The sequence below is a fragment of the Micromonospora sp. KC606 genome, from assembly GCF_004348675.1.
GTDB lineage: Bacteria > Actinomycetota > Actinomycetes > Mycobacteriales > Micromonosporaceae > Micromonospora.
The window spans coordinates 55282-112267 of the sequence record NZ_SMKN01000001.1; the positions used below are offsets into that span (position 1 = coordinate 55282).

The following is a 56986-nucleotide window of genomic DNA, read 5'->3' on the forward strand; positions in this document are numbered from 1 at the left end:
GTCCGCCAGGATGTCGGGTCCGGCGCCGGAGACGCACACCACGACCGCGTCGACGCCGGCGCCGCCGGTGGCGTCCAGCACGGCCGCAGCGAGGCCGGCGGAGATCGGCAGGCAGTCCTGGTCGGACACCACACCGCGGGCCACCGCCAGGCGCAGGCGGTCGCCGCCGCGGTTGGCGAGGAGCACCCGCTCCGCTCCCCACCGGCGGGCCAGCAGCACGTGCAGCAGGCCGGAGATTCCACCGCCGACCACCAGGACCCGCCGACCGCGGCCGGAGTCGCGGGCCAGCCGCAGGGAGCGCACCGCGCACGCGAGCGGCTCCAGCAGCACCCACTCGGCCCGCCCCTCATCGGGTAGTCGCACCGCCTGGCCGCGCTCGGCGAGGGCACCGTCCCAGATCGCGATTTCGCGGAGGACCCCGGGCTGGTTGTGGCCGATCTTGTCGTGGTCGTCGTGGGGATGGTTGGGGTTGACCCCGATCACGTGGCCGGGGGCGACGGCGTGCACGGCCGCGCCCACCTCGACGACCTGGGCGACGCACTCGTGGCCGAGCACGCCGGGCTCGCAGCCGCGCTCGCCGCGCAGCATCTGCAGGTCCGTGCCGCAGATGCCGGCGTACGCGACGCGGGCCAGGAACTGCTCCCGGCCGCAGCGTGGCCGGGGCCGGAGGCGCACCGTGGCGGTCGGTTCACCCACCGGCTTGTGCAGCTCGCGGTACTGGCCGCGGCGGGCGGCCAGGAACTCCGCCATGCCGAGGAGGCTGCCGTCGCCGTCGCATGACGGGCGCACCAGCGCGTCCAGGTCGTCCGCGGTCCATCCGGTGAACCAGCCGCCCTGCGGCAGCAGCTCGCCCAGGTTGGCGCGCAGCGCGGCGTACCACGGCGCGCCGACGCCGTTGGCGAACCCGCCCATGACCACGAACCGCCGCAGCCCGAGCAGCGCCGACATGTGCAGCAGTTGCGCGGCGAGCGGACGGGTGGACACCCGCAGCACCGCGGCGGCGAACTCGTCGGCGGTGCTGGCTACCTGGGCGAGGTCGCGACTGGTCAGGCGCTCCGGCACGCCTTCGGCGAGTACGTGCAGCTTCGAATCGCGCCAGCGTCGCGGCCACGCCGTGGCGAGCAGCGCCACGAGCCGCACTGTCGCCGGCCCCGACACGTACGAGCAGAGGTCGCTGGTGTTGCCGCACTCGCACCACGGCGTGCCGGCGCCGTCGAGCTCGGCCGGTGGGTCGACACGGACGTGGCCGACTTCGCCGCCCAGCCCGTCGGCGTCGAGGAGCAGCTTGCGGTCGAACGGCAGGGCGTCGTCGAAAACCTTGACCGCGACGCCGGTACTGACCGTGACCAGGCCGAACCGGCCCAGCGACCGGTACCGCCAGGCCGCGGCGGCAATATCGTTGGCGACCGTGATGCTGGCCCACGGCAGTCGGGCCGCCATCGCCGCGGCGAGGTCGAAGCCCTCGCTCGGCTCGTGCCACAGCATGGACGCGTTGCGGATCCGGCCCGTGGCGTCGACGGTGGCACCCACCGCGAGCCCGACCTCGCGCGCCCGCCCTGGCGTCTCCGACCGCACGCGGGCCACGGCGTCGGCTATCCGGTCCAGGTGCTCCGCTCGGATCGAGCCGCCCGGGGGCGGCTTGGGGGTGGCGAACCGCACCGGACCGGGCAGCAGGCGCCCGCCGACGCAGACCCCGATCCGCGTGGTGGTGCCGCCCATGTCGACGCAGATCGACGCGGCATCAGTCAACGACGTCACCGTCACCTCTCCTTTCGGCCGGGGCCCGTCAGCGGCCAGGACCGTGTGTCCGGGCCGCGAGTTCCGCGCAGGCGTCCGCCACCAGGTCGGCACTGATCTCGTCGATTGAGTCGATGAAGTCGCCGACGCCGATGCGGCGGGGCACCACGAGGTGCAGCCACCCGGCCTTGTGCGGCACCACCTCCCCCTGCAGCCGGCGCCAGAGCGCGGCCGGGTCGCACACCGGGTTCCACAGTGCGAGGCCGGTCCGCCGCAGCAGCGCCAGCAGCCGGTCGAGGTCGGTGCGCCCCAGGTATCCGGTGCGGAAGGCCAGGTACGACGAGAGCGCCATGCCGATCGCGACCGCCTCGCCGTGGCGCAGCCGGTATCCGGACATGGACTCCAGGGCGTGGCCGAACTCATGACCGAAGTCGGGCAACCGGCGGAGGTTCTCTTCGATCGGGTTGGCGGAGAGCTGGCGGAGCATCGCCCCGATCGCGCGGTCGAGGATCTCCCGCACCTGCGGGGTGTCCCGGGCTGCCAGCACGTCGGCGTGATGCCGCTCGACCAGGGCGAACAGCTCGGCGTCGCAGACCACCGCCATCTTGATCACTTCGGCCAGCCCGCAGCGCAACTCCGCTGGCGCCAGGGTGCGCAGGAACGCCGTGTCGCACAGGCAGGCGAGCGGCGGATGGTACGCGCCGAGCAGGTTCTTGTGGCCGTTGAGGTTGACGCCGACCTTGAGACCGACACCGGCGTCGACCATGCCGACGAGCGTGGTGGGCACCCGGATGTACGGGGTGTCGCCGCGGTAGAGGTAGGCCGCGTACCCGACGACGTCCATCAGGGTGCCGCCGCCGACCACGAGTAACCGGTCGTCCCCGCCCAGTCCGAGCCCCTCGGCGACCCGCAGCACAGTGGCCACCTGGGTCAGGTTCTTGGTGTGCTCGGTCGCGGTGATCGGCAGTACGGTGAATCGGGCGAGATACCCCCGGTTCCGGCACCCGGACAGCAGCCGATGCACCCGGTCGACCTGGTCCGGCGCGTACGGGTCGACCACCGCCAGCACCTGGCAGCGCTCGGGCAGCAGATCGGCGAGGGCGGCGCCGTGTGGGGCGAGCACCTCGTCGGTGAAGCGCACCGGGAAGTTGGCCGGAACGTCGACCCGGAGCTGGGTGCCCATGACCATCCCGGTGCCCCGGCTCGGCAACCCTGCCACCGCCGTCAGGTCCGCGTCGGACAGAGCGCCGCGAGTAGCCCTTCCCGGCCGGCTCGACCCGCCGGAGAGGTCCGCCTGATCGCTGAGTGCCCGCGCCAGCGCGGCCCTGTCCACCGTTACCGGCTCGCCGGCACTGTCCGCGGTAGGCAGCGTCAGCGTGACCGTGCCGTCGCCGGACGCCGCGTTGGCCACCCAGCGTTGCGCGGTCGCGGCGTCGACCGCCGCGGCGGGGCGTAGAGCCAGTCTTTCGGCCAGCCCGTCGAGCGCGCGTACGGCCTGTGCCGGCAGCCGGCCGAGCCGGTGCGCGACCCGGGCGGCGGTCAGCAGGGACCAGGCCCGCCGCTCCGGTTCGGCCAGTGCGGTGGGGGCCAGTGGCAGCCACGCCTCGCCGTTCCGCCACGCCGGGTGGCCCGGGCCGAGCCGCTGGCACAGCCGGAGGACCGCCGAGAGCGCGTCGGCCTGACAGCCGTCCACATCTGATCGGTCCAGCCGGTCGAGCAACTGCGGGTCGAGCACGGCCAGCGACAGCAGCGCGACCCGCTCCGCCGGGCGGGCCAGCACGCCCTCCTCGTCGACGATCACGTGGGTGCGGCGGGCCAGCGCGGTGATCCCTTCCTCGTCGAGAGCGGCGCGGAGTCCGTCCCGAAGGCAACCGACCACGGCCGCGAGGTCACGGTGGACGCGGACCGCCGCGGTGTGCCGCCGAAACGAGGCCGCGGCCACCGCCACCACCCGGCCGGTGCGCTCACCGCCGAACGCGACCACCGCGTCGCGCCGCCCGAGCTGGGCCTTCACGGCCGCCTCGACGACGTAGCCGCACGCGCCCACCCCGGCTACCCGGGGTTCGTCGCCGGCGGCCCCGGCGTCCGCGTCGACGCAGTAGAAATCGTCCAGATCGCCGCGGCGCTGCGCGGCGCGCAGGTAACCGATCAGCGGTTCGCTGCGTTCGGCGGCCATGTCGTCGCGGACCACGAGCAGCCGCCGGGCCGGGCCCCAGGCGTCCGCCAGCACCGGGTTGTCCGGCGCGAACAGGTCTCGGACCACGTCGAGCCGGAACCCTGCGGTAATGGTGGCTCGCAGTGTCGCCCCCGCCGGCGCGGACGGGACCCTTGTTACCACGTCAGGCATCGCAAGGCCCGCTTCCTCGCGTCCTGGTCCTGATCAGGCTGGGACAACGGCGGGGTGCTGGCGGCGTGCCGCGATGTCGCGCCGCAGCAGGTCGACCAGCGGCTGCCAGGGCTGGCAGTTCTCCAGTCGGAACGAGCGCATCATCTGGTCGATGTCGTCCTCGCCCATGCCGCGGAAGAGCTCGCCGAACTGCGGCAACAGCGCCTCCGAGAAGAGGATCTGCAGGACCGTCCGGCAGACCATGAACTCGCTTCCCCACGGGTACGGGTTCCAGTCGGGGCACTCTTGCGCGAGGGTCTTGTGGATCGGGCCGAGCACGTGACCCATCTTCCGGCGGTCGCCGCCCCAGAGGTCCACCGCCAGGCGTGCCTTCTTCTCGAGAATCGGCCGGATCCGCTCCAGGTACGGGCCGTTCGCGGCGAGGCGAAGCGGCGCCGCGACCCCGACATCCTTGTACGACCAGTAGGTCCAGCTCGCGTTGTACTTGCGGAACACGTCGAGCTGGTCGCCGAGCAGCCGCAGGCGTTCCTCCTCCACGTCCGGCCACACGGCGTTGAACTCACCCACGACGATGGGCGTGCCCGTTTCCCGCATGTAGACGGTGCGGTGCAGGAAGCTCCGCTCCACCTCGTCCTTGTCCCAGTACGCCTCGTCCTCCGACTCGGCCGCCGGGCCGCCGCCAGCGTCGAGCACGTGGATGGGTCGGTGCCGGCCCGGGTAGCGGCTGCCCGGTGTGTACCCCGGCGCCGGGTAGTCGTGCGGGCAGTAGACGGTGTTGGGCCACGGCTCGCCGAAGAAGTCGAAGTCGAGCGCGTACCGGTTGCCGTCCAGGAACAGAATGTGGTTTTGGTCGATCTCCCGGATCGCCTCGACCAGGCGCTGGTAGAACGGGCCCACCTTCTCGGCGCTCGGATCTGCCGGCTCGTTGATCGGGTTGTAGCCGGCGACCCACGGGTTGTCCTTGTACCGGGACGCGATCGCCCGCCACAGGTGTACCACCCGGTCCTGGAACGTTCGGTGCACCCAGAATTGCGAGGTGTGCGTGGGGTTGTCGCAGTGCCAGTCCTGGTGTTGCCAGCCGGGAACGGTGTGCAGGTCGAGTACCGTGCGGATGCCCTGCGCGCCGCAGAGCTCGATCACCCGGTCGAGATAGCGAAAGCCGTTCTCGTTGATCTCAAACGGCGCGTCGTCACTTTCGAGATACTTGTAGCTGAACGGCAGGCGGACCATGTTGATGCCGAGGGAGGCGAGGTACGCCGCGTCATCGGCGGTGAAGAAGTGCTCGAGAAATCGGTCGAAGAAGAAATCCCGCAATCCTGGCCCCAGCACCTGCCCGACCGCTGCCCGCTGGCCCTCCTCGTATCCCGGAAAACCAGTTATCCAGTTCTCCATGTTGAGCCAGCCGGCGACTCCGATGCCGAACAATGTGACCGGCGTGCCGTCGGAGTCGACGAGGTCTGAGCCACTCACCCGAAGAAACGACGCATTGTTGGTGGACACCCGAACACCTCCGCCATTTGTGCCCTCACTGCGGGACTGACCAGAACAGTAGCGACCTACGGAGACAGGCACCAATATACGAAAGTCGTAGCCGCCTCTACGACCAAAGCCGTACCCGTCGGATTCATCCCCGTACTATGCGCGGTTCGTCCGCGGCGCCTCGCCGTACCCCGGGTGAAACCGTGCGGAATCGGAAACGCGCAACGGTCATAGGCAGGAGCACCAAAATCGCCCATGCTGGAGGACGGACATTGTATGCGGTATCTTCAATGGGAGCGCTTCCAGCTTGTTTGATAAATTGCACAGCTTTCCGTCAGGAGACCACGGATGTCGGAAATTTCCCAGGAAGTTCTGGATGCCCGAAGAAGTCGCCTCTCGTGTGAGAGCAATGTGCTATTGAGAAGTACTCGAGCTGGTGGAAAATTTGAGCGGCAAGCGGCCGATGTACGCAAAGACATGTTGTTGCGTTCCGGAGCGCCGCTGCCGGGTGGACAGGTATGAGGCCGGCCAGCGCGGAGGTCACCGTGGCGCTCGCCGACGACCAGACCCTCTTTCGCGACGGGGTCCGCGAGATGCTCGCCGCCGATCCGTACCTCCGGGTCGTCGGCGAGGCGGCACACGGCGAGGCGGCCATCGCGCTCTGTGTCGAACGGCAGCCCGACGTGCTCCTGCTCGACGTGGAGATGCCTGGCCCGGGCGCCGCCGTGGTGCTGCGGCAGCTTCGCCGGTTGTGCCCGCGTACCCGAGCCGTCGTGCTGACCATGCATGACGACGCCGACATCGTGCACGAGGTGCTCGAATGCGGGGCCGTCGCGTACCTGGTCAAGACCATCCACCGGGCCGAGCTGGTCGCGGCGGTGATCGCGGCGGCCGGCGAGTCGGCGACCGTCCGGCTGTCGGTGTCCCGGCGGACCCTCGAGCGTTTGGTCAAACAGCGGCGCACCACGCCCGAGGGTGCGCTGACCGAGCGGGAGCTGGAGGTCTTACGCCTGACGGCACAGGCACTGAGCAACGCTCAGATCGCCAGCCGGCTACGCATCACCGAGGCGACGGTCAAGCGCCACCTGACGAACATCTACGGGAAGCTGCAGGCTGTCTCTCGGGTCGACGCGGTCCGTAAGGCGGCAGCCGCCTACCTGATCGAGGGTAATCAGGGCAGATCCACCAAATGATCCTCGGCGTTGCCCAGGTGCCGGTAGTAGCTCCACAGGTCGTTGTGCGGCAGTTCGACACGTTCGCCCCGCTCGAGCTCCCACCACACGCCCGCCCAGTGCACCAGGAAGATCGGCGGCGACCAGTCCGTCACCAGCCGGCCATCGCGCACCGCGCCGAGCGGGTCGCCGGCCCACCGCTCCTGCGGGATGTCGCCCGGCGGCGGCTGACCCTCGCCGACCGCCCCGGCCAGCACCCGCAGGCTGGTGTACGGCCGGCCTGACGTCACCATCAGATAATTCAGCAGCGGCATCTCCAGGGTCACCAGCGCCATGTGCCTCGCAAGCGCCAGTGCGGCGTCCAACCGCGGGCTCACTTCGGCGAACCGCAGGCACTCCTTGCGCGAGGCGATGAACTGGGTGCCGGCCGCATACGCGACCTGGTCGGGCGTCAACACCTCGGCGTCGTGGATGGACTCGTGCCACACCCACCGAAAGAGGGCCGGATGGTCTGAGACTGTCGTGACAAAAGCGAACTTGTCGAGAAAGTCGTAGGCGAAGCTCATATCCCGCAGCACGATCGTGTCCGTGTCCACGTAGATGAACTCGTCGTACTCACCCTCCCAGGCGGCCAGCTTGCGGTAATGTCCCTTGACCTCTCCGTGAAATGCTCGGCTGATGTCGTCACAAGCCGCCAGGATGGCCGGGTCGCCGGACCAGATCGTAAAGTCGAAACGCGACTGCAGTCGCAGCAGGTCGTCAATATTGTCCGCAAACGGAATCAAGCACAGCGGCAACGATTTGTGGTAGGTCCGAAAACTGTTCAAGAATGCAATGGCCCGATCCAACACGTAATCATTGGCCAGAAAGTACACTCCGCGCCGAGGAGCCATTTCGGAACACCCGCCTCTCCCGAAGACCGGCATCAAACTATCAGAACGGAGACGCATAGCTCAGGTAGCGAATCGGTGCAGCCCGGATGGGTATTAGGTCGTACGCCGACGTACTACTTGGAGAGGGTGTAGGTCAGGACCCCGGTACTACAACCCGGATCTTGAAGCCTTGAAACCTGCTTCATGATCGTTTGCCGGTGATGCTGGCGTATGCCAGCCGGCACGGGCACGCGTTCATCGACCGGGGGTTTTCACCTGCCGGCGAGGAGGGTTGCCGGGAGATTGAACTTCGCTCCGCGCCTGATCCCCGGGTCACTCGTCACGGCATCCCAGTCCAGGTGGATGCGCAGACGTCGTCAACCGCGGCCACGCAAGTCTTGCTCTGGCGAGTCTTCCTCGGTCCGACATCGTCGGAACGTCATCATCGCCTGCCAGCCGGCGCAGCATCGCGTCTCCACCGGTCCCGTTGCTGCCGGCCTCTTCGACGCGACGCAGTACTCCGGCGCGCAGGCCGCCGCGTTCGACCAGGCGTAGCAGTCGGCTGATCCGCAACCGCGTTGGCAGGGCGTGGAGCCCCGCTGCCGGTCACGGCCGACCGTGACCCTCGGGACCGGTGGTACGTGGGCCTGCTCATCGGGGTAGCTACATCGATCGCGGCGAGCGTCCTGCTGTACGGACTACGGCGCGTGCTCGGCGACTGGTACGTGCCCCACGACGCCGGCAAACTGACAGCGTCAGCCCGGCCGTTGCACATCCGCAGGCATGATCGGTCCGGTACGGGTACTCGCCCCTGGGGCAGAGGCGTTCAGCTGCGTCCGGCGACCTCTACGAGGGTCTCCGGGGCGAGGGCAATGTCTGTTCACGTCGAGTGGGATCACCGAGACTGCCCGATCGGCGTCTCCGATCACCGAGGCAGGAACGACAAACACTCCAGAGTGAACCTCCGCGCGCACCTGGTTCGGCGACCCGACCGCGACGGCCGCCTCGCCAGCGGTGGACAGCTGGCCCACCAGAGCATCGAGGACCTCGCTCACGCTGTGCTGGCCTCTGGCACCCGCTGCACCGACGGCAGCCTGGTGCCGAACATCTACCGCGTCCTGCACATCATGGCCATCGTCCAGCTCCGCCACGACACCCCAGGCCGCGCCTATACCGACGCCGCCTCGCCGAGGGCAAGACCGCGATGGAAGCCATCCGGGCGTTGAAACGCCGGTTGTCTGACGTGGTCTACCGGCACATGCTCCGCGATATCCAGCGGCTGGAAACGGGCCCGGGAGGACAACCGGGGGCGACTCTGCAATCCAGCGCAGCTGACCCAAACCCCGAGGTCAACACTTCGGAACAGTCACTTCCCAAACCCGCCGACCACCACCCTAGAACACCGAACCCAAACACTGCTTGACAGAGAGGGGTGCCAGATGAGGATGCATACAACTGTGGCTGCTCGGCGCGCTCGTCGATCTTGCCGCTGCGCTATCCGGCTTCACGGGAGCGGGTTACGTGTTGTTTGTCTTGCCGGCAGGCCCATCGGATGCGTCCGTGGTTGGGCCTGCCGGCCGCTGCGTTACGGGTGGCTGCTGTCCTGCGGCTGGGTTTGTCGTCGCTGCGTCCCGGTGCCGGGTCTCAGCTCGTGACGGCGTGTCGGCCGATGCCGAGCCGGTTGGCGAGGCGGCCCATGGCTTGAGCCATGCGGGAGGGCAGGGAGTCGGGGGCCGGGATGCTGACCGGCCGTACTCGACCGTTGTGCAGTGCGGTGAACCGCCACCCGTCATCGGTGCGGACCGCGATGAGGGTCTGCCGTGACAGCCGTCGCTTGGGCAGTGTGGAGCGCCAGGGCATCAGGACCGACGCGGTGCCGTGGATGACGGCGACGTCGTGGTTGATGTAGCGGATCGACTCGATACCGCCGACCAGCGCGGAGCCGGCGAGGACGCCGCGGAAGAGCTGGTCGTGGGCGTGTTGCATGGGCAACCTGCCGACGGCGCGGGTGCCGTCGTAGGAGACGTAGTCGGAGTCGTCGGTGAAGCAGGCGCCGTAGGCGGCCGCGTCGTTGTCGGTCCATGCCTGCATGAGCCGGTTGAACAGCGTCGTGATCGCGTGGTCGTCGGTGGTCATCGGTACTCCTTGGTCCGGTAGACTTAGATCATCGGACATTACGATAGCAGGAGATTTCGAATGTCGAAAGATGAGATGGTCCGTGAGGTGGCGATCGGCCTGCGCCTGTTGCAGCAGAGCTTCGACGCGTTCGACGAGGCCGCTGCCACGGCACTCAAGCTCAACCGCACGGACCTGCGGGCGCTGGATCTCCTGCTGTCCGGCGGCGATCCGCTGTCGGCCGGCGAGCTGAGCGCTGCGCTCAAGCTCAGTCCGGCCGCCACGACCACGGTCATCGATCGCCTGGAGCGTGCGGGGTTGGCCGGACGGATCCAAGATCCGCAGAACAGGAGACGCATCCTCGTCGCCGCGACCGACGCGGCACGCAAAGTGGAGCACGACATCTACGCGCCGGTCGGCGTTGCCGGCACCAAGTCTCTGACCGGATACACCATCGAGCAGCTCGCCACCATCCTCGACTTCCTGCGCGTTGCTCGTCACGTGCAGGAAGACCAGGCGACCCGGATCAGAACCAGCCGGCACCAACCGGACCAGCCCTGACTGATCATGCCGAGACGACGCCGGCGGGCAACCACCCCAAATCTTCTTACCCGCCAGGCGTCCGCGACGGACAAGGCATCCGCTACGTCGCGATCGACATGTCCACCATTTTCAAGTTCGCGGTGAGGCGGGCGCTGCCGCACGCCATCCTGGTCGTCGACCACTTCCACCTCGTTCAACTGGCCAACCAGACCGTCACCGAGGTTCGCCGTCGCGTCACCGTGCAGCAACGTGGCCGACGCGGCCGCAAAGGCAACCGGGAATGGGAACTGCGCAACCGGCTCACCCGCTCGGCCGCACGGATGCGCGGCGAGCACGTCGACGCCCTGGTCGATGACCTGTCCGCCTTACCGACGCCGATCAGCGCCCCGATCCTGGCCGCGTGGAACGCCAAGGAAGACCTCCTCGACCTGCTCGCCACCGCTCGCACCCACCCCGACCGCGAACAGATCTGCCGACTGTTTATCGGGTCTACCGCCGTTGCGCCGAAGCCGACGTGAGTACCAGTGGCATTGTTTCAAACACCGGGGTACGGTCCCGATAGTGAAGCCGACCGTTGGAATCCTCGTCCGTATCAGCGACGACAGGGAAGACGAACGCAAGGGCGTCAAGCGCCAAGAGCAAGACTGCCGCGAGCCTGCCGACCGCCTCGGGTGGCTCGTCGGAGAGGTCTACACCGAGAACGACATCAGCCTTTAAGCGCAGGAAGATCACGTTGCCGAACGGCAAGAAGGCCATGCGCGTCATCCGGCCCGAGTTCCGCCGGATGCTGGACGACTTGGAAGCCGGGCGGATTCAGGGACTGATCGCGTACGACCTCGACCGGGCCATGCGCGACCCCCGCGACCTGGAAGACCTCAACGACGTAGTCGAGATGACCCGTCCACGGCCGGTGATCCGGTCCGTCACGGGAAGCCTTCAGCTCGACACCGACGCGGACCTCACCAACGCGCGAGTCCTCGTAGCGATGGCGAACAAGTCCAGCCGCGACACCGCGCGGCGTGTGGCCCGAGCAGCCCGTGAGCGCGCCGAGCGTGGCGAATGGCACGGCGGTACACCCGCATTCGGCTTCGAGGCCGTCAAGGAACTTCAGAACGGCCGGGAGCGGGTCGTCACGCTACGGCCACACCTCGACCATGCCGCGTGGGTGCGCGAGGCAACGGAACGGCTGCTCGCCGGTGAGTCGCTGTATGGCATCTGCACCGACTGGAACCGCCAGGGTCGGCGCACGGGCTGGAAGCGGCGCGACCGTGACGAGGTAGCCACCTGGCACCCGCGCACCTTGAAGCGCATCGTCACCGCGCCAGCCATCGCGGCTTATCGGGAGTACGACGGGCGGCTTTACCCGGCGGTGTGGGAGCCAATCGTGGACCGCGACGACTGGCAGCGCGTCTGCACCCTGCTCGCCGCGCCCGAGCGCAAGCTACGTGGGTTCAACAACGGCAACGCCAGGAAGTACGCCCTGTCGGGCCTGGTGTTCTGCGCCGAGTGCCAGCGCGTCATGGTGTCGATGACTGCGACCCGCGTTGTCCGTGGCCAGCGGGTGCGGCGGCTGTCGTTCGTCTGCAACCAGTTGGCTACCGGTGGCTGCGGCCGTATGCGAATCGAGATGGCTCACCTTGAGCGGTACGTCTTCGAGCAGGTGTTCACCCGCGCCGACTCCCCCGAGCTGCGCGCAGCGATGTCAGCCACGGCGGACGACATCGACGAGGCCGAACAGACCCTGCACAAGTCGATCTCTGACGGTGAGCGCAGGTTGGAACGGGTCGAAGATGAGTACGACGCGGAAGAGATCACGAAGGTCGAGTACCGCCGACGCCGAGCCAAGATCATGCAGCAACTGGAAGCCGACCGGGCAGCGCTCGCCAAGGCCACACGGTCACGGGTTCACACCCGCCTGCCGTCCGGTCGTGAGCTACGCGCGGTGTGGGCGTACAAGGACAACACCTGGAAGCGGACCATCTTGGCGTCGGTCATCGAGCACATCAAGGTATCGCGGCACCCGGCAGGCGTGGCGAGCAACCTCACGCCGCGCCGGGACGAGGCATCCGAGGCGTTCAGCCAGCGGCTTGACCTTCACCGCGCCCAGGTGCTCGGCCAGCGGGTGTCGGTGCAGTGGTGGCGCTAGACAAGGTTCGCTGCACCATTGTTCTCAACAAATTGATAAAACGGTGCTGCTTTCGCTCAGCATAGATTCGTCGGGGGGAATCAAGGCCAGTTCTCACCCAACGCAGGCCAGTCGAGTCTGTAAAGGCAACCTCGATGAAGAAGTCCTCGTCAGCCAGCTCCGCAATGCCATACTTCTCATGCAACTGATCGGCCGTCAAATCAATACCGTCGATTTCCACTGCCCCCTCACAACAATCTTCCAGAACATCAATCACTTTAGGCCACTGAAGGCTAGAAGTCGTGATACGGCAATAGACCTTGATACGCACGGCGAATATCGGTAAGGAGCTATGGTTGACAACCTTCCACTTCACCTTTGCAGACGACTTTTTGCCGACAGGAACAATGGTGCCTGAAACTAGCAATCTTTTGTCTGTAGGGTCGTCCAGCACGAGTTCGTACGTGACCGGGCCTGGCGAGTACCGCGCCGTGCCAATAATTAGCCTTGCCTGCGCCGCTTCCTGGTCTCGTTGCTCCTCCCGGCGTACGCGGATCTCATGGCGGAACAGCAGGCCGGTAAAGATCACAGCAAAGGTGGACATCACCAGCCCGGCCAGACTTCCCCACGCCTGCATCCAGTCGGTGATCTTCGGGGCTTCAGCAGCCAGCACCGAGCCAGGGTAGTGCCATCTGTCCACTCTGGCTTCCGTCCGCCACCCTGACGAGGTGACTACTCCCCCGCAGCCTGCCGCCCCAGCCCGGTCCTTCGCCCGAGACGTTCTCGTAAACGTCCTCGCCAACCTGATAGCTGCCGCGATCATCTACCTCTTGGCGGTCCTTGGCGGCTACGTGAAGTCGAACCCGGTCATCCTCGTTTTGGCGTTTGTGGTCGTGGCGCTTGCGTGTATACCGGCCAGCCTGCACATGACCCTCTGGTCCAATTAACGTCACACGAGAATTGGCGACCACTTGGTCTTGGTTTCGTTTGGAGCCTTGCTGATCGCAATCGTTATATGGCGGATACTCCTCACGCGCCAGCAATAAGGGTTGCGAACGGCGACGGCAGCGCCACGTCTTACAAGAAGGTTGCCCGGCTGTACGGCGTGAGCGAGTCGACCGTTCACCGCATCATGTCGGGCCAGTCCTGGCTTGAGTCTCCATCATGTGAAGCCCAAGCCTCCGGCAGATGGCAGATGGGAAGGGGGTTAGGACTGGTCATTGAGTCCTCTTACGTTGCTGCTGCGCCACCGCACCAACCGAGGAGGACACCATGACGGAGCCGACCACCACCGACACCACCAAGCCGACCGCCCGGAAGGCTCCGACCAAGAAAAGCACCGCGGCTAAGAGCGACCGGCAATAGGCCAGGATCCGGACAGGTAGGCACCCCGAGGTAGCAAGCAGGCACGGGCTTGTTGATCATCAGAGTTCTCTACGCTCAGCGATCGACAGGAGTCCCGTGCCTGCCCTGCCATCCTCGTTGCTCGAACCTGTCTGGGTCCAGTTCGACGCGCTGTTGTCCGAGCGACCGGAGTTCGACCCGACGCATCCGCTGGGCTGCCACCGGCGCCAAATCCCGAACCGGGTGGTGTTCGAGCACGTCGTCGCCGCGCTGGTACACGGTTCCGGCTACGAGCGCGTCGCGACATCCAGCTGCTCGGACCGCACGATCCGTCGGCGGCTGCGCTTGTGGGCCGAGGCCGGCGTGGGTGAACAGCTCCACGAACTGGCCCTGGACGCCTACGACCGCATGATCGGCCTGGACCTGACCGATGTCAGCGCCGACGGCGCGATCACCAAAGCCCCATGCGGCGGAGAGCGGGCCGGCCGGTCGCCGGTCGACCGGGGCAAGGGTGGGATGAAACGCTCGACCGGTGTCGACGGCTACGGCATCCCGCTCGGGATCACCGGGGCCACCGCCAACCGGCACGACTCGCCGCTGCTGCGTGACACCTTCGAAGCGTGCAGCGCCCAGCTGCGGCGTCACTGGCCCGAGCGGGTCACCGTGCATCTGGACCGCGGCTACGACAACAACCGGACCCGTGACCTACTCGACGAACTCGGCTTCGACGCCGAGATCGCCCGCAAGGGCGTACCCGCCCCGATCCAGATCGGCAAGCGCTGGGTGGTCAAGCGAACGAACTCATGGATGAACGGGTTCGGCAAGATCCGCCGCTGCACTGACCGCGCCGCCCAAATCATCGACTTCTACCTGTACCTGGCCGCAACCATCGTCACCGTGCGTCAACTCATCCAACGTGCCCGCACCCTCTACCGCTGGCACACCCGGCCCACCACCCGCAGGCTCAAGTGACACCTATCGCCGGTCGCTCTTAGCTCAGGCCGCCTCGCCGCCCTAGTCGTCGTCGGGGAAGCTGATCAGCAGCTCGCCATCAGCCGCGAGAGGTAGGTGAAGGAAGGACGTGGTGGAGAGCCCATCGGCAGGGATGATCGGCAGATCGGCCGGTCCTCCGCTTTGGCTCACGCCGACGTACTTGACCTTCCGCCTGGCCTTCAGGTGGGTCGAGGTCTTCCGGCGGCATCGCCTACGGGCAGCGTTGGTCGGCGGGTGGCCGCAGTCCGCATGGTAAGCGCTTGTACAGCCTCGGCCCCTGGGCCGCCTGCCTTCCGGCAAGCGTCGCGAGCGGCACTGGTAGCAGGGTGACCACAGGCTTTGTGCTCGGCGCGTTTCATCAGCTTACTCCGGTGTTTGAAACGTCGACATGTCGTCAGCTCGAGCGCCTCGCCACCACCGTCGAAGTGTGGTGGCCGCAGATTCTCGCGTTTCTGCACGCCGGCATCACCAACGCCGGCTCCGAAGGTACCAACCGAGTGATCAAAACCGTCGCCCGCGACGCCTACGGCTTCCGCAACCCCAACAACCAGCGCTTACGCACCCGCTGCGCCACCACCCGGAAAGCCCGTGGACACCTCAACGCCAGGTAGGCCAGAGCCTCAATTGGGCGGGCGCGGACCTCGATGTCATCACCGTCGAGGCGCCGCTTGACATACCTGTAGGAACTATTCGGATGGGATCGTCCTGGTGGCTTGGATGGCGCGGCGCAGCCGACCGTCGGCAGCCAACTCCCCGAACATGTAGATCTCCATGGTGATGGTGCCGCCCTTACGCAGCTCCGCGATGAGCCGGTACCGGGCGGCGACCTGGTCGCCGTCCACCAGTGCCTGCTCTACCTCGACACGGAGACCAGCTGCCCGTCTGCGGGCCGGACGGATGTGATCCAGCAGCCGCTTCCGGTCCAGCAGCACGCCATCGTTGACCAGCTCATAATCCGGCGTGTGGTAGCGGTCAAGCACGGTCGCCGGATCCTCGTCGCCCAGCCCTGCCTCCTGCGGATAGCGGATCAGATAGCTGGTCAGATCGGTACGGGGCGTCATCTGATCTCCTTGAAAACAACTGATCTTTGACAGGGTGTCTACGATAATGCCAGGCGGTAGATTAGACAACATGTCAGAGATAACAGGTGGCCGGTGCCGACGGCGGCGTTCGGACGCCGAGCGCAGCGCCGCCGCTGTCCTCGACGCCGCCGTCCAGGTGCTCGGTCGGCATCCGGACGCGAAGGTGGAACAGGTCGCCGCCGCATCTGGCGTCACCCGCCAAACCGTGTACGCCCACTACCCGTCCCGTCCGCGGCTGGTGGCCGCGGTCATCGACCGCATCACCGCCGAAGCCGTCGCCGCCCTCGACGCCGCCGACGTAGACAGCGGGACCGTCACCGAGGCCCTGCTGCGCTGGCTGGACGTCACCTGGCGGCTGTTCGACCGGTACCCGCTGCTCCGGCACCCCTCGGTGGCCGCGATTGAGCAGGAGGACTCCGAGCGCCAGCATGCCGCAGTCAACGAGCGCCTGGAGCGGCTGATCAGGCGCGGCCAGGCCACCGGCGAGTTCGACGACACCCTCAGCCCGGCCTGGTTAATCTCCGCGACCATCGCGCTCGGTCATGCGGCCGGCGGCGAAGTCGCCGCCGGCCGCATGACCACCGCGCAGACCGCGGCAGCGCTTCGCCACAGCATTCTGCGCCTCTACGGCGCCCGCGAGCCCTGATCAGCGACAGTCTCCTGCCACTCCCTGGTCCACTCGATGTTCACCGGTGCACCCAGCCCGCCAGCACACGAACCTCTATGCCGCAGTCGAGGCGGTTACGGACCGCCGCTCACGCCAAGGCCCGGACGCGACGGTTACCGAAGCCCGCGACAGATAGCTGCAGAACTTGGCTGACCCCGTCAACTTCGCAGAGCCCCGATGCCGCGCCGTCACGATGGGTAGCGTCCGGATCGCGGCATGTGAGTAGACGCGCACCCCTGACTTTCGCCGAGCGTTGCCCGGGGTGGAACGCGCCTGCTCCGAGATGAAGGAAAGGCCGTCCTGCGGTCATGCAACTGGCGCCAGGTGGACGGAAGGTCGCGATCCTCCGCCCACCGATACGCCCTCAGATGCTCTCGAACCGGTTGCTGTCGTCGGCCACCAGCGTGGCCAGGTACTCCTGCGCGGTGACCGACCGTGACAGCGAAGCTGACTGCCCGGCCCAGAGGTTGACATATCGCGAGTCTTCGCGGGCGGCGGCGGCCCGACGCAGGGGCTGCATCAACGCGTTGTGCACCGGATACTCGGGCACGTTCGCCTCTTCCGCCGCGAGTTCCAGGATCAGCGGGTTGATGATCGCTCGCGCGTGGCGGCCGGAGAACAGTCGGGTGAGCACGGTGATCCGGGCGTCGGGACCGGTGAGCGCAGCCTTGTGGATCGGGCTCGCCCCCGATTGTGTCGTCGCCAGGAAGCCGGTTCCGATCTGTACGCCCGCGGCGCCGAGCGCGAGCGCCGCCGTCACACCGCGACGGTCGGCGATCCCACCGGCCGCGACGACAGGGATGCGGACGGCGTCGACGACCTGCGGAACGAGCGAGAACGTTCCCACCAGCGACTCGGCGACAGGTCGCAGGAAGGCACCCCGATGCCCGCCGGCGTCGCTGCCGGAGGCGACCACGACGTCGAGTCCCGCGGCTTCCACGGCCACTGCCTCGTCGACGGTGGTGGCGGTGCCGATCGTCACGATGCCTCGGCGGCGTGCCTCGGTCACCACGTCGGCGGACGGCGTGCCCATGACGAAACTGATCACCGGTGGCTGCGCTGCCAGCAGAGCGTCCATCTGATCGTCGAAGACCGGCGGCGGTGTGTACGAGGTTGGCGCCGACACGCCGAGGCGCTCGTAGAGCGGCCGGAGCCGTTCGAAGTCCGCGGGTGCCGGGCGCAGGCCTGCCTCCTGCGGGTGCGGCACCCACAAATTCACGTTGAACGGCCGGTCCCGGGGCACCGCCGACTTCAGGTCGGCAACGAGGGCCGTGATCGCATCGGGGTCCAGGTGGTGCGCACCGAACGAGCCGAGGCCGCCGGCGCCGCTGACCGCGGCGACGAGTGCGACGCTCGACAAGCCACCGCCGAACGGGCCCTGGATGATCGGAACATCGATTCCCAGCAGTTCGGTCAGCCGGGCGCTCATGCCGCACCGACCAGTCGGCCATTGCGCAGTTCGACCGCGACCCGGGCGACCCTGCGGCCGAGGTGCTCGGCAGTGCGCAGGTCCGCCGTCCCCGGCGCGTCATCCGGGCCGGCGTCGGAGGGCGCCTGCGCCATCGCGCCGAGGAACCCGCCCAAGCGATTTAGATCCTCCACATCACCGGCGGTGGTATAGAGCCACCCGGGCGGCAGCCCGAGCGACACCCAGTGCATGCCGTGCTGGGCGGCGAACACCGCCAGCGACGACAGGGTGTTCAGTTTGTCGCCGTTGACACCGGCGGACGTGGTGAACCCTGCGGCGATCTTGTCGCGCCAACCCTGCTGCGCCCAGACCGAACCGCTGGCCTCCGCGAAGGCCTGGAAGACGGCAGACTGACTGCCCATGTAGGTGGGGGTGCCGAAAATGATCGCTTCGGCGTCGGTGAGGGCCTGCCACAGCGGTTCGTCCAGTACGGCGATGTCGTGCAGGGCAGCGGTGACACCGGGAACCGATGCCGCGCCGGAGGCGACGGCCCGAGCCTGGCGTGCGGTGTGGCCGTAGCCGCTGTGGTACGCGATGACGACGCTGATGGACATGTCGTCCTCCTTCCAAGAGGTGATGAAAGGACTGTAGACGACCGGTCAACTAAAAGATAGTTGACCGCCCGTATACTCGCCCCATGGGCCGAACCAGTACCGCTCGTGACCGGCTACGCGACAGCGCCTGTGAGCTGCTGCACACTCGTGGCTACGCCGCCGTCGGGGTGGCCGAGATCTGCGTCCGCGCTGATGTCCGCAAGGGCAGCTTCTACCACTTCTTCGAGTCCAAGCAGGCACTGACCATCGAGGTGATCGACACCCACTGGCAGGCGCAGCGGACAGCGTGGCGCGAGCTGCTCACCGGGCCCGAACCGGCCTTGGAACGCCTTCAGCGCCTCATCGCCTGGCTCGTCGAGACACAACGGGAGGCGTGGCAGGAGACCGGCCGGGTCGACGGATGCCTGCTGGGCAACCTCGCGATCGAATTGAGCAACCAGGAGGCCGCCGTTCAGCAGCGCCTCACCGCCGCCTTCGCCGAACAGGCCGAACTCGTCCACGCCGCACTGGCCGATGGTGTGCAGGACGGCAGCGTCGCGCCCGGATACGCCGACCGGGCCACCGCGCGAGCCGTGGTCGCGCAGATCGAGGGTGCCGTGCTGCTGGCGAAACTCGCCGACGGCGTGGGATCGCTCGACGATCTGTGGCCGCACGTCCGACGACTCGTTACTGTCGACCCACCAACCGACGAATTATCCGGCAACTGAGCCCGGCTACCCCTTGCCCATCCAGCGGACCCCGGTATCCTCGATGATCGGCGTGCCCGAGTCGTGGCCGGTGACAAGGCGGGCGGGCACCCGGTCTTCTTCCACGAACGCAGTCTGCGGTTGGCGACACAGCTATGTGTCCTGTACCGTGCCATACCTCGTCGGACAGGCTGTGAGCTGGAAGTTCTCGGCTCGCGCTGATGATCTGCGGTATGACCGTGCGGTTGCTGCACCTGGGAATGATCAGCTGTTCAGCGGACTGGGATTGGTGATCCGTGGCGACAAAGTGCTGCTGGTCGACGTCCTCGCGCTGCGGTGCATGAAATAGCGGTGCTGCACCGCCAGGTTCGGAGCCGACCGCGACTGTCCTGGCCGCACCGGGCGATCCTGTCCGCCCTCGCCCGCCTGTTACCCCGCCGAATACGAAAACACCGAATCGTCACCCCGACGACGCTGCTGGCCTGGCACCGGCGGCTGGCACGACGCCACTGGACCTACCCGAACAAGCCCGGCCGGCCACCAGCCAGCGACGAAATCCGGAACCTGGTGCTACGACTGGCCCGCGAAAATCCACGATGGGGACACCGCCGAATCCAGGGCGAGCTGCAGCGGCTCGGCCATCGGAACGGAGCGGGCACGATCCGCAGGGCCCTGGCCCACCGGCCCGCCACCCCGCCAGGAGGACACCAACCGGCGAACGTTCCTGCGCAACCAGGCCGCCGGCTTGTTGGCGATCGACTTCCTCCACATCGACACGATCCGACGGCGCCTGTACGCGCTGGTGGAGCAGGTCAGGACGCGGGTACCGCGCCGCGTTCCCTTGGCTCGGCGTTCCGCGGCACCAATCAACCCTTCTGCTTGATCAGATCACCTCACTAGAGTCGCCCCGTGGCTGAATACGAATCTCTTCTAGGAATGGTCCTGTACCCGTCCGGCCAGGCCGGGCAGGCGGACGGGCTGCCACGTCCGGCGCTGGTGATCGGGCACGTCCATGATGAGAGTGAGTCTCAGATCGTGGAGTTCGCGGACGACCTGTCCACGGCGGTCCTCGACCGCGCCACGGGAGCGACGTATCCACTCAACCGCGATCGGGCCAGCACCGAGCAATTCCTGCAGGCCTTCGATGAGTACATCCGGTCAGGCCCGGCCGATGCCCCGCCAATGACGCTGACAGCCGAGCAGGCGCAAAACCTTATCGCCAGGTTCCAGGCAGGGAAGATCACCCCACCGAAGCCGCGCCCTCGACCCGTCCCCCATCGCACCCGGGTGAAGACCCTCCGCCACCGCCTCCACGAGATCGACCCCGACGCGCTCGGCGTGGAGCATTGGTGGCGCACGCCACTTGAGGAAGCCGAAAACGGCCTCATCTGACGATCCGCATGATCGGCTGCGCGTCGAGCACGACCAGGGCGCCGGCGATGTTGAGGTTGTGGTCGTGCACAAGCCTTCGGGCCAGGGCCCAACGCTCCTCAGAAGCTGTTCGACATCATGGTCCACGTCCTGCAGGACGCCACCCGGCATGCCGGGCACGCCGACATCCTGCGCGAACAGCTCGACGGCCGGACCGGGCTCAGAAGCTGAGTACGAGGAGCAGATCGACACGGTGGGTCGCGAGACCTACCGGGCGAAGATCGAGCATCCGCAAGGCAGCGGCGGTGTTTCGACCAGCGACCAGGACTCTCACCCCAGCCGCCAGCCGTAGTTGGTGTCGGCGTACGGATCTCGCTACATCGGGTACGCGCTGACGGGCTCTGTCGCTGATCCTGTGACGCGAAGCGGTGGACAAGACCGTCGCCGCGCATCACGACTGCATCAAGGCAGCGTTCGCCGCGGCGCAGTCACCGGTGGAGAGTTCTTCGACAACGAGACCCGACTGCCCGACGGTGTGGACAGGATTCGCCACCTCCCGGCGGTCATCGTGCAGGGCCGCTTTGACCTGTGCTGCCCACCCGACAGCGCCGTCGCCCTCGCCAGCCGGTGGGCCCGTGGCGGCCCCTGCGGATGGTGCCGGACGCCAGCCACTCCTCACTCGGCCCGGGTATCACCGACCAGCTCATCCGGGCCTCCGACCGGTTTGCAACCCTCATGGGCCCGCCTTCGTCGTCCCCAACGGAACAACTCCACAAAGGACGGCCAGGAGTGCGAGGGTTACCACGGCGGCGATCACGATGATCGTGATGGTTCGTTTGGTCATCGGCGTGCCTTTCACGCGTCGCGGGTGATGAACAGGGCGGCACCCAACAGCAGGGCGGCGCCGGCGTAGGCGGCCAGCACGCCGAGACCGGTCCACGGACCGACGGGGAGGTCGCCGAGGTTGGTTGTCGCCTGCACGGCGAGCCCGGCGGACATCGGGGCATACCGTTCGATCCGCGCGTGCCAGCGTTCGTCGCTGATGAGCTGGCCGAACAGCGGAAACAGGTAGAGCAGGCCGAGGACCGTGGTGAGGGCCGGCGCGGTGTGCCGGAGCGCGCTGGCGATGCCGAGGCTGAGCAGGGCGATGAGGCCGAGGTAGAGCACCGTCCCGGCGGCCGCGCGCAGGATTGGTCCGTCGGTCGCGGTGAATCCCTCATCCCGCAACAGGATCCGGGCGGCGGCCAGCGATCCGGCCACCCCGAGCAGGCCGGCGCCGGCCGCGGTCGCGGTGACCGTCCCGGCCTTCGCGATGAGCACCCTGGTCCGGCGCGGTGCGCAGGCGAGGGTGGTGCAGACGAGGCCGCTGGCGTATTCGTTCGTCACGGCCAGGACGGCCAGCACGACGACGACAGCCTGGCCGCAGTAGACGCCGGAGAGGCTGGCCTTCGCCAGATCGCCGCCGGCGGTCACGGCGCACACGGCGGCACCCAGTCCTGTCGTCGTCATGACGGTGGCAAGGGCAAGCCATGCGGTACTGCGTACCGTGTGTAACTTGGTCCATTCGGCGCGCAGGATCATGCGTCGCGCCTCCGCAGGAGCCAGTACCCGACGCCGAGGGCGGCCGCGGCATAGCCGGCGAGCACAGCCACGCCGCTCCATGGGTACCCGATCGACATGCCCGCGATCGGCGTCACGCTCAGCAGTCGGGAGCCGGCGGTCGGTGGCAGGAACGGCGCGACGATCTGTGGGACGAACACCAGGGCGAAGACGCTGGTGATGACGCCGGCGGTACGCCGGAGGATCACGCCGACGCCGAGGCTGAACAGCGCGATGAGGGCGAGGAATGCGGCGCTGCCGACGATGGCGCGCACGAGCGTCGCGGCCGTCAGGTCCGGGAAGTCCGGCGGGCGGTAGCCGCGGTCGCGCAGGATCGGCTGGGAAAGCCAGAACGCGGCCCCGGTGGCGACCAGGCCGGCCGAGAACGTGACGCCGCCGAGCACGAGCGCCTTGGCCGCGAGGACCCGGCCCCGCCCCGGGGTCGCGGCGAAGGTCGTCCAGATCAGGTTCCGCCGATACTCAGCCGTCACGAACAGCGTGCCCGCCGTAACGAAGAGCACTACGCCCAGGATGACCGCGCCGAGGACGGCGTCGACTCGGGTGGAGTCGTCGGCGGGCTCGGGCCGGCCGAGCTCGCCGGAGCCGGTCACGGTGAAGACATCGCCGGCTCGGGCCGTGCTGCCGGCCGGTGGCTCGGGTGCCCGCTTTCGTCCGGGCACGGGCGGTTCGGCCGGCGGGGCCACGTCCTGGCTGCGCCACTCGGCGGCCGGTTTCGGGGTGATGGTCACCGCGTCGAACGTGGCCCGTCCGACGGTGTGAATCGCCTGCTGCCGCTTGGCGGTGGCGGTGCCCGAGACCCGTTCCTCGTCGGGCGAGGTGACGAACAGCCCGATCTCGGCCGCCTGCGGGAGGCCGTCGAGTGTGACGGCACCGACCGTCTGCCAGGAGGCACCGTCGGGCGACTCGTACCCGGTGATGGTTTTGCCGGCGCGGGCGAGTTTGAGCCAGCGCGTCGCTGGTGTGCGGCTGCCCGCGATGTCCGTCGTGGTGCCGGTGCGCATCCGCACGCCGTGGCCGGGGGTGAGCATGACCGCCGCGTACGCCGTACCTTGCTTGATGATGACGCCGGCCTTGGCCCACGGGTGGCTCGCGTCCTGGGCGCGCACGTGGGCGACGATCGTGACGTCGCCGGCAGCCGGCTGATGCACGAACTGGAACCGGTCGGCTGGCCCGGCGTCGGTCCGCGGCGGGACGGTGCTTCCCGACGACTGCAGCACCGCGAGTACCACGATCATGCCCACCGCGGCGAGCAGGCACCACACGGTGGAGCGCACGGTACGGAACTTCGTCCACTCAGACCGCAGGACGGCTGTCATGCGACCCTCGCGGCGGTGTACTCGGCCCCCTCGCGGGTCAGCTCCAGGTATGCCTGTTCGAGCGATACGCGGTACGCGGTCAGCTCCGAAAAGGGCAGGCCGGCGAGCAGGGCGGTGATCCGCTCACCGGTGAGGCCGGTGACGGTGAGCGTCTCGGGACCGGTCAGCGCGACCGTGGCGCCGCCGGCGGTGAGGGCGGCCATCGCTTCGGCCGTCCGCGCGGTGCGCAGCACGACCCGGCCGCCGGACGCCCGGGCGAGCAGACCGGCGACGCTGACGTCGGCGACGAGCCGGCCCCGGGCCACGACGATGAGGTGGTCGGCGGTGTCCTCGAGCTCGCTCATCAGGTGGCTGGAGACGAACACCGCCCGCCCCTGACCGGCGAGCCCGCGCAACAGCCCGCGGATCCAGTGGATGCCCTCGGGATCGAGACCGTTGACCGGCTCGTCGAACAGCAGCACCGGCGCGTCACCGAGCAGCGCCGCCGCGATGCCCAGCCGCTGCTTCATGCCGAGGGAGAAGCCACCGGCCCGGCGCCGGGCGACCGACGCCAACCCGACGGCCTCAAGCACCTCGTCCACCCGTTTGGGCGGCAGCCCGTTCGACTGTGCCATCCACCGCAGATGGTCGCGGGCCCGGCGCCCGGGGTGTATGGCACCGGCGTCCAGCAGCGCGCCGACCCGGCGCAGCGGGGCGCGCAGGCTGCGGTACGGCTGGCCGCAGACCAGGGCGGTCCCAGCGTCCGGCGCGTCCAACCCGAGAATCATGCGCATCGTCGTGGACTTGCCCGCCCCATTGGGTCCGACGAACCCGGTCACCCGGCCCGGCTCGACGGTGAACGAAAGCCCGTCGACGGCGACTGTGCGTCCGTAGCGTTTGCGCAGTCCTTGGCACTCGATGGAAGTTGTCGTCACGGGCTCCATACAAGCCGTCGCGCCGGGCGGGCACAGGAGCGCGCACCCCCATCTCAGGGGGAGGGCCAGCACCCATGCCCGAACCCACCAGCACGTCTACGGTAGTGGTCGTGGCGGACACGGCATGGGAGGCGTTGCGGGGCAGGCCGCTGCGCTTCTTCGCCTCGCTGTGGCCCCTACGGACCCTCGCCTATGTGCTCTCCGGTGCCGTGATTGGCGCCCTGTGCCTGGTTTGGATTCCGGTGGCGCTCGTGCTCGGCGCCGTCGTCGCGGCACCGGCGCTGACGCGTCCCCTCGCGGCGCTGGAACGGCGGCGGGTGGCGCTGCTCGGCGACCCACCGTTACCCGACCCGCACCGCCGTCCGGACCGGTCCGGGCTGATCGCGTGGCTGCGTTTCCGGTACAGGGAGCCGGTGACCTGGCGGGAACTGGCCTATCTGGGGCTGCACGCCACGGTGCTGCTCGCGCTCGACGTGGCGGCGGTCGTCCTGCTGGCCGCCCCGATCCTGGCGCTCGGGTCGGTCAGCCTGACTGCGAGCCGCACCGCGACCGATCCGACCGCCGGTGTCTCCGCCGACGGGCTCGATGTCGTCGTCGGCGTGCTGGTCGCTGTACTCGCTGGCCTCGCCCTGCTCGTGGTTGGGTTCCTTGCCATCTACGCCGTGCCGCTCGCTGCGATTGCCCACGCCAAGGTGGCCCGCCTGCTGCTGGCGCCCGGGCCCGGCGAGACGGTCCGCATGCTCACCCGGTCACGCGCCCGCCTGGTCGACGCGTTCGAGGTCGAGCGCCGCCGCATCGAACGCGACCTGCACGACGGCGCCCAACAACGCCTGCTCGCGCTGGGCATGACGCTGGTCGGCGCCCAACTGGAGTTCGATGACCGGCCCGAAGCCGCCCGGGCGCTCATCAACCAGGCGGCGGAGGAGGCGAAGGCTGCCCTGGCGGAGCTGCGCGAGCTAATCCGCGGCATCCACCCGCACGTCCTCACCGACCTCGGCCTGCCCGCCGCGGTCGCCGAACTCGCCGACCGCGCGTCCGTGCCGGTGATCGTCGCGCTCGACCTGCCCCGCCGCCTCTCGTCCACGGTGGAGTCGACAGCGTACTTTGTCGTCGCCGAGGCGTTATCGAACGCCGCCAAACACGCCGCCGCGACCCGGGTCTCCGTCACTGGCGGGCTCACCGGCGCGCACGTCGGCATCGAGGTGCGCGACGACGGGGTCGGCGGCGCGGATCCGGGCGGAGGCACCGGGCTGGCGGGTCTCGCCGACCGGGTCGACGCGCACGGCGGCACGCTGACCCTGTCTAGTCCGCCCGGCGGACCGACCGTCCTGCGAGTCGAACTGCCATGCGCGTAGTCCTCGCCGATGACGCTGTCCTCCTGCGCGAGGGCCTCGTCGCGCTCCTCGCCCGGTTTCACCACCACGTGGTCGCCGTCGGTGACGCCGCCGCACTCGCCGACGCCGTCGACGCCGAACGCCCCGACGTGGTCGTCACCGATGTCCGCATGCCGCCCTCGTACACCGACGAAGGACTGCACGCCGCCGTCGCCCTGCGCGTGCGACACCCGGGCCTGCCGGTGCTCGTCCTCAGCCAGTACGTCGCTACCGCGTACGCCGCCAAACTCCTCGAATCCACCGACGCCGGCGGGGTCGGCTATCTGCTCAAGGACCGCATCCTCGACGTGGCCGAGTTCGTCGACGGCGTCGAGCGGGTCGCCGCCGGCGGCTGCGTCATCGACCCCGAAGTGGTCCGGCAACTGCTCACCCGCCGCCACGACCCGCTCCGCCGGCTCACCCCACGCGAACGCGAAGTCCTTGCCCAGATGGCCGAAGGCCGCTCCAACGCCGCCATCACTACGGCGCTGACCATCAGCGAGAAGGTCGTCGGCAAACACATCAACGCCATCTTCACCAAGCTCGACCTGCCCGCCGACAGTACCGACGACCACCGCCGGGTCCGCGCCGTCCTGACCTATCTTCAGCGGAAGGAACCATGAGGCTCGTCGTGCCCGGCCAGCGGCCTCGTCGGTGCGCTGGTCGCCGAGCACCTGGCGGCGCACGTGGTCCGGCCGGGCGCGGCCAGGAACGCCAGTACGAGACTCCCGGCTGAGGGCGGGGTCCGCGTCACCACGGACCCGGCCAGCCCAGCATGTAATTGTTTGGAACGCCCGGGTGAGCGTGTCCCGTCAGTGCACCTAGGAGCCGAAGGCCCCGGCCGATCGGTCGTCGTCCGCGCTCGCCTCCGCGATTTCCTGGGCGAGCAGGTTTGCGTCGATGACCTTCCCGCCGGGGCTGACCGCGTCCACGAGGTCCGGCAGCACGGCGGCGAGCTGCCAGGCGACGGCACTCGGGCTGCCACCCGCGAACTGGGCGAGGTCGTCGATCGCGCCGTCGCCGATAGTCACCCGCACCTGATCGACCGTCATCGCCTTGTTGGACGCGTCGTCGGACAGCCAACTGCGGTATTGCTCCGCGCTGGTCGTGTCGGCGAGACGTAGCACCACGGCGCGCAGTCGTGATGCGCCGGAGTCTGCCGATGGCGATGTTGAACCGACGTGCCCCAGGGCGAAGATCAATTCCCGTACTTCCGGATTGTCGAGCAACGTGGACAGTTTTCCGATGTCGGCCATGGTCATTTTCCATTCCGTACGGGCATCAGTGCCGGTCGGGACAGGGTCGCCGGGTTGGCGAGCCGCAGCGGGAGCCTCACAGTTCACCACCGAGCGCACTGCACAGACGGTCTGGGCTCAGTCCGAGCTCGAACAGCAGTTCGGCGTCCGCGGGTGGCATCTACACGGCGCTGGCGACGATGGATCCGGGAGACTCGTGGCAGCAGCACGCGGCGGACACTCTCAAGGAGAGCTACCTGCTGGCTGATCCCGAGACCGTGCGGATCGTGACCGAGGACGCCGCCCGCGGCGTCGGCGACCTCGAACGCTACGGGATGCCGTTCGCCCGCGAGGCCGACGGAAAAATCTCGCTACGGTTCTTCGGCGCGCACACCTACCGCCGGACAGCGTTCGCCGGTGACTACACCGAGCGCGCACATTCGCCAGACTGGAATCGGTCACCAAACAATCCGTCAGCGTCACCTGGTCCAGCCGGCACGCGGACAGGTCCGCGCCTCGGAGGCGGCACTGCGCGAACGTCACAGACGAGGCATCCTGATCGGCCAGACTTGAGCTGTAGAAAACCAGAGCCTCAAGCTCCGACTCCGGATCCAGTTCGACACCCTCAAACAGCGTCACCTCGGCCGGCGGCACCGGAGGTCGAGGCTCCCTCACCCTCCGCATAGCAGGTGAACGGACAGTGGATCCGCGCCGGGCGGCCATAGCCTTCACCCTAGTGGCCCTGCTGTTGCCGAATCGACCGCCCAAGGCTGCATCGGCGTGTCTTAGAGCCTGGTAAATAAGGGTTTCAGGTGTGTTGGTGACGGGCGAGGCGGCGGGCCCCCATGATGATCATGGCCTATTTGGGCCATCGCGGTGTGATGCTCGGGGAGCCGTTCGTTTCCGCACCGGCCGGTGCGGCAACCTCTCTGTCTGCCGGGACCGCCTGGCGGGAGCCGGCGGTCACCGCGCCCAGGGCGAGAGCGGCGAAGACCAGGTACAGGAACGGATCCAGCTCCACTATGTCGCCGATGATGAAAATCTGCATGCCGGTCGGGCTGGGCAGGCCGAAGCCGCTGTCAGTGAGCGCGGTGAACAGCCAGACCGGGGCCGACGCCAGGTGAGGTGCCTCCTCCGGCGACACGTTGGCGTTCAACACCGGCAGCATGACGGCGATGTCGGCGATGAAGATGGCGCCAAGAATGCCGGTCCACCACGCCGCCCGGCCGCGCCCCGCGCGCGCAAGCCGGGCGACCGCGACCAGTACTGCGCCCAGCCCGAGGAAGAACACCGCGTATGCGGGGGCGTGCCTCATGACCTTGTCGGTACTGCTGAAGACGGCGTGGGCCAGCACTCCGAAGGCGAAGCCCGGAACGGTCACCGCGAACAGCAGCATTGTCGGCGCACCGGCTGCGGTCCACCTGCGCCCGAGCCGGGCCAGCAGCACCGCAGCGCCCAGCGTGAACAGCGTCGCCAGCGGCAGCTGCAGGTCCATCTCGAATGGAAGCACATACTCCAGTGGGCCTATGATGAGGTTCATCGCCACAAAGCTGGCAACGAGCAGTGCCATGGCGATCAGGGGTGCTACCAGCACAAGCCGGGCGACGCGCCATGCTCCGGTGAGCAGTGTTCCCACCGGGACGGACCGCCGCGCCGGTCGGGCGATCGCGAGGCTCGCCGCGTAGCGCAGCATCCGTGCGTGGCGGCGTTCCTCGGCGAGCACGTGCAGCTCGGCCGACCACTCGTGGTGCAGTTCCTCGCGCAGATGGGCGGGCCAGCGCCGGACGGCGACGGTCAGTAGGGCCCTCGCGATCCGCTGGCTCACCACGCCGGCCGCACAGTGTGGGTCGGCTCCGGCACGACTGTCGCCGCCTGCATCTCTGCCAGGGCCTGCCGTGCCTGTGTCGCACCCGCGGCGGTCAGTCGGTAGTAGCGGCGGGCGGGTCGGCCCTGCGCCGCCGGGTCGACCTCCTCCCATCGGGTGGTGAGCCAGCCGGCCTCCATGAGCCGGTGCAGAAGCGGGTAGAGGGTGCCGCTGGCAAGGCCGGTGCTCTGCATCAGGTCGAGGCCGTACCGATCGGCCTGGGGATCGGCGAGCAGCGCTGCCAGCACCCGCGCGGTAGGGACCGTGATTCGCATCGCATGACTATTTTGTCAGTCTACATAGGGTCAAGTCCTCGGTGAGGGGCTGGTAGTGCACGCGAGGCGGTCGCTGGTCAGGGGACAGCGAATCTGGGTGGCGGCGCCTACGATGCCCGGTGTGACAAGGAGGATCGATTTCGCGGTGGCAGGTCCACTGACGAGGATCGACGCGGTCTATGAGCCTGCGTAGGCGGCTCTCCCGCGGGCGGCCGTGGAGATCTGCCGCCTTGTTCACGATCTCGTCGTCCAGCCGACTGACGCGAAGGGCCTCGGCGTGCCCGACGGCCGGTTCGCCGAGAGCCAGCTCCGTCCCGTCAACGGTCTGATCGACGCCCTGCTCGCCCTCGACGCGGCTCCGCTGACCGTGGCACGCGACCCCGCCCGGCGGGCGATCGGAACGTGCCGGCACTTCGCCGTGCTCAGCTGTGCCTGCTGCGTTACCGCGGGATCGCGGCCCGAGCCCGCTGCGGCTTCGCCACCTACTTCCAACCTGGCCAGGGCGTGGACCACTGGATCGCGGAGTACCGCCGGGACGGCCGCTGGGTGCGGATCGACGCCGAATCCTGGGCGATTCCCTCGTTGCGAAACCCGAAGACCTCGCCGCCGACGAGTTCCTCACCGGCGGTGAGGCGTGGGCGGCTTTCCGGCAGCGGCGTACAGATCAGGCAGCGCGGGACAGCCTGCTGCCCTCAGCGGCTGCCGGCGTTCGCCGGCAGCCGCTGGTAGCGGCAGAAGCGGATGCCTCCGGGCCCACGCGCTCGGGATGGCGATCGTCGCGGCGGCAAGTACCTGGCGGTGGTCTCAGTGGCGTCGCCGGTCAACGTCACCAGGGGCGAGGAGTCCCAGCTCCTCGCCCCCGATGTGTTAGGACCCGAATTCCAATGCGCCTGACTCGAGTTCGCGCTGGAAGAACGTTTCTGGGTGCATGAGGCCGTCTGGGGGGTCCTCTACGGCGGCGGCTCGTCGCCGGAGTTCCGCGAGGTAGGCCGTGTCCAGGACCGTGGAGGCGGCGATCTGTTGCCGCAGGATGAGGGCCCGGGGGCCGGTGTAGAGGTAGGCGTCAGCGCCGGGGTAGCCCATCGCTGCGGGCGGCTGCCCGGGCCGGGACTCGAAGTATGACGCGTCGAGTTGGCCCAGCCAGGTTCCCCCGAACGGAACGACCGAAGGCACCGGCCAGCGGGCCAGCCGCTGCTCCAGCTTCTCGTTGTCCTTCTGGAAGCCAAAATGCGTGGCGATGGTGTACGTGACGCCGGGGAACTCCCGCTCGTACATCGCGACCGCGCTGCCGCCGCCGTGCAGCAGGTGACTGATCCCGAAGAGCATGAGAGCCTTGCGGTCTTTGGCGAGCACCTCTTTCTTCATCAGCGCGGCGATGGTGCGGTCCCGTTCCTCGAAGGGCGCGAGCCCTTCGGGACTGGTCACCGTGTTCCAGTCGATGGGCGGATCACAGGCCAGCACGCGCAGTTTCTCCGCCGGCGGCAGGCTCTTGTTGACCTCGCGTACGAGCGGGAAGAGCCGTTCGTAGAAGACGGAGAACCCACAGCTCGGCTGGGTGGTGTTGCGCCACACCTGGCGTACCTCGGCCAGCGGCACGTCCTTGCCCGCGATGTAGCGGTCCAGAAGTGGTTGGTAGAGCGAGTTGCCGCACTCGACGGCGATGACGTCGGCCTTGCCGGGGAAGGCGGGGTTGCGGATCAGGTCGAGGAAGATGTCGTTCGGACTGGCTCCGGCCACGACGTCGTAGCGGTCGAACGCGGCGAGGATGGCTTTCTGGGCGTCCTGGGGGCCGGCGCCCGTGGCGGCGGCCGGTGATGACTCGGACGGCATGGTGGCCAGCAGGGCCACGCCGGCAGCTAGGGCCGCGGCGGCGAGGTAGGTGAGTGTGCGCATGGGGCCTCCCTTGGACGGCTTCGCGGTCATGCGACGTGGCGGATGCGGCGGACGGCGAGGTAGAGCAGCAGGGCGGCGACGGCGAGGAAGATGCCGGTCTCGATGCCCTGGAACAGCCAGTACCGGGTTCCGGGCTGGTAGAGCTGCCAGTTGTAGGCGCCCGAGGTGATGCCGAGGTCGGCGCCGCACGCGGCGCCGGGTCCGGTGGCGTCGGGCGCGCAGGCGATCTGCGCGTTGGCCGTGATCATCTTGCCGGATGCGTCGCGGATGCCGTAGGACAGGATCCAGTCGCCGGCGGCCGGGTTGGTCTGCTCGGTGGCGTCCTTGACCGGGAAGGTCAGGACCCGGGCGGGCAGGTAGTGCGGTCGGGCGAGTGTGGTCAGGGCGATGCGCAGTCCGAGGAACCCGACGAGCGTGGCGGACATCGCCGGTAGCACCTTGGGCCAGATGGTGCCGGCGAGGATGCCGAGCGCGACGGCGAAGATCGTGTAGCCGATGGGGGCCGTGCCCTGCATGTCGAAGAAGAAGATGTTGAAGCGACCGTGTTGCCCGGCCTGGCTCATCGGGGTCAGCCACCACGAGACGCCCAGCCCGTAGACCACCGAGGCGACGAGCGCGACGGCGCCGGCTATCCCGAACTTGACCAGTGCCCAGCGTCCCCGGCTGACGCCCTGGGTCCAGACCATGCGGTGGGTGCCCTGTTCGATCTCCCGGGCGACCAGCGGCGCTCCCCAGAACAGCCCGACCAGCAGCGGCAGGACGAGGAAGAGCACACCGATCATGGTCATCACGGCGTACTGGCCGTTGAACTGTATGGACGCCTTGCCGCAGGTGTCGGCGTCGGCCGGGATCATCGAGGCGGTACCCAGCGCGCGGACGCAGTCGTCCAGGCCCAGGTCGGCGAAGGTGTGGCGCATGGCCAGACCGGTGGGGACCATGAACACGGCGAGCAGCGCGAGGCCGATCGCGGTGAACAGTGCTTGCTTGCGGTGCTGCCGCCAGGCGAGCCAGGTCATGCCGCCACCTCCCTAGCGGCGTGCGGCCGGGAGTCGTCGTCGCCGAGGTAGGCGAGGATGAGGTCTTCCAGAGTCACGTCGTGCGCCTTCCATGCCGGATCTCGCAGCGGAGCGTTCGTGCGGGCCAGCAGCGTGGACTGCCGATCGGTGCGTTCGGCCCGCACGACCTGCGCGACCCCGGCGGGCAGCGGGCCGCCGTCTCGGGGGCCGACCAGCTGCCGGTGCTCGGCGAGCAGGGTGCTGACGTCGCCGACGAGCTTCACCTGCGAGGCGTGCAGCACGACCAGGTGGTCACAGGTGCGTTCGAGATCCGCCAGGATGTGCGAGGACAGCAGCACCGTGGTGCCCGTCTCGGCGACGACGCCCATCAGCGCCTGGAGGAACTCGCGCCGGGCCAGCGGGTCGATGCTGGCGACCGGCTCGTCGAGCAGCAGCAGCCGTGGGCGCTTGGCCATCGCCAGGGCGAGGGCGACCTGGGCCCGTTGACCGCCGGACAGCTTGCCGACCGGCTTGTCGCGCGGGATGCCGATCTGCGCCAGCCGGCGGTGCGCCAGCGCCGTGTCGAAGCGCCGGTTCAACTTGGTGCCCATGGTGAACAGTTCGTCCGCTGTGAAGTCCCGGTACAGCGGTGTGTCCTGGGCCACGAACCCGACCTCGGACAGGACGGCGATGTCGTCGTACGGCGTCCGGCCGAAGACCCGTACGGCGCCGGCGTCCGGGCGCAGCAGACCGACCACCATGTGCAACAGCGTGCTCTTGCCCGCTCCGTTGGGGCCGACCAGCGCGGCCACCCTCCCGGCCGGAAGGCGCAGCGAGCAGTCCCGCAACGCCCAGGCTCTGCCGTACCTCTTCCCGAGTTGGTCGGTTTCGAGAACGATGTCCATCCGTTGCCCTTCCATCCTGCTGACGCGGTTCGCAGGTTTCGGTTCTACGTGGACGTCGGTGTCAGGACGGTGCCGCCGAGTGACACCGTTCTGACACCCGCGCGGTGGCATGGTGGGATCATGCGCGTGCTCGTGGTCGAGGATTTCGAGGTGCTGGCCCGTACGGTGGGTGTCGGGTTACGCCGCGAGGGCATGGCGGTCGACGTGGTCCTCGACGGTGACGCCGCCCTAGATCACCTGGTCGTGACCCGCTACGACGTGGTGGTGCTCGACCGCGACCTGCCGGGCGTGCCGGGCGACGAGGTGTGCCGGCGGATCGTGGACGAGCACTCGGCGACCCGGGTGCTGATGCTGACCGCGGCCTCGTCGGTGAGACAGCGGGTCGACGGCCTGGGCCTCGGCGCCGACGACTACCTGGCCAAGCCCTTCGACTTCGCCGAGTTGGTCGCGCGGGTGCGGGCGCTCGGCCGGCGGCCGGGCACGGCCGTGCCACCGATCCTGGAGTACGGGGAGCTCACGCTCGACCCCGGCCGCCGGGTCGCGACCCGCGAAGGACGCCGACTGGACCTCAGCCCGAAGGAGTTCGCCGTCCTGGAATGCCTGCTCACCGCACACGGCCGGCTCGTGTCGGCGGAGGATCTGCTCGAACGGGTCTGGGACGAGGCGGCGGACCCGTTCACCACGGCGGTGAAGACCACAATCCGCAGGCTTCGGACCAAGCTGGGCGACCCTCCGATCATTCACACCGTTCGCGAGGGCGGCTACCGGATCGGCGAACCGTGATGCGCGTCCGGATTCCCCGGCGGAGCCTGCACATCCAGCTCACGCTGCTCTACGCCGTGCCCTTCCTGATCTCCGGCGTCGTGCTGCTCTCGATCTCGCTGCTGGGCACCAAGCAGGCCATCCCGGCGGGTTCGGCCGCGGACCCCTCCGGCGTCCCCGGCGACGGCGGTCACCTGGACCGGCAGGTCACCACCTCGGCGTGGGCCGTGATCGGCATGGTAATGGTCTCCCTGCTGCTCGGCTGGTTCGTCGCCGGCCGGTTCCTGCGCCCGCTGCGCACCATCACCGCCGCCGCCCGGGAGATCTCCGCCAGCGACCTGCACCGCCGGCTCGGCCGGACAGGTCTGCACGACGAGTTCACCGACCTGGCCGAGACGCTCGACGACCTGTTCCAGCGGTTACAGGCCGCGTTCGAGTCGCAGCGGCACTTCGTCGCCAACGCCTCGCACGAACTGCGTACCCCGCTCACCGCCGAGCGGACGGTACTCCAGGTGGCGCTCGCCGACCCGAAAGCCACCGCCGAGACGCTACGGTCGGCCTGCCACGAGGTCCTCGCGCTCAGCGACCAACAGGAACGCCTCATCGAGGCGCTGCTCACCCTGGCGCTCGGCGAACAGGACCTCCAACTGCACACCCCGCTCGACGTCGCCGGCACCGCCGCCGAGGTGGTCGTCGCCCGCCAGCAGGACGCCGCCCGGCGAGGCATCCGGATGCACACCGCCCTCGATCGGGCACCGGCGACCGGCGACCCCGACCTGATCGAGCGCCTGGTCGTCAACCTGGTCGACAACGCCGTGCGGCACAACGCGCCGGGCGGGTGGGTCGAGATCAGCACGACGAGCACCGCGACCGGCGGCGTCATCCGGGTCAGCAACACCGGCCCGGTGGTGCCGCCCGACGAACTCGACGCGCTGTTCCAGCCATTCCGGCAGGTCGGCAATCGCCGGACCAGGCACCCCGACGGACACGGGCACGGACTCGGACTGGCCATCGTCCGCGCGATCGCCCAGACGCACGGGGCGACCCTCGACGCCCAGACCCGGCCCGCCGGCGGTCTCGACATCGAAATCGAGTTTCCCGGATAAATGAGCCGCGGTCAGCCGGCACGCGCCTGGTCGGTGCAAGCCGAGCAAGATCAGGTGCACGCTCATCGGCACGTTCGGACGCCGACGACCGTCACCGAAGTCACCTTCGGTGACGAGCGCTTCGCTGCATGAGCGGACGACTGGTCAGGATCTTCGCGATCGATTTGGTTCAAGAGCGTGTCCGCACTGGGCGCGCTTGGGGAAGTGGAGCGCGGTCGCGGCGGAACTGCCGTGTTGCCGGATCGCTGACGACCAGCATCCCGGAAGGTCTTCAAAAAAATCCGTGAGGCGGTGTCGGATCGGGGTGGTGGTGTTCGTAGCAGGGGTGAGGCCGCCCACGAGGGGCGGCGCCGAGGTAGGGGAATCGCGATCATGAAGCTGACGACCATGACTCAGGTCACCATCGATGGAGTGATGCAGGGAAACGGCGGTGTGACGGATGAGGACCGCAGGAACGGCTTCGAGCGTGGCGGTTGGGCCCGGGGGGCGGGTGACGACGAGACCAAAGCGTTCATCAACCAGACCTACAAGCGCGCCGACGCGTTCCTGCTCGGCCGGCGGACCTACGAGCTGTTCGCTGGCTCGTGGGGGTCATTGACGATCGAGGATGTCCCTGGTTGGGAGCCCGTCTGGCGGGCGTTGGACACACGGCCCAAGTACGTGGCATCGACCACCCTCGCCGATCCGGCGTGGTCGGGCACCACCGTCCTGTCCGACGACCTTGCGACCGCCATCGCGGACCTGAAGGCCAAGCTGGGGGGTGAGCTGCAGGTGCACGGCAGTGGCGCCCTGACCCGGTGGCTGCTGGAAAACGATCTGGTCGACGAGATGACTCTGATTGTCGTTCCCGTGGTTCTCGGCCAGGGCGCGCGGTTGCTCCCGGACGCCGGCCCTGATCTTGCGCTCGACCTGATCGAGTCACGAGTCGACTCGAAGGGCGTGACGATCCAGGTCTTCCGGCCGGCCGGGCGCCCGCAGTACGCAACGGTTGATGAACGGGGTCTGCGCCTGGAGGCAGCCCCACTAACGGCTTGAAGTGCCGGACCAACGAACCACGCTTTCTTGACACCACAGGAGATGATCTTCAGATGCAGTACCTCATTTCCGTGATCGACGACGGCACCGGCCCGGCCACCCCGAAGGAGGACGCTGCGATCGACGTGTTCAACGACCGGCTCCAAGCCGAGGGGCACTGGGTCTTCGCCGGCGGCCTCGCCTCGCCCAACTCGGCCACCGTCATCGACAACCGGGGCGAGGAGGTGCTGGTCACCGACGGGCCCTTCCTGGAGTCCAAGGAGTACCTTGCCGGCTTCTGGATCATCGAGGCACCCGACCTCGACGTGGCGCTCAAGCTCGCCGTCGAGGGGTCGAAGGCCTGCAACCGGAAGATCGAGGTGCGGCCGTTCCTGTCCGCATGATCGACGTCCGAGAGGCGATCACCCGGGCCCACCACGAGGAGTGGGCCCGGGTGGTCGCCGCGCTGACCAGGCGGTGTGGTGACCTCGACATCGCCGAGGAGGCGGCGGCCGAGGCGTTCGCGACCGCCGTCGAGCGGTGGCCGGCCGACGGCGTACCGCCCAATCCCGGCGGCTGGCTGACCATCACCGCCAACCGCAAGGCCATCGATCGGATCCGCCGCGAGAACAAGCGCGACGACAGGCACAGGGAGGCTCAGATGGTGTACGCCGACGACCCGCCCGAGCCTCTCGGCGCCGTCGACGACGACCGGCTCCGGCTGATCTTCACCTGCTGTCACCCGGCGCTTGCGATGCAAGCCCGCGTGGCGCTGACGCTGCGCATGGTCGGCGGTCTGACCGTGCCCGAGATCGCCCGCGCCTTCCTGGTGCGGGAGACCGCCTTGGAGCAGCGGATCACCCGCGCGAAGGCCAAGATCAAGGCGGCTCGCATCCCCTATCGAATGCCGGCCGCCGAGGATCTCCCGGCACGCGTCACCGGCGTGCTCGCCGTCCTGTACCTCGTCTTCAACGAGGGCTACCTGGCCACCGGCCCCGACACCGATCCCGCACGGCATGACCTAACCGCCGAGGCGATCCGGCTCACCCGCCTGATCCGTGCCCTCCTGCCGGACGACGGCGAGGTGGCCGGGCTACTGGCGCTGATGCTGCTCACCGAGGCCCGCCGCACCGCCCGGGTCTCGGCCAGCGGCGAACTGGTCACCCTCGACGAGCAAGACCGTGGAGCCTGGGACACGGCGCTGATTGCCGAAGGTCATCGGCTGGTGCGCGAGCGCCTCGCCGCTGCCGCCGCCGGGGTGACCCCGGGCCGCTACCAGATCCTCGCCGCGGTCAACGCCGTGCACACCTCCGCCCGCGACATACGAGACACCGACTGGTCACAGGTCCTCGCCCTCTACGACCAACTTGTCCGCCTCGACCCCTCGCCGATCATCGCTCTCAACCGGGCCATCGCGGTCGCCGAGCTTGACGGCCCGGAGGTGGCATTGGCGGCCGTCGACCGGCTTGAGGACAATTTGGCCGGCTACCACGCCTACCATGCGACTCGTGCCGAACTGCTGCGCCGGCTGGGCCGCAGCCAAAAGTCGCGCGGGGCCTACGAAAAAGCCATCGAGCTGGCGGGCAACACCGCTGAGACCGCCTGCCTGACACGCCGCCGAGACCAGCTCGGGTAGTGCCCCCCTGTGCGCATCGCGACCTGGCGCACTGCCTGCGGTCACGCAGTCGTTGGTGGGCTGGACAGCTCCAGCCGGCCGTCGAGGTATGCCGGGCCATCAACGTCGGGGTCGGACCAGGGCGGCGAGTTCGGTGTCGATGACTTCGGTGGCGTAGGGGGTGGCGTCTGGGGTGATCGGGCGTAGCAGGCCGAACACTTCCATGGACACCAGGCCGTGTAGGTGCACGAACAGGTCGAGCCAGACGGCGAGAACCTCGGTTGGGAGCCGCTGTCCGTGCCGGCTGGACCAGGTTTCGAGCTGCTGGGCGGTGCCTGGTGACAGGCGGGCGGCGCGCCGGTGCAGGGAGTCGGGGTCGAGGCGGCCTTCGGCGTGGGCACGGGCGAGCAGCTCGAGGGCGAAGTGGCCGATGCGGGTGCCAGCGTGCACGGTGTCTTGTGGCGGTGCGGCGTAGCCGGGGACCGGTGTGCCGTAGGCGAGCCCGAACTCGGCTGGGTGGGCCACTGCCCAGGCCCGGTACGCGTGCCAGATCCCACGCAGCGCCTCTCCCACGTCATCGTGCGCGCCGCCGGCTTCGACGGTGTCGGCGTGTTCGTCGAACGCATGGACGATGAGGTCGGTCAGCAGCTCGTCGCGGCTCGGGAAGTAGCGGTAGAGGGCGGAAACGGCGATCCCGACGTCGCGGGCGATGGCGCGCAGGGACAGGCCGGTGGCGCCGGAGCGGCGCAATTCCTCAATGGCAGCGGTGCGGATGGCGGCGAGCAGCTCCTGTCGGCGGCGGGCCCGCAGGCCGGTGGAAGCGGTCGTCATCACGTCATGGTCGCACAAAACGAGAACATTGTTCTTGACAGGCCGGGAGAAAAGAACGATGCTCTCTACGAGAGCAATGTTCTCTATTTCTTCCAACCTTTCGGGGAGTCCCTCCATGACGACCACCGCCGCACCGACGATGGCACCGACCGCCGTCCGTGACCTGTTCACCAATCGATGGCTGCTGCTGTTCCTCGCCGCCTGGGCGGCCGCGACCGGCTACATCCTCACGACCGACCGGTCCGTGCTGCCGCTCAGCGACCAGGAGCCGATCGGGTACTTCTCCGGCATCGTCGGTGGCGTCGTCGGCATGGTGTTCCTGTTCCTCCTCGCGCGGGGCCGCGCACCGCTCGATCACCGCAACGCCCCCGACTTCCGCAACCCCGGCAAGGAGACCGCCGGCCTGCTGGCCTGGATGGCGGTAGTCCTGGCGGTCGGCAGCGTGTTCGACATCCGCACCCACATCGCGTTCGTCGGGCTCGCCCCCGGCGCGCAGGCCGTCTGGGACCAACAAACCCCTGCGACCACCCTTATCTGGGCGATCTTCAACTTCGTTACCCTCGCGGTGCTGCCGTACTGGTTCTTCCGCTACCGGCTGGGCTACGGGCCGGAGAGCATGCTGCTGCGGTTCGACCGGCCGAAGGTGTGGGTGCCGTACTTTGTCGTCGTCGGGCTTCCGCCGATCTTCTTCGTCGCCACCCCGGAGTACTACACGACCTCCGTCGCCGGGCAGGCGCTCACCCTCGTGCTGTTCACCCTCGGGTCGTTCCTGCCCATCATGATCACGACCCAGTCGCTGCTGACGCCGCGGCTGTCGGTCCTGGCGCGGTCCTGGGTGACCGGATCGGTCCTGTCCGCCCTCGCGTACGGCGCCCTCAACATCACCGAGGCGTTCCTCGCGTGGGGTTCGCCCGCGCAGGTCGCCTTGTCTCTCGCATGGTTCATGCAGGTCGCGTTCTGGGGTCTTGCGAAGGCCGTCACGACGCTGCGGACCGGCAACGCCTGGCTGCACATCGCAACCACCCACACCATCCATCTCGCCGAGGCCCCAGCCCTCGCAACCACCTTCGACCTGCGATGACGGCGACCCTGCTGGCCCACGCCGGGCACCTCGCACCCCATAACGGCGCCGAGGCGTTCATCGGGGCCGCGCTGCTGTTCATGGGCGCGGCGACGGCACTGTGGCGGGCTCGCCGACAAGACAACCGAAGGAGACGGTCGCGCGACGACGACCTTTACCTGGGCATTTCGAGCGGACCGCACCGATAGTCTCATCCACGACGTCCGCACCGTGCTCGGCGAGACGCCCCACCTACCGACCGGCCCCGACCAGCTTTCCGGCCGCCACAGGGTCCACCCTGCACGAACCGGGTTGGCCACCTCATTGGCGCGGATGCCGCAGCACGTCTCGCCGGCGCGACGCAGTTCGTGGCGGCCCCGCGCGGCAGGGGCGGAAACACCGACTGCCGCTTTCTGCCGGTTCGCCCGCAGTGAGGTCCCGGCGCGCGGGCGATAACCCCAGCTCTCGCCCGTGCGGCCGGAACCGCGAGCCAGCGGCCGCGGTTCAGTCTCGATGCGGATCGCCGCCCACCGCATGGCCCTAGGGTCGGCACCAGGCCGGCGCCGGCGTCCCGCGCCACCGGCCGCGTTTGAGAGGAGCCGCATGCGGAGGAAGTTGGTACGAGGTACGGTCGCCGCCGTCCTCTCGGTGGTGCTCGTCACCCCGATGGGGGCGCGGCCGGCGGCCGCGGTGGACATCGGCACGATCGCCGGCATCATCAAGGCCGCGTACGCTGGTGACGTACTTCTCGACGGACGCGGGGCTGACCTCGAGCGCTGCCGCGATCGCCGAGTTCGATCGGCCCTCGGCCATCAGTGCGAGCACTTGCCGCTCCCGGGCGGTGAGTGTTTCAAGTGCGAAGACCCGCCGGCTCGCCCCGAGGATCTGGGTGATTACCTCCGGGTCCAGGACCGTGGCACCGCCTGCTACCCGGGTCAGCGCGTCGAGGAAGTCGCCGACGTCGGCCACTCGGTCCTTGAGGAGGTAGCCGATGCCCTCGCAGCGCCCGGACAGCAGCCGGGTGGCGTAGCGGGTCTCGATGTACTGGGAGAGGACGAGCACCGCCACGTCGGGGTGGTCGCGGCGTAGCGTGAGCGCGGCGCGCAGCCCTTCGTCGGTGTGGGTGGGCGGCATCCGCACGTCGATGACGGCGATGTCCGGCTGGTGCTCGGCGACGGCGGCGAGCAGCGTGTGGGCGTCGGCCACCGCGGCGACCGCCTCGTGCCCGCGCCGCTGCAGTAGGTGTACGAGGCCGTCGCGCAGCAGCGCTGAATCCTCCGCGACGATGACCCGCATCGGCTCCGCCCGCTCAGGCCTGTACCGGAAGTTCCACGGTGACCACCGTAGGCCCACCGGGTGGGCTGGACAGCTCTAGCCGGCCGTCGACGGTGCCGACCCGGTGCGCCAGCCCGGTCAGGCCGCCCGCTGGCGCGGGCCGACGAAACACCTAGCCGCCGTATCGTACAAAGTACGTGAATCAGACGTCCTTCAACGCGGCATGATGTAAAGGTCGCCGCGCCCGGGGTCGGTCTGACCAAGATGCGGCACGCCTTGCCCCCGCACCCTGATCGGGATGCCGGGGTGCGCGCGGGGCGGTACCCGTATCCGGAACGTCGCGCCGTCGAGCCCGACGACCGGCAGGGTGCCGCCCGCCGTGAGATCGACGGACGAGCCGTCCAGGATGCAGTGCAGGTCGTGGCCGGCCCGGGTGAACCGTTCGTGCGGTAGTTCGTGGACCTCGATATATAGGTCGCCGCAGGCTCCCCCGTACGGGCCCGCCTCGGACTGGTTGGCCAGCCGGATCCGCATCCCGTCCTCGACGCCTGCCGGGATCTTGAGGGTTATCGTCCGGCGGGTCCTCAGCCGCCCGTCGCCTTCGCAGCCGCGGCAGTCGAGCACCGCCGGAATCTCCCCCTGGCAGGTGCCGCACGTGATGGCGGTATCGAAAGAGATTGGCGTCTCGTGGCCGAACGCCGTCTGCTCGAGGCTCAGGTTGAGCCGAAGGAGCGCGTCCATCCCGCGGCTCTGCCGCAGCGCGGCGGCGGCACTCTGCTCCGCGGCGGCGCGCCGGTCCGGCGGAATCTGATCGCGCGTGGCCCGCTGCACCAGGGCGTGCACGCGGACCTCGCTGGCGTCGCCCGTGAGGGCCACCAGGCTGAGCCGCTGCAGGCAGTGCAGCGCGTCGCGGGCGTCGGCCGCGCCGACCCGCGGCCGCACCGGCCGGGACGGCCTCAACGACGCCAGGAACCCGGTGGTGCGCGGGGGCGGACCCAATCCCCGGTCCAGGTACAGCAACGCCGCCAGGGTGGTGAAGACGGTGGTCGGCACGCCGTTGGGATCCACATGGCTGGCCAACTCCAGCAGCGGCCGGGCCAGCCCGGCCGGGATCATCGCGTCGGCCAGCTCGATCGACAGCGACCAGGTCGCGGCGACCGTCGTTTGATGGCCGTCCGGTAGCGCCTGCGGCTCCGGCACGAGCTCGGCCAGCCGCCGACGCCGGTCGGCGAACCGCTTGCGGTACTCGCCGCAGGTCAGCCCCCGATCCAACAGGTACGCCGCGGCCTGCGCCAAGGCCAAGGGCAGGTATCCCAGGTCCACGGCAAGCTGCTCGACCTCATCCAGCCGGGCGGGGTGGCCGGCGAGCTTGCCATGCAGGTACGCGACCGCCTCGGCCGGGGTGAACACCCCCACATCGACCAGCCGACGGCCGGCCAGCAGCGCGGCGTCGCGGCGGCGGGTGGTTACCACCGTATGCCCGGTCGACGTACTCGGCGGCCACAGTCCAGCCAGGTCCTGCGGGTTGGTGAGGTCATCCAACACAATCAGCCACCGACGGTCCGTGCTTGCCAACCAGGCCAGCAACCGCACGGACGCCTCATCCGGGTCCGCGTCCTCCACTCCGCTGATGTCCGCGGCGGCCTGGGCGTAGCGGGTCAGCACGGCGGCCCGGGACGTGGCCGACACCCATATCAACAGATCGACCTGCCGATGCTGCCACCACCGGCGGGCGAGGTTGGCGGCCAGCTGAGTCTTGCCGACTCCGCCCAGCCCGGCGAGGACCTGACATACGACCACCGCATGCTCTCCGGCCAAAGCTGTAGCCAAGTCCTGATCGGCGCGCCGGTCCAGCCGCTGATCAACCAGTCCCGGCACCACTCCCACCAGGTGCGGCCAGGACATCGGGGTCCGGCCGGCGAAGTAGTTGTGCTGGATGCCGTAATCGCCGGCCAGCACTCCACGCGCACCGCGCGCGTCGACCCCCTCCCGGGCCGTCTGCGGCAACCGGTCCGGGTCAGGAGAAGGTGTTGCGCTGTGTGTTGTGGTCACCGACCTGGACGCCCTTCGCCTCCCGCACGTCAACGTGATACTTACCAGCCGTCGACCCCGCCGGATCTACCAACTCCAGCAGCCGGCGGGCGACAGCCAGAACCTGCTCGTCGCGGTCCGCTCCGACCTCCGTCAGCAACCCGCCAAGGCGGGTCTGCCACACTCCGGGATCCGTCTCGTCGGCGTCCAACGCCTGGGCCGCGCCATCGTCGCTGATGCGGCGCTTGAGCAGCACTTTCAAACCCCCGTATGCGTCCCGCACCGCCGCGGACGCGGTGTCCTTCACACCCGCGCCCGCACCGGCGGCCAACGCGACCATGATCACCTCAACTGCCGACACAATCCACTCCCGCCGATCGACACCTCATTCTGACGCACCGGCGCTACCCACTCACACGCGAAAACCCCTGTCGGTGGCCGTTCTTAACAACTCCCAACTCTTTGAGTGTCGGAGTCGGCGGCAGCAGATGATGGCGCAGGCGAGGGTGAGGAACGCTTCGTGGATGTCGTCGCGGATCTCCCAGCGGATCCGTAGCCGACGGAACCAGTGCAGCAGGGCGATGGTCTGCTCCACGACCCACCGTCGGGTGCCGAGCCCGGAGCCAGGGTCGGTGCCGCGTCGGGCGATGACCGGGGTGATGCCCTTGGCCCGCAGGTCGCGGCGGTAGCAGTCGTAGTCGTAGCCGCGATCGGCGTAGAGCCGTTCGGGGCGTTGCCGTGGCCGGCCCCGGATGCCCTTGATCCGGGCAATCTCGTCGACCAGGGGCAGTAGTTGGGTGAGGGTGCCTTCGTGGCGGCCGAGGTGGCAGCAGCGGCGCGATCTCGGCCCAGAGTTCATCCGAGACGATCCACGGCGGCATAACACTCGTACTGTGCGCCCACGCCTACCTCGCCGTCACCGCCGCAGAAAGGGGGCACCGAATCCGATGACGGCCTCATCCCCCTCGCCCTCGGCGAGGTCCGCCGTCTCCTGGCACCCCTGATCACCACCAGCCGACCCTTCGACCACACTCATCGATGGTCACGAGGGCGACCCGACACCAGTACCGCGCCAGAACAGCCCACTACCAGCGAAGACACCGGCTCCACCAGATGCGGCTGGAGTCCTAGGTCGGTGATCAGCTGGTGAGGATGATGTTGTGGAGGTTGGCGATTCCGGAAGTAGCGTCGGTCAATGTGTGGGCGGCGCGGCGGTAGTCGCGCAGGATCTTGAAGCACTTCATTCTAGCCAGGGCGTGTTCGACCCCTGCCCGAATGGTGCGGTGTTCGACGTTGAGGGCTTCTTTCCAGGCTGGCAGGTCGGTGCCGTCGGCGGGCTTGCGGTACGGCAAGGCCCAGCGACGCGAACTGGTGCGCCACCGCGACCGGCCCAATACCGGCAAACCCGTGCGAGACGCATGCGTAGCCGACGGCCGTGAGCGAATTGCGTAATAGATTTACGTAGTCCTACGGATGGCCAGACATCCTCGTCACGGCTACGTTCCACTGATCGGACCGAGTGTCGACATCACGTCGCCGCCGACCGCCGACCTGGAGGAGGAGACGTGTCGATTTTTGGACGATTTCGCATGCCGGGACTGCTCGGCGTTTTTGCCGTGGTGGCCGCGATCGCAAGTCTGCTGCTTGCCGTGCTGCCCGGGCCGGCCCAGGCAGCGACGACCGCTGACTCGACGGTACGCCCCCACGGGATCGTTCCTGCCCACGTGAAGGTGTACACCTTGATCTCGTCCGTTCCGACGTTCAATGTGGCCGAAGGGCGTTCGGTCATCAACGCCCTGGATGCGCCAGTGACTACCACGTTCACCTCGAACCAGTCGAGGACCTATACCGTCAGCACCAGCACCGGCCACCAGGCGTCCTTCTTCAATTTCCTAACCGTCTCGGTCAGCCAAAACGCCACGCTGTCCAGAACCACCGCGCTCGGCGTCAGCGCGACAACCGTCATGCCGCCGCGGACCCGGGTCTTGGCCGAATACGGCATCGAAGCCTTCGACATCGTCTACGACGTGCAGGGCTACACCTGCCTCGGCTCGAACTGCCGCACCTGCCCGGTCAACTGCAACAAGAACGGCGGCCCGACGCGGGAGGCGAGGAACGTCCCCACCGTCATCGAAGGCTGGCGCCTCACCTCTACACCGGCCTGAGCGTTCCGGCCGGATGCTGCCCGGCGTCACGATCCGACGGCGGCGGCACCAGGAGGTTGATTGTGCGGCACGGGAAGCCCCGCGGGCGGTGGCCGGCGGGGCTTCCCGGGCGACAGGTCCCGACGCGCGCCCCCGCTCGCGACCACTGTCCGGGCATGCTCAGGTGATTCTTGCCTACGACGATTCCGACTGTCGGCGACGGCTGAAGCTGGACCTCGTCCACCTTCCGTGATCGATTTTGACCCAATCAGACGAGCAGGATCCGGTGGCGCACTCACAGACTGCTTCCTGGAGCCGCGCCCTCATCGATGCCCGGGATAGGCACCCCGTACCTGACCTGCAAAGGGTTAAAAACCTCAATGTTGTCATCCTGCGGGGCAGGTGTGGATCGCGTACCGTTCGATAGCCTCGACCTGTCGCCAACTCTCATGCTCCTCATCATCGGTCTGCAGGTCCTAAGCTCGTCCAAACGCTTCTCCGATTGCATTGCGAACCTGCGCACGGCCTCGGTGCCAAATCGCAATCTGGTAAAGTCCCGGGCCAGCTCCGAGATCTACACCATGGAGTTCCGGTGGGCCATAGCTGTCGGTGGCATGAACTATAATGCGCCCTGTAGGCAACTGAAGCGACACAGAGTCAAGCCATGCCCATGTGGTATCGCTCAGGGTGGGCGCAGTTCGATGGGCGGTGACACGCACTGCAGGCACCCTGCACTGGTCCGCGCATTGGACAATCAGCACCGCACCGTAAGCCGTGACAATTGATTCTGGGGCCAGGCGGCGCGAACGCTTTACGGCGAACGCGCGGGAGGTCGTCGACGGCGCTGTCGTCAACGTCTCGGAGGACGAAGACATTGTAGGAGGGATGAACGATCGCATCGGGTGTGCTGCGGACCATCGTCGGGTGCAGCATCCTGCACCTCCTGTCATGGCTGCCTGCGCTGGTGCTTCTCGGCTAGCCTTTCATACTCACAATCGGGTACGGGTGGCGCCGACTGGTGCCGGCGCCACCCGTCTATTCAGCGGGTCCGGTGGTGCCGTTCCTGGCCGCCCTTGCGGACCGGTCAGCAACTGCGCGCGATCTTCTCCGGACCTGGCTCGAAGCACTACGCTCTGCGCCGTGGATGAGACCTCGACGGCGTACGAGGCGGCGGCTGACCGGCTCGCGACCGCTGCCCCGGGCACAGCACAAGTGGCCGTAGCAGACCTAATCAGGCTGGCCGTGGCCGACGGTGAGCTGCGGCAGCCGGTCACGGACACGATTTGCCAGTGGCTGCGCGGCCCGGCCGGGTCAAGCGGCGTCGCGGTCGAGGAGCGGCGTATCGTACTTGGGTCGCTCACCGATCGGCTGCGGGCGCAAGAGGCACCGTGGCAGGGCGTGAGCATCGACCTGTCCGGTACGACGCTTGTCGACGCCGACTTCAGCGGCTGCCGGCTCGGCGGTGCCGTCTTCGCCGACACCCGGTTCCACGGCACCACGGTCTTCGACGGCGTCACGTTCGAGGACGAGGTCATCTTCCAGCGAGCGGTCTTCTACGACGACGCCAGCTTCACCGAGGTGCGATTCGAAGGCGATACCGAGTTCGGCAGGGTCCGATTTCGCGGCCGGGCGGACTTCACCAGTGCGGCGTTCGGCGGCATGGCCTGGTTCGGGCGTGGCACCGACACGTGGTGGGAAGACGACGAGGCGTGGGAGACGGTCGAGGAGATCGACCCGGCGCCGTGGGAGGAGCTCAACGAGGACGATCCGGACTGGCCGGTCGCGGTGCTCATCGAGGACTACCAGGACTGGGAGGAGGGTGGGGACGGCGCGCGGTTCGCGGGTGACGCGTCGTTCGCTGGCGTCCGGTTCGACGGCCCGGCCTGGTTCTACAACGCCCGGTTCGGGGCGGCGGCCACGTTCGCGGGGGCCCGCTTCGCGGGGCGGGTGCACCTCGACCAGCCCTCGGTCGACCTCTGCGACGCGCACTGGGCCGGCGGCACCGAAGACGGTGAGTCCGAGTGGCCGCTGGGCTGGACGGTGCGATCGGACGGCACCGGCGGCGACCTGGTGCCGGACTCCTCCGTGGCGCCCTACAGCCAACAGCTCGCCGACCCAGACCCCTCGGTCCGCTCGGCCGGGCTGGGGAGCCTGAACCAACTCGGTGACGACCGGCCCGAGCTGCGGCAGCGTGTCGTGGCGACGCTGTGCTCGTTCCTGCGGATCCCGGTGCCGTTCGACCTGCACGCGCAGGGCCGCACCGCTGAGCAGACCACGCTGCTGCGGCTGCGCCAGCAGGCGCAGCAGCTACTCGCAGAGCGGCTCCGGCCCGGCCCAGGGCAGTGGAAGGACATGAACCTGTGGCTCTGCGGCGCCACGCTTGTCGAGCTGGACTTCAGCGGCTGCGAGGGCGGGTACGCCGAGTTCGCCGGCGCCCAGTTCCACGGGACAACCCGCTTCGACGGCAGCCGCTTCGACCGAGCGGCGTTCACATTGAACGGATCGTCTGGCCGGGCCACCTTCCATGGCGACGTCCTGTTCGGCGCCGAGCCGCCCGACGGCGTGGTCTTCCACCGTACTGTAACGTCACGCGCCTGAGCTCGGGATGGGCATGACTGACCAGCCGGTCCCCGGGGTCTACGAGGCCTGTACGGTGCCAAAGTGTCGCACGCGCTGTGAGCTGGTCCCCAGCCTGGCTGGCGCACCTTGATAGTCATGGTGTTTCAACTGATCTATTTGGTCGCGATCCGAGTGTTTGACGCTCTGCTCGTCGTGGCCCGCAGTGACAGCGCGTGCTCGCTGAGCTACTGGCGCTGCGTCACGAGGTCGCGGTGCTACGCCGTCAGGTCGACAGCCGAGCACGGCTGTCCTGGCCCGACCGGGCGATCCTGTCGGCGCTGGCCCGGCGGCTGCCCCGCGCGGTTCGCGCCCATCAAATCGTGACCCCGGCGACGCTGCTAGCGTGGCACCGCCGGCTGGTCCGACGCCGCTGGATTTATACCCCCACCGCAGCGGCCGACCACCCGTCAGCGACGAGATCCGCAAACTCATCCGCCGGATGGCCCGGGACAACCCCCGCTGGGGCCACAAGAGAATCCAAGGCGAGCTGTTCGGACTGGGCCACCGCGTCGGCCTCTAAGCCCCCATATGGCTGGATGAGGCAATTAGCCGACAGGTGGCCTCCGGGACCGACAACTCGGCAGGGTGGTTGTCCGGGCAAGGCGGATGACGCGTGAGGCGCTACGGCGCAGGCGGCACCGGATGGATCGAGACCGACTACATCGCCCTGGGCGTCGCGCATGAGGAGTTCGGTGAGCCGATCGTGCTGTGGGTTGGCGAGCGGCCGACGCCCGCTGGCCGGCAGTGGAGTCGGAGGCCAGCGGGCGGACACGTGTTTTCGCTGAAAAGCCATCGCCGCTGGCGCCGGTGCCGGCGCCGGCGCCGGCGTGAGCCCGCCACGCCGGCGCCGGTGGCCGGGATCCGGTCAGGGATCAGTCGGGTAGGCGGTCGAGGATCCAGGTGCAGAGTTCCTCGGTGACCGCGGTGTGGGCGGTCGTGGTGGAGGAGCAGAGGAACTCGTCGAGTTCACTGTCGCCCGGGTCAAGCGCGTTGACCTTCGCGTACAGGCTCTCCTGGTCATCGAGGTCGCGGATCGCGACGGCGCTGACGGTAGGCACGAAGCACACGGTCGACTTGAGGAGGTTGACGATCCCGCCGTTCTTCTTCAACGCGTCGGCGATGAGCCGATAGGTGTCCAGGGTGCCTCCCGGGGCGCCATCGATCTCCGGGAAGCCGTCTGTGGTGATGATCTTACGGTCGGGCGGGAGGGTGCGGACCAATTCGGCAACCGTGACGTTGTCCCCGGCCGCTTGAATGCGGAAGTTGGTCCCGGGAAAGAGCAGCCCATCAACGGTCAACGCGAACTCCCCCGGCTCGACGGGGCCCGCCGTGCCGTCACCGGCGCCATTCGCGACGCCGATCTTGCGGGGAATCGTGGGCCACCAGCCCACCGCCTGGAGCTGCTCGAGGAATTCATCCCGGTCGGGATGTTGCCGGATTGCGCCGTCGTTGCTGTCGTAGTGCCGCCACAGCATCTCCTTCGCGGCGGGGCTGTTCATCTGAATCGCAAAGTCGTTCGCCGGGCCGGGGATGAAGTGGGCGAAAGCCTGTACCCCGATGGGGATGTAGCCGCCCCGGTGGGGGGTGTCATAGGAGAAGTAGACATCGGTGCGGTGCGGAATCCCCTCGTGTTCCATCCTGGCGAGCGCGTAACGGGTGATCAGACCGCCCATACTGAAACCGCCAACCGCCAGTAGGTCGCTCCCGGTCTGGGACGAGATGGTTCGCTGGATCACCGCGATGGCCGCCTGGGCGTTGGCCGATATCGACGCCGTGCGTTCGTCGAAACCGAGGAGGATGACCGTCCTGCCCCGTCGCCGAAGCGTGGTGATCAACGGGAAGGCGCCGTCCAGACCCTGGTAGAGCCAGTCCAGATCGCTGCGGCCGAGGTTGAACCCGTCGGCGATGACCACCGGCCGTCGAACACCAGGCGGGCCGTCTGCGTAGTAGACCCGGGCGAAGCCGTTGGGGATACCCTCGTCCCATTCCTCGTCCGCTGCCGGCACCTCGATCGGCACCGACGGCGCGCCGGCAACCCGAGCAGCCAGGGACACCCCACCCACCGCTTGTTCCAGTTCGGACATGCAGTTTCCTCCCTTTCATCCACGCGCCGATCGTCCAGACAGAAGCGTCTGATCATGAGCGGCTGCGGGGCATGGCGGCCTTCACCACGACAAGAACGATATGCCAGCAGCACCCATTTCTCCACTCATTCGGAGGTATGAAAAAACGGTAAAACTTCCACGATGAAAGCTTATGGGAATTCCAAAATGGTCGTCTGGCGGGGAACGCAAATGTCATCAGATTCGTGACTGCGAGGCGGGATTTCAATTCCCTTCTATTGAACCAACCTCATCCTGCGTAGCGGCTACTCTCGAGTGATGGAAGACGAGGTTGGCCTGCACGATTCGGGGGCGCGCGGCGGGAGTTGCAACGTCGTTTGGTCAGAATGCTCCTGCACTTGAGCGTCGAGATGCAGCAGATGAAGCATCTCGAGGAGCCACTGCACCCTGCTCTGCCGAAGCTACCGTCAGCCTTTCGCGGGAAGTGTGGTGTGCGTCGTTTGGCGCGTTGACGCGCGACGGGAGGGCGGTCATGACAGGCTGGGATGGAGTGCGGTTGTGGGGCGGCGGCGAGGATGAGGTGCGGGCACGTCTGGCGGCGGGAGCCGATCCCTGCATGCCGTTCGGGACTGACACGGCCCTGCACGTGGCGGCGGAGCACTCGTCGCCCGCGGTGGTGGCGGCGATGGCCGCGGCCGCAAGCGATGTTGACGTCCTGTCCGACGGCCGGTCCCCGCTGTGGCTGGCGGTTCACTCGCGGCGGTACGACAATGCCCGGGTGCTGGCGGCCGCTGGCGCGGACCCGTGGCAGTCGATGATGGCCGGTTGGTCACCTGGTCGGCTGAGCCTCGCAGGAGCCGAACCCGACTTGTTCGGCGCGGCGCCGGCCGGTGTGGAGCTGAGCCCAGCCGAGCGGGAAGCCGTCGCGTTGGCTGGTGAGCTGGGCGAACGGTTGCAGGTCGACTACTACGACGGAACCGGGCTGCTCTGCGTCGCTGGTATCGACGCGGCCGAGGCGATCCGCCGGCTCGCCGGCATCCCGATGACCGAGGACGAGCTGCTCGCCCACTACGAGGTCGACGTCGAGGAGGAGCCCGAGCCGGGCGACGAGGACGACTGGCGCTGGCTCTCGGAGATGAACGATCTGCTGCTCGTCGGCGTCAGCGACGTGCCTGGCGGCTGCGTGATCAGCCAGCCGTGGGGATATCAGCCTCAGACTCCCTTGGTTGGTCGGCTGCTGTCCGCCGGCACCGTCGCCTACGGCCTTTACGCGAACCCGAAAAGCGGCAACCAGGGCAGCATCTACCGTGACGGGGAGACGACCGGCTGGGACCTGCACCCTGGCGGTGCCGCGTGGGACACGGACACCAGCGAGATGATGCTGCTCAGCTACCTCTACTGGCTGCAGCCTCCCGCATACGCGTGCGCGTTCGTGGGCCTGCGCCCAGTCGACGCCCGATGCATCACCGGCCCCGCCGACCAGTGGGTTCTCCTCCCCGACCGCGACTACTGGGCCCGCGAGACGGTTAGTTAGGCTTTGTTAGGTCGTGGTGGCGTGTCGCTTGTACGGGCGTCGTGGGGGTGTTTGGCTGCGGTGCGTGGTTGAGCGGGACCTCGCTCGGGTGCGGGCGCAGTTGGAGGACTTCGCGACGAGGATATTCGCGGGGTTGCGGCGATCGGATCAGCGGGCGACGGGTCTGCGGTATCTGCGTGGGTTGATGTTGGACGGCCGGCGTAAGTCGATGCAGCCGATGGCCGAACGGCTCGGGGTCGATCACCAGCAGTTGCAGCAGTTCCTGACCTCGTCGACCTGGGATGTCGCCGGTGTGCGGCGGCGGCTGGCGACGGCCGCGGTCGACCTGGTGGCGCTCAGGTGTGGGTGGTCGACGACACCGGGTTTCCCAAGGACGGCAAGGCATCGGCGTGTGTGGCCCGGCAGTACTCCGGCACCCTTGGAAAGGTCGCGAACTGCCAGATCGCCGTCACGGTTCACGCGGCGACCGACGCCGCGTCGGCGGTGCTGAACTGGCGGCTGTTCGTGCCGGAGTCCTGGGACGAGGGCTGTATCCCCGGCCCGGACGGGAAGCCCGCGAACGCGCACGCCCGCAGGCTGCGCCAGCAGCCGGTCACCCTCGATCAGGCCGGGACGAAGAAAGCACACCACCGTGTGCGGGTGCCGCCTGCCGAGCAGATCGACCAGATCCTCCAGCGGCGGGCGGCGTCGAAGGTCCCCGACGCCGAGCGGTACCGGCCGAAGTGGCTGATGGCCCTGGAGATGCTCGACGAGTTGGCCGCATGGGGGCTGCGTCCGCCGCTGCTGACCGCCGACGCCGGCTACGGCCAGGTCGCGGAGTTTCGCCAGGGCCTGACCGAACGCGGCATCAGCTACATCGTGGCGACCACGTCTTCCACCGCCGCTCAACCCGGAGACGCCCAACCGGTCGAGGTTCCCTACGCCGGAGTCGGCAAGCACCCCACACCGCGCTACCCCCACCCTGCTCGCAGCCTGAAGGACCTGGCCCTCGCCCACGGCGCCGACAAGACGCGTCTGGTGCGCTGGCGTGCCCGGCTACCCGCACCCGACCACACCCATCCTCTCGGGTCAGCCGGACACAACTCCGGTCGGTGCTCAATCGGCGGCTATGAGCGGATACAATTCCAGCCTGCGGTTGACGCCGAGCGCGGTTTACCAGGAGCGCCAGGCACCGGGCGGATGTTCGGGTGTCGCCAGATCGGCGACCATCCCGAAATGATCAGTGGCCCACACCTTGTCGACCGGTTCGTCGAAGGCCAGCCGGCAGTCGACGATGTCCAGGGTCGGGCCGTGGATGCCGCAGCGAACCATGACGTAGTCGATGCGGCGTCCCAGCTCCAACGACATCTCGCCGGCCTGCACGAGTGGGTTCAGCGGTGTAAAGGTGTGGCCGGGTTCGTCTGGGTGTATCGCCGACCAGGCATCCCGGTACGCGACGCTGCGTCGGCACAGCGACTGCTTGCCGGTCCAGAACCTCATGCTGGCAGAGTCCGGACTGTCATCGAAATCCCCGGCCAACATCACGTGCATGTCCCGGCCGGCGAGTTGCTCCTCGATGAACTCGGCACAGGCGACCGCTTGCAGCTCGCGTTCGTAGGCGTAACCCACGTGGTAGGTCGGCTTATGGTGAACGAACAACAAGGGCCCGATCGGCGGCGGCGCTTCGATCTCGGCCACGACGGCGGCGCACCATGGCAGGTCCACGCGGTCGGTGACGTGCAGATCAACCTCACGTACCGTACCGACCGGCCACCGGCTGGCGAGAGCAGCGCCGACGCCGTCAGCAGAGCGCCCGGAGTGACGAACGATGTGATAGTCAGGGCCGAGCAGGTCCGGAGCTTGGTCATAGCCATTACCCCAGACCGTTTCCTGCAGGGCGACCAGATCCGGGCGCAAGCTTGCCAGACCCGCCCGTAACACCGAACGACGACGTTCCCAGTCGGCACGATCCGGCGAAAGCAAGTTGAGGGTCATGACCCTCAGATGACCTGCCCTCGCGCTGTCGTCAAACTCCGCCATACAGATCAATTACCTGGAGCCGAGCTGCCGAAACATCATCCGCACATCGGTTAAACCCTCACGCCGAGAGAACGGCTCGCTCATCGACGCCCGTCACACAACGTCACCAACTTGGATCGTTGCTGTCAGGCGGCGAGCCGCCGGACGTAGACCGAACTCGGCGCGGTGTGCAACTGCAGCCGTCACCTACCTCTGCACTCGGACGGGTCTGTGGATTTAACGGCTCTGGCTCACTTTCGGTGGTATCAGAGAGTAGTGGCCTCAAGGGCTGGGCGGCGGGGCTGTCCAGATTGGTGCAACCAGGGCAAAGGGGGTAGCAAGTCGGAGTCGCGCGCTTCCTGCGAAGACTCGCCAACTCCGAGACATCAGCGTCAGCGGTTCGCGCGTGCACCTGCGAGGTCGCCACGGAATGTCACCACCGAAAGTGAGCCAGAGCCGTTAGCGAGACAGCCCCTGCTCCGCAGTCGTGCGGAGGGCCACGCCTCGCTCGGCGAGCACGTCCGTGAAGTGGGCGTACCGTTCGCTGCGCAGCATCCAGCCTCGATAGATGGCCAATGCCGCCGCTGGGCACGGCCGCCACCGCCCGCTCTGCCTCGTCGCCTCGGGCCAGCGCGTCGTGGTCAACCACAGCAACGACCAAGCCCGCTTCCCAAGCCGCTCGCGTCTCCGACACGAAATGCTCATCCGGACGGCGCGGCCGCAGCGGGACTGTAGCCCGGCCTAGTCGACACGGTGCCTGAGGTCTTCTCGGGTTGTGCCGTCGAACCGGCGTTCAGCTTCGACGGCACGTCGGAAGCGACGGTATGCCTATGGCGGCAGCAGGGCGACGACCGGTGGCATGCTGGACCATGCAGACGCCACGATCAATGAGCTTCCCGTCGACGCTCCCGGCCACGTGCCGTGGTGGCCTCGTCCCGACGTGAACCTGTTCAACATCGTGCTCCACGTCCTGCAGGACACCACCCGGCATGCCGGTCACGCCGACATCCTGCGCGAACAGCTCGACGGCTGGTCCGGGCTCAAAGCTGAGTACGAGGAACAGATCGACACAGCGGCCCGTGAGACCTACCGGGCGAAGATCCAGCAAGCTGCCCGGGCAGCGGCTGGCGGCTCGTCTTGAGAAGGATGCCCGAGGGGAAAGCGAGCAAGCCAAACCAGGTTTTGAGGTTCCCGGTGACGCTGACGAGTAGGGTGGTTGGCCGGGCCACCACTCCCCACACCGCACTGAGGTGAGTAGGCCGATCAGCGTGTGCGATGTGCACCCGCTCGCACTGCGGCCAGCGCGGCGGCGGCCGCCTTTTCGGCGACCGCGTCGTTGACCGGCTCGTGGGTCACCAGCATCCGGTAGTAGAACGGTGCGCCGAGTGCTCGGATCACCTCAACTGGATCGGTATCCGCGGGTAGCTCACCACGCTTGACCGCGCGCTGCACGGATTCGGCGGCTTGGCTGTTACGGGCAGCGTAGAACTCGCGCAGCGCGTCTGCCGCTCGTGGGTCGTGTACCGCTGCGGCAATCACGCCGAGAAAAAGGGAGCGTTGTACCGGATCCGCGTAGAAACGGCTGATCCCCAGGGCAAGCTCGCGTAGATCCGTCTCGATTGACCCGGAGTCTGGCAGCGGCAGGTCGGTCCTGACGAGTTCGCGGAGCAGTTCGGTGAGCAGCCCGGTGGTGTCGCGCCAGCGCCGGTACACCGTGCTCTTGGCGACTCCTGCGGCGTCGGCAACCCGTTCCACCGTCAACTCGGCGTACCCGTGTGCCTGGAGCTCGGCGCGGGTCGCGGCGAGGACGGCCGTGCGTATCCGCTCGGTACGTCCCCTTGGTCGTAGCATGCCCGGCTGCGGACGGTCTGACGTCAAAGAAAACTCCAGTTGCGTTAGTGCCTTGAGTTCGCCTAGCATCCACCTTAACGCGACTCGCGTTTCATTACCATCGTCCGACACCCTGGCGCGCCAGCAGCGCAGGGTAGGTCGAACTGCGCACCCAAAGGAAGTACGCCGTGACTCCACCGACGAAACCCAGCTCGCGCGGGCTGGCGCTCGCCACGCTCTGCGCGATGCAGTTGATGATCATCCTTGATGGAACGATCGTGACCGTCGCCCTGCCGACCATCCAGCACGCCCTGGGCTTCTCGCAGGGCGGACTCTCGTGGGCGGTGAACTCCTACCTCATCGCCTTCGCCGGGCTGCTGCTCCTGTCGGGGCGGCTCGGCGACCTGATCGGAACCAAGAAGGTGTTCCTGGCAGGCCTTTGCACCTTTACCGTCGCGTCGCTGCTGTGTGGCATCGCTGGCAGTCCGGAAATGCTGATCGCGGGTCGGTTCCTGCAGGGCGTGGGCGCAGCGTCTGCGTCCGCCGTGGTGCTCGGCATGATCGTCGCTCTATATCCTGAGCCCGGCGAGCAGGCCAAGGCCATGGGCGTCTACAGCTTCGTCTCGGCGGGCGGCGCCTCGATCGGCCTGATAGCCGGCGGGGTCATCACTGAAACCCTGGGCTGGCAGTGGGTGTTTCTGATCAACCTGCCCATCGGTGCGGTAGCCCTGTTCGCCGGACGGCGGTTTCTCACCGGGCAGCCGGGAATCGGACTGCGCGCCGGTGCCGACGCGATCGGCGCCATCCTGGTCACCACGGGTCTCTCGTTGGGTGTGTTCACCATCGCGCAGGTCTCCGAGGACCGGCTCAGCTCGGGCGAGCTTAGTCTGTACGGCGCGGTCGCTGTGCTTCTGCTGGTCGCCTTCGTGATCCGCCAGGCCAAGGTCGCCCGCCCGCTGCTCGCTCTGCGCCTGTTCCGCAACCGGGAGATCTCCGGCGCCAACATCGCTGTGGTGCTGGTCTTCGCGGCCGGCTTTGGCTTTCAGTTCCTCAACGCCCTGTACCTCCAGCGTGTCCTCGGACTCGACTCGATGCAGACCGGCCTCGCGTTCCTTCCCGCACCCCTCGTCATCGGCACCATGTCACTGTTCTTCACCGCCAAACTCACCGCCCGCTTCGGCACCCGTCGGACACTGCTGACCGGCCTGTTCGCTCTCGGCGCCGGACTTCTCCTGCTGAGCCGGGCACCCGCCGACGGCAGCTACGCGCTGGATGTCATGCCAGCCCTGCTCATCCAGGGCTTCGGCATGGGTCTCACGGTCCCGGCGATCATCATGCGGGCCATGTCCGGTGCCGCACCTGCCGATGCCGGCCTCGCCTCCGGTCTGAACAACACCGCCCAGCAGGCAGGCGCCGCAGTCGGCCTCGCCGTCCTGGCCACAGTCGCCACCGCGCACAGCGACTCCCTGATCCGCGGCGGTACCGAGCAGGTGCAGGCGCTACGGGACGGATACAGCCTCGGGTTCCAGTTCTCGGCAGGCTTCGTCTTCGCCGCCTGGCTCGTCGCCTTCCTCGTCCTGAGAGACAGGTCAACCAAACGGCAGCAGGAGCAGCCGGCGGGCCAGACGATCGCTCAGGACACCGTCGAGCCCGTCGCCGCACCGTGATCCCGCGCCCGACAAGCGATGCAACCGAACTGAACGCCGACAGAGCGAGGGGTACGCACAGTGCCGGACAGGATTCGAGTAGGAGTGGTCGGGGCACACGCCGAGCGAGGTTGGGCCCGAAACGTTCATCTGCCCGCCCTATCGGCGTCACGCGACGAGTACGAAATCATCGCGGTCGCCGGAACGAGCCGTGAATCGGCATGGGCGGCGGCCCGCGTATGGGGTGCCCAGCACGCTTTCGACGACGCCCGGGCGATCATGACGCATCCGCAGGTCGACCTGATCACCATCGCCGTGCAACTCCCGCAGCGGGACGGCCTGGTGGAAGCGGCGATCGCGGCGGGAAAGCATGTCTACAGCGAGTGGCCGTTGGCGCTGAACGCGGAGATCGCGGAGCGGTTCCGGGCCGGTGCCCAGGCGGCCGGGGTTCGGCACGCGGTGGGGCTGCAGTCCCGGCACCACCCGGCGGTGCGGTACCTGCGTGACCTCATC

At 68.3% G+C, this 56986-nt stretch carries 51 protein-coding genes and 6 pseudogenes (2 of these 57 running past the window's edge); 29 read left to right on the forward strand and 28 right to left on the reverse strand.

Annotation, left to right across the window (positions count from 1 at the left end; translation table 11 throughout):
- The 3 genes in view from E1193_RS00290 to E1193_RS00300 are tightly spaced (at most 33 nt apart) and all read right to left on the reverse strand, a layout consistent with a single transcriptional unit that may run on beyond the window.
- Positions 1-1758 carry the 5' portion of an ROK family protein gene (locus E1193_RS00290; RefSeq protein ID WP_132179040.1) on the reverse strand. 423 nt of this gene lie to the left of the window's left edge, so only the first 1758 of its 2181 coding nucleotides appear in the window; it begins with the start codon at positions 1756-1758; its stop codon lies beyond the left edge, outside the window.
- A 28-nt stretch (positions 1759-1786) separates the two neighbouring features.
- Positions 1787-4084 (reverse strand): iron-containing alcohol dehydrogenase, encoded by a 2298-nt coding sequence (locus tag E1193_RS00295; protein WP_132179042.1) that lies wholly within the window; start codon positions 4082-4084, stop codon positions 1787-1789.
- A gap of 33 nt (positions 4085-4117) precedes the next feature.
- Entirely contained in the window at positions 4118-5554 is a 1437-nt protein-coding gene (locus E1193_RS00300; protein WP_207922463.1) for a glycoside hydrolase family 5 protein, read from the reverse strand.
- Positions 5555-6081: 527 nt separating this feature from the next.
- Here E1193_RS00300 and E1193_RS00305 point away from each other — a divergent pair.
- Complete coding sequence (locus E1193_RS00305) at positions 6082-6756, forward strand: response regulator transcription factor (protein WP_132179044.1); 675 nt, start codon at positions 6082-6084, stop codon at positions 6754-6756.
- Here the strand turns inward: E1193_RS00305 and E1193_RS00310 are convergent.
- Positions 6735-7610: a hypothetical protein gene (locus E1193_RS00310; protein WP_132179046.1), complete on the reverse strand. Its 876-nt coding sequence runs from the start codon at positions 7608-7610 to the stop codon at positions 6735-6737. The two genes, E1193_RS00305 and E1193_RS00310, sit on opposite strands and share 22 nt — an antisense overlap.
- 953 nt (positions 7611-8563) lie before the next feature.
- Here E1193_RS00310 and E1193_RS32330 point away from each other — a divergent pair.
- Positions 8564-8833 carry a hypothetical protein gene (locus E1193_RS32330; RefSeq protein WP_207922464.1) on the forward strand — a complete coding sequence of 90 codons (270 nt, stop codon included), beginning with the start codon at positions 8564-8566 and terminating at the stop codon, positions 8831-8833.
- A gap of 418 nt (positions 8834-9251) precedes the next feature.
- Here E1193_RS32330 and E1193_RS00315 read toward each other — a convergent pair whose 3' ends face one another.
- Positions 9252-9743 (reverse strand): SgcJ/EcaC family oxidoreductase, encoded by a 492-nt coding sequence (locus tag E1193_RS00315; RefSeq protein ID WP_132179048.1) that lies wholly within the window; start codon positions 9741-9743, stop codon positions 9252-9254.
- A gap of 87 nt (positions 9744-9830) precedes the next feature.
- Here E1193_RS00315 and E1193_RS00320 point away from each other — a divergent pair, with 87 nt between their 5' ends.
- The 4 genes from E1193_RS00320 to E1193_RS00330 all read left to right on the forward strand — a co-directional run bounded on the left by E1193_RS00320 (position 9831) and on the right by E1193_RS00330 (position 12411).
- On the forward strand, positions 9831-10283 hold the full coding sequence (locus tag E1193_RS00320; protein ID WP_243707176.1) for a MarR family transcriptional regulator: 453 nt from the start codon (positions 9831-9833) through the stop codon (positions 10281-10283).
- A gap of 98 nt (positions 10284-10381) precedes the next feature.
- Positions 10382-10783 (forward strand): transposase, encoded by a 402-nt coding sequence (locus tag E1193_RS00325; protein WP_243707177.1) that lies wholly within the window; start codon positions 10382-10384, stop codon positions 10781-10783.
- 43 nt (positions 10784-10826) lie between these two features.
- Positions 10827-10982: a hypothetical protein gene (locus tag E1193_RS31595; protein ID WP_165945549.1), complete on the forward strand. Its 156-nt coding sequence runs from the start codon at positions 10827-10829 to the stop codon at positions 10980-10982.
- A 16-nt stretch (positions 10983-10998) separates the two neighbouring features.
- A complete protein-coding gene (locus E1193_RS00330; protein ID WP_132179052.1) occupies positions 10999-12411 on the forward strand; it encodes a recombinase family protein in 1413 nt (470 codons plus the stop codon).
- Here E1193_RS00330 and E1193_RS00335 read toward each other — a convergent pair.
- Positions 12341-13063, reverse strand: a complete 723-nt coding sequence (locus E1193_RS00335; protein ID WP_132179054.1) for a hypothetical protein — start codon at positions 13061-13063, stop codon at positions 12341-12343. The genes E1193_RS00330 and E1193_RS00335 overlap by 71 nt on opposite strands.
- Positions 13064-13851: 788 nt before the next feature.
- On the opposite strand from E1193_RS00335, the gene E1193_RS00340 reads away from it, so the two are divergent.
- A complete protein-coding gene (locus E1193_RS00340; RefSeq protein WP_132179056.1) occupies positions 13852-14706 on the forward strand; it encodes an IS5 family transposase in 855 nt (284 codons plus the stop codon).
- 42 nt (positions 14707-14748) lie between these two features.
- Here the strand turns inward: E1193_RS00340 and E1193_RS33600 are convergent, their stop codons facing one another.
- Positions 14749-14877, reverse strand: coding sequence for a hypothetical protein (locus E1193_RS33600; protein ID WP_279433276.1), 129 nt, complete (start codon positions 14875-14877; stop codon positions 14749-14751).
- A gap of 176 nt (positions 14878-15053) precedes the next feature.
- On the opposite strand from E1193_RS33600, the gene E1193_RS00345 reads away from it, so the two are divergent.
- Positions 15054-15338 (forward strand): transposase, encoded by a 285-nt coding sequence (locus tag E1193_RS00345; RefSeq protein WP_243707178.1) that lies wholly within the window; start codon positions 15054-15056, stop codon positions 15336-15338.
- A gap of 75 nt (positions 15339-15413) precedes the next feature.
- On the opposite strand, the gene E1193_RS00350 is transcribed toward E1193_RS00345, so the two are convergent.
- Complete coding sequence (locus E1193_RS00350) at positions 15414-15788, reverse strand: nuclear transport factor 2 family protein (RefSeq protein WP_132179058.1); 375 nt, start codon at positions 15786-15788, stop codon at positions 15414-15416.
- A 70-nt stretch (positions 15789-15858) separates the two neighbouring features.
- Between E1193_RS00350 and E1193_RS00355 the strand changes: the two genes are divergently transcribed.
- Complete coding sequence (locus tag E1193_RS00355; RefSeq protein WP_207922465.1) at positions 15859-16455, forward strand: TetR/AcrR family transcriptional regulator; 597 nt, start codon at positions 15859-15861, stop codon at positions 16453-16455.
- 385 nt (positions 16456-16840) lie between these two features.
- On the opposite strand, the gene E1193_RS00360 is transcribed toward E1193_RS00355, so the two are convergent.
- Together E1193_RS00360 and E1193_RS00365 are read right to left on the reverse strand one after the other, a co-directional pair.
- Positions 16841-17905: a DUF561 domain-containing protein gene (locus E1193_RS00360; protein WP_132179062.1), complete on the reverse strand. Its 1065-nt coding sequence runs from the start codon at positions 17903-17905 to the stop codon at positions 16841-16843.
- Entirely contained in the window at positions 17902-18498 is a 597-nt protein-coding gene (locus E1193_RS00365) for a flavodoxin family protein (protein ID WP_132179064.1), read from the reverse strand. The genes E1193_RS00360 and E1193_RS00365 overlap by 4 nt, the downstream gene beginning before the upstream one ends.
- A gap of 83 nt (positions 18499-18581) precedes the next feature.
- Between E1193_RS00365 and E1193_RS00370 the strand changes: the two genes are divergently transcribed.
- From E1193_RS00370 to E1193_RS32690, 3 genes and pseudogenes are all read left to right on the forward strand, one after another.
- Positions 18582-19205, forward strand: a complete 624-nt coding sequence (locus tag E1193_RS00370; protein ID WP_132179066.1) for a TetR/AcrR family transcriptional regulator — start codon at positions 18582-18584, stop codon at positions 19203-19205.
- An 888-nt stretch (positions 19206-20093) separates the two neighbouring features.
- A complete protein-coding gene (locus tag E1193_RS00375) occupies positions 20094-20576 on the forward strand; it encodes an SUKH-4 family immunity protein (protein ID WP_132179068.1) in 483 nt (160 codons plus the stop codon).
- A 102-nt stretch (positions 20577-20678) separates the two neighbouring features.
- Positions 20679-20907 (forward strand): annotated as a pseudogene (locus E1193_RS32690) (DUF664 domain-containing protein); the annotation flags it as partial.
- 503 nt (positions 20908-21410) lie between these two features.
- Here E1193_RS32690 and E1193_RS00385 read toward each other — a convergent pair.
- The 3 genes from E1193_RS00385 to E1193_RS00395 all read right to left on the reverse strand — a co-directional run bounded on the left by E1193_RS00385 (position 21411) and on the right by E1193_RS00395 (position 24414).
- Entirely contained in the window at positions 21411-22064 is a 654-nt protein-coding gene (locus E1193_RS00385; RefSeq protein WP_243707179.1) for an ABC transporter permease, read from the reverse strand.
- Between the two features lie 68 nt (positions 22065-22132).
- The gene (locus E1193_RS00390) at positions 22133-23491 is read right to left on the reverse strand and encodes an ABC transporter permease subunit (protein WP_132179072.1); all 1359 of its coding nucleotides are present in this window, start codon (positions 23489-23491) and stop codon (positions 22133-22135) included.
- Positions 23488-24414 carry an ATP-binding cassette domain-containing protein gene (locus E1193_RS00395; protein WP_132179074.1) on the reverse strand — a complete coding sequence of 309 codons (927 nt, stop codon included), beginning with the start codon at positions 24412-24414 and terminating at the stop codon, positions 23488-23490. The genes E1193_RS00390 and E1193_RS00395 overlap by 4 nt, the downstream gene beginning before the upstream one ends.
- Positions 24415-24515: 101 nt before the next feature.
- Between E1193_RS00395 and E1193_RS00400 the strand changes: the two genes are divergently transcribed.
- On the forward strand, positions 24516-25760 hold the full coding sequence (locus E1193_RS00400; protein WP_243707180.1) for a sensor histidine kinase: 1245 nt from the start codon (positions 24516-24518) through the stop codon (positions 25758-25760).
- Positions 25751-26401, forward strand: coding sequence for a response regulator transcription factor (locus tag E1193_RS00405; protein WP_132179078.1), 651 nt, complete (start codon positions 25751-25753; stop codon positions 26399-26401). Before E1193_RS00400 ends, E1193_RS00405 begins: the two co-directional genes overlap by 10 nt.
- A gap of 198 nt (positions 26402-26599) precedes the next feature.
- Here E1193_RS00405 and E1193_RS00410 read toward each other — a convergent pair whose 3' ends face one another.
- The 4 genes and pseudogenes from E1193_RS00410 to E1193_RS00425 form a co-directional block, all read right to left on the reverse strand.
- Positions 26600-27040: a YidB family protein gene (locus E1193_RS00410; protein WP_165945535.1), complete on the reverse strand. Its 441-nt coding sequence runs from the start codon at positions 27038-27040 to the stop codon at positions 26600-26602.
- A gap of 402 nt (positions 27041-27442) precedes the next feature.
- Positions 27443-27736 (reverse strand): annotated as a pseudogene (locus E1193_RS32695) (pentapeptide repeat-containing protein); the annotation flags it as partial.
- 136 nt (positions 27737-27872) lie between these two features.
- Positions 27873-28706 carry a hypothetical protein gene (locus tag E1193_RS00420; protein WP_165945550.1) on the reverse strand — a complete coding sequence of 278 codons (834 nt, stop codon included), beginning with the start codon at positions 28704-28706 and terminating at the stop codon, positions 27873-27875.
- Positions 28707-28834: 128 nt separating this feature from the next.
- Positions 28835-29152, reverse strand: coding sequence for a PadR family transcriptional regulator (locus E1193_RS00425; protein WP_132179084.1), 318 nt, complete (start codon positions 29150-29152; stop codon positions 28835-28837).
- A gap of 402 nt (positions 29153-29554) precedes the next feature.
- Between E1193_RS00425 and E1193_RS00430 the strand changes: the two genes are divergently transcribed.
- Positions 29555-29881 (forward strand): hypothetical protein, encoded by a 327-nt coding sequence (locus tag E1193_RS00430; RefSeq protein ID WP_132179086.1) that lies wholly within the window; start codon positions 29555-29557, stop codon positions 29879-29881.
- Positions 29882-30019: 138 nt separating this feature from the next.
- Here E1193_RS00430 and E1193_RS00435 read toward each other — a convergent pair whose 3' ends face one another.
- Genes E1193_RS00435 through E1193_RS00445 form a run of 3 tightly spaced genes read right to left on the reverse strand, consistent with a single transcriptional unit; the run spans position 30020 to position 32945 of the window.
- Complete coding sequence (locus tag E1193_RS00435; RefSeq protein WP_132179088.1) at positions 30020-31045, reverse strand: hypothetical protein; 1026 nt, start codon at positions 31043-31045, stop codon at positions 30020-30022.
- A gap of 26 nt (positions 31046-31071) precedes the next feature.
- Complete coding sequence (locus E1193_RS00440) at positions 31072-32061, reverse strand: transporter (protein ID WP_132179090.1); 990 nt, start codon at positions 32059-32061, stop codon at positions 31072-31074.
- Entirely contained in the window at positions 32058-32945 is an 888-nt protein-coding gene (locus tag E1193_RS00445) for an ABC transporter ATP-binding protein (protein WP_132179092.1), read from the reverse strand. Before E1193_RS00445 ends, E1193_RS00440 begins: the two co-directional genes overlap by 4 nt.
- 120 nt (positions 32946-33065) lie before the next feature.
- Between E1193_RS00445 and E1193_RS00450 the strand changes: the two genes are divergently transcribed.
- The 5 genes from E1193_RS00450 (at position 33066) to E1193_RS00470 (ending at position 37463) form a co-directional block, all read left to right on the forward strand.
- Positions 33066-33728: a response regulator transcription factor gene (locus E1193_RS00450; protein WP_132179094.1), complete on the forward strand. Its 663-nt coding sequence runs from the start codon at positions 33066-33068 to the stop codon at positions 33726-33728.
- Entirely contained in the window at positions 33728-34813 is a 1086-nt protein-coding gene (locus E1193_RS00455) for a HAMP domain-containing sensor histidine kinase (RefSeq protein ID WP_132179096.1), read from the forward strand. The genes E1193_RS00450 and E1193_RS00455 overlap by 1 nt, the downstream gene beginning before the upstream one ends.
- A gap of 372 nt (positions 34814-35185) precedes the next feature.
- On the forward strand, positions 35186-35848 hold the full coding sequence (locus tag E1193_RS00460; protein ID WP_132179098.1) for a dihydrofolate reductase family protein: 663 nt from the start codon (positions 35186-35188) through the stop codon (positions 35846-35848).
- Between the two features lie 53 nt (positions 35849-35901).
- The gene (locus tag E1193_RS00465) at positions 35902-36231 is read left to right on the forward strand and encodes a YciI family protein (protein WP_132179100.1); all 330 of its coding nucleotides are present in this window, start codon (positions 35902-35904) and stop codon (positions 36229-36231) included.
- Positions 36228-37463 (forward strand): DUF6596 domain-containing protein, encoded by a 1236-nt coding sequence (locus E1193_RS00470; protein WP_132179102.1) that lies wholly within the window; start codon positions 36228-36230, stop codon positions 37461-37463. Before E1193_RS00465 ends, E1193_RS00470 begins: the two co-directional genes overlap by 4 nt.
- Before the next feature lie 99 nt (positions 37464-37562).
- Here E1193_RS00470 and E1193_RS00475 read toward each other — a convergent pair whose 3' ends face one another.
- Positions 37563-38273, reverse strand: a complete 711-nt coding sequence (locus E1193_RS00475; RefSeq protein WP_165945551.1) for a TetR/AcrR family transcriptional regulator — start codon at positions 38271-38273, stop codon at positions 37563-37565.
- A gap of 115 nt (positions 38274-38388) precedes the next feature.
- Here E1193_RS00475 and E1193_RS00480 point away from each other — a divergent pair, with 115 nt between their 5' ends.
- Positions 38389-39354, forward strand: coding sequence for a hypothetical protein (locus E1193_RS00480; RefSeq protein WP_132179106.1), 966 nt, complete (start codon positions 38389-38391; stop codon positions 39352-39354).
- Entirely contained in the window at positions 39351-39542 is a 192-nt protein-coding gene (locus E1193_RS00485) for a hypothetical protein (protein WP_132179108.1), read from the forward strand. Before E1193_RS00480 ends, E1193_RS00485 begins: the two co-directional genes overlap by 4 nt.
- Positions 39543-39873: 331 nt before the next feature.
- On the opposite strand, the gene E1193_RS00490 is transcribed toward E1193_RS00485, so the two are convergent.
- The 5 genes and pseudogenes from E1193_RS00490 to E1193_RS00510 form a co-directional block, all read right to left on the reverse strand.
- Positions 39874-40629 carry a response regulator transcription factor gene (locus E1193_RS00490; RefSeq protein ID WP_132179110.1) on the reverse strand — a complete coding sequence of 252 codons (756 nt, stop codon included), beginning with the start codon at positions 40627-40629 and terminating at the stop codon, positions 39874-39876.
- Positions 40630-40821: 192 nt separating this feature from the next.
- Entirely contained in the window at positions 40822-42567 is a 1746-nt protein-coding gene (locus tag E1193_RS00495; protein WP_132179112.1) for a DnaJ C-terminal domain-containing protein, read from the reverse strand.
- 58 nt (positions 42568-42625) lie between these two features.
- Positions 42626-43000 (reverse strand): hypothetical protein, encoded by a 375-nt coding sequence (locus E1193_RS00500; RefSeq protein ID WP_207922467.1) that lies wholly within the window; start codon positions 42998-43000, stop codon positions 42626-42628.
- Between the two features lie 51 nt (positions 43001-43051).
- Positions 43052-43441: pseudogene (locus tag E1193_RS00505) on the reverse strand (transposase); the annotation flags it as partial.
- 337 nt (positions 43442-43778) lie between these two features.
- Positions 43779-43991 (reverse strand): annotated as a pseudogene (locus E1193_RS00510) (IS5/IS1182 family transposase); the annotation flags it as partial.
- Between the two features lie 213 nt (positions 43992-44204).
- Between E1193_RS00510 and E1193_RS00515 the strand changes: the two are divergent.
- The gene (locus tag E1193_RS00515) at positions 44205-44804 is read left to right on the forward strand and encodes a hypothetical protein (protein WP_132179118.1); all 600 of its coding nucleotides are present in this window, start codon (positions 44205-44207) and stop codon (positions 44802-44804) included.
- A gap of 1119 nt (positions 44805-45923) precedes the next feature.
- Complete coding sequence (locus E1193_RS00520; protein WP_165945552.1) at positions 45924-47381, forward strand: pentapeptide repeat-containing protein; 1458 nt, start codon at positions 45924-45926, stop codon at positions 47379-47381.
- 893 nt (positions 47382-48274) lie between these two features.
- Here the strand turns inward: E1193_RS00520 and E1193_RS00530 are convergent.
- The gene (locus E1193_RS00530) at positions 48275-49420 is read right to left on the reverse strand and encodes a hypothetical protein (RefSeq protein ID WP_207922468.1); all 1146 of its coding nucleotides are present in this window, start codon (positions 49418-49420) and stop codon (positions 48275-48277) included.
- Between the two features lie 577 nt (positions 49421-49997).
- On the opposite strand from E1193_RS00530, the gene E1193_RS00535 reads away from it, so the two are divergent.
- The 3 genes and pseudogenes from E1193_RS00535 to E1193_RS00550 all read left to right on the forward strand — a co-directional run.
- Entirely contained in the window at positions 49998-50999 is a 1002-nt protein-coding gene (locus E1193_RS00535; RefSeq protein WP_132179124.1) for an ankyrin repeat domain-containing protein, read from the forward strand.
- A gap of 64 nt (positions 51000-51063) precedes the next feature.
- A pseudogene (locus E1193_RS00540) lies at positions 51064-52040 on the forward strand (transposase); the annotation flags it as partial.
- Positions 52041-53862: 1822 nt separating this feature from the next.
- Positions 53863-54138, forward strand: a pseudogene (locus E1193_RS00550) (DUF664 domain-containing protein); the annotation flags it as partial.
- A 122-nt stretch (positions 54139-54260) separates the two neighbouring features.
- Here E1193_RS00550 and E1193_RS00555 read toward each other — a convergent pair.
- Positions 54261-54917 carry a TetR/AcrR family transcriptional regulator gene (locus E1193_RS00555; RefSeq protein WP_132179127.1) on the reverse strand — a complete coding sequence of 219 codons (657 nt, stop codon included), beginning with the start codon at positions 54915-54917 and terminating at the stop codon, positions 54261-54263.
- Positions 54918-55015: 98 nt separating this feature from the next.
- Here E1193_RS00555 and E1193_RS00560 point away from each other — a divergent pair, with 98 nt between their 5' ends.
- Positions 55016-56494 carry an MFS transporter gene (locus E1193_RS00560; RefSeq protein ID WP_243707181.1) on the forward strand — a complete coding sequence of 493 codons (1479 nt, stop codon included), beginning with the start codon at positions 55016-55018 and terminating at the stop codon, positions 56492-56494.
- Between the two features lie 84 nt (positions 56495-56578).
- On the forward strand, positions 56579-56986 hold the 5' portion of the coding sequence (locus E1193_RS00565) for a Gfo/Idh/MocA family oxidoreductase (protein ID WP_207922470.1). Its footprint extends 669 nt past the window's final position; 408 of the gene's 1077 nt are visible here — the first part of the coding sequence; it begins with the start codon at positions 56579-56581; the stop codon falls past the right edge of the window.

Bases quoted from the DNA above. Each gene is read 5' to 3' on its own strand.
- E1193_RS00295 (WP_132179042.1), bottom strand. From the start codon at position 4,084: ATGCCTGACGTGGTAACAAGGGTCCCGTCCGCGCCGGCGGGGGCGACA.
- E1193_RS00305 (WP_132179044.1), top strand. From the start codon at position 6,082: ATGAGGCCGGCCAGCGCGGAGGTCACCGTGGCGCTCGCCGACGACCAG.
- E1193_RS00315 (WP_132179048.1), bottom strand. From the start codon at position 9,743: ATGACCACCGACGACCACGCGATCACGACGCTGTTCAACCGGCTCATG.
- E1193_RS00325 (WP_243707177.1), top strand. From the start codon at position 10,382: ATGTCCACCATTTTCAAGTTCGCGGTGAGGCGGGCGCTGCCGCACGCC.
- E1193_RS00350 (WP_132179058.1), bottom strand. From the start codon at position 15,788: ATGACGCCCCGTACCGATCTGACCAGCTATCTGATCCGCTATCCGCAG.
- E1193_RS00355 (WP_207922465.1), top strand. From the start codon at position 15,859: ATGTCAGAGATAACAGGTGGCCGGTGCCGACGGCGGCGTTCGGACGCC.
- E1193_RS00360 (WP_132179062.1), bottom strand. From the start codon at position 17,905: ATGAGCGCCCGGCTGACCGAACTGCTGGGAATCGATGTTCCGATCATC.
- E1193_RS00365 (WP_132179064.1), bottom strand. From the start codon at position 18,498: ATGTCCATCAGCGTCGTCATCGCGTACCACAGCGGCTACGGCCACACC.
- E1193_RS00370 (WP_132179066.1), top strand. From the start codon at position 18,582: ATGGGCCGAACCAGTACCGCTCGTGACCGGCTACGCGACAGCGCCTGT.
- E1193_RS00385 (WP_243707179.1), bottom strand. From the start codon at position 22,064: ATGACGACGACAGGACTGGGTGCCGCCGTGTGCGCCGTGACCGCCGGC.
- E1193_RS00390 (WP_132179072.1), bottom strand. From the start codon at position 23,491: ATGACAGCCGTCCTGCGGTCTGAGTGGACGAAGTTCCGTACCGTGCGC.
- E1193_RS00395 (WP_132179074.1), bottom strand. From the start codon at position 24,414: ATGGAGCCCGTGACGACAACTTCCATCGAGTGCCAAGGACTGCGCAAA.
- E1193_RS00405 (WP_132179078.1), top strand. From the start codon at position 25,751: ATGCGCGTAGTCCTCGCCGATGACGCTGTCCTCCTGCGCGAGGGCCTC.
- E1193_RS00410 (WP_165945535.1), bottom strand. From the start codon at position 27,040: ATGACCATGGCCGACATCGGAAAACTGTCCACGTTGCTCGACAATCCG.
- E1193_RS00420 (WP_165945550.1), bottom strand. From the start codon at position 28,706: ATGCTGCGCTACGCGGCGAGCCTCGCGATCGCCCGACCGGCGCGGCGG.
- E1193_RS00425 (WP_132179084.1), bottom strand. From the start codon at position 29,152: ATGCGAATCACGGTCCCTACCGCGCGGGTGCTGGCAGCGCTGCTCGCC.
- E1193_RS00435 (WP_132179088.1), bottom strand. From the start codon at position 31,045: ATGCGCACACTCACCTACCTCGCCGCCGCGGCCCTAGCTGCCGGCGTG.
- E1193_RS00440 (WP_132179090.1), bottom strand. From the start codon at position 32,061: ATGACCTGGCTCGCCTGGCGGCAGCACCGCAAGCAAGCACTGTTCACC.
- E1193_RS00445 (WP_132179092.1), bottom strand. From the start codon at position 32,945: ATGGACATCGTTCTCGAAACCGACCAACTCGGGAAGAGGTACGGCAGA.
- E1193_RS00450 (WP_132179094.1), top strand. From the start codon at position 33,066: ATGCGCGTGCTCGTGGTCGAGGATTTCGAGGTGCTGGCCCGTACGGTG.
- E1193_RS00455 (WP_132179096.1), top strand. From the start codon at position 33,728: ATGCGCGTCCGGATTCCCCGGCGGAGCCTGCACATCCAGCTCACGCTG.
- E1193_RS00460 (WP_132179098.1), top strand. From the start codon at position 35,186: ATGAAGCTGACGACCATGACTCAGGTCACCATCGATGGAGTGATGCAG.
- E1193_RS00465 (WP_132179100.1), top strand. From the start codon at position 35,902: ATGCAGTACCTCATTTCCGTGATCGACGACGGCACCGGCCCGGCCACC.
- E1193_RS00470 (WP_132179102.1), top strand. From the start codon at position 36,228: ATGATCGACGTCCGAGAGGCGATCACCCGGGCCCACCACGAGGAGTGG.
- E1193_RS00475 (WP_165945551.1), bottom strand. From the start codon at position 38,273: ATGACGACCGCTTCCACCGGCCTGCGGGCCCGCCGCCGACAGGAGCTG.
- E1193_RS00480 (WP_132179106.1), top strand. From the start codon at position 38,389: ATGACGACCACCGCCGCACCGACGATGGCACCGACCGCCGTCCGTGAC.
- E1193_RS00485 (WP_132179108.1), top strand. From the start codon at position 39,351: ATGACGGCGACCCTGCTGGCCCACGCCGGGCACCTCGCACCCCATAAC.
- E1193_RS00490 (WP_132179110.1), bottom strand. From the start codon at position 40,629: ATGCGGGTCATCGTCGCGGAGGATTCAGCGCTGCTGCGCGACGGCCTC.
- E1193_RS00535 (WP_132179124.1), top strand. From the start codon at position 49,998: ATGACAGGCTGGGATGGAGTGCGGTTGTGGGGCGGCGGCGAGGATGAG.
- E1193_RS00555 (WP_132179127.1), bottom strand. From the start codon at position 54,917: ATGCTAGGCGAACTCAAGGCACTAACGCAACTGGAGTTTTCTTTGACG.